Source organism: Pantoea sp. X-Soil-OKNW-556 (assembly GCF_059730695.1).
In genome coordinates this window covers 1-57,133 of sequence record NZ_AP035994.1, presented here as the reverse complement: position 1 = coordinate 57,133, position 57,133 = coordinate 1, and the positions used below count along the sequence as shown (strand labels likewise).

General features: G+C 54.2%; 56 protein-coding genes (1 of these 56 cut by a window edge). 27 read left to right on the top strand and 29 right to left on the bottom strand.

Annotated elements, in window-relative coordinates; genetic code table 11:
• The 3 genes in view from AC6I8T_RS26720 to AC6I8T_RS26710 are tightly spaced (at most 22 nt apart) and all read left to right on the top strand, a layout consistent with a single transcriptional unit that may run on beyond the window.
• On the top strand, positions 1-697 hold the final stretch of the coding sequence (locus AC6I8T_RS26720) for a beta-glucoside-specific PTS transporter subunit IIABC (RefSeq protein WP_497834874.1). 1,109 nt of this gene lie to the left of the window's left edge; only the last 697 of its 1,806 coding nucleotides appear in the window; its start codon lies off the left edge, out of view; its stop codon occupies positions 695-697.
• Positions 694-2,160, top strand: a complete 1,467-nt coding sequence (locus AC6I8T_RS26715; protein ID WP_208727240.1) for a glycoside hydrolase family 1 protein — start codon at positions 694-696, stop codon at positions 2,158-2,160. The genes AC6I8T_RS26720 and AC6I8T_RS26715 overlap by 4 nt, the downstream gene beginning before the upstream one ends.
• A 22-nt stretch (positions 2,161-2,182) precedes the next feature.
• Entirely contained in the window at positions 2,183-3,010 is an 828-nt protein-coding gene (locus tag AC6I8T_RS26710; protein WP_497834873.1) for a PRD domain-containing protein, read from the top strand.
• 3 nt (positions 3,011-3,013) lie between these two features.
• Here AC6I8T_RS26710 and AC6I8T_RS26705 read toward each other — a convergent pair whose 3' ends face one another.
• The 3 genes from AC6I8T_RS26705 to AC6I8T_RS26695 form a co-directional block, all read right to left on the bottom strand.
• On the bottom strand, positions 3,014-3,841 hold the full coding sequence (locus AC6I8T_RS26705) for an SDR family oxidoreductase (protein ID WP_208727237.1): 828 nt from the start codon (positions 3,839-3,841) through the stop codon (positions 3,014-3,016).
• 138 nt (positions 3,842-3,979) lie between these two features.
• Positions 3,980-4,654, bottom strand: a complete 675-nt coding sequence (locus AC6I8T_RS26700; RefSeq protein WP_497834872.1) for an NADPH-dependent F420 reductase — start codon at positions 4,652-4,654, stop codon at positions 3,980-3,982.
• Positions 4,655-4,704: 50 nt separating this feature from the next.
• Positions 4,705-5,976, bottom strand: coding sequence for an NTP/NDP exchange transporter (locus AC6I8T_RS26695; protein ID WP_497834871.1), 1,272 nt, complete (start codon positions 5,974-5,976; stop codon positions 4,705-4,707).
• 319 nt (positions 5,977-6,295) lie between these two features.
• On the opposite strand from AC6I8T_RS26695, the gene AC6I8T_RS26690 reads away from it, so the two are divergent.
• Positions 6,296-6,952, top strand: a complete 657-nt coding sequence (locus tag AC6I8T_RS26690; protein ID WP_497834870.1) for a carboxymuconolactone decarboxylase family protein — start codon at positions 6,296-6,298, stop codon at positions 6,950-6,952.
• 24 nt (positions 6,953-6,976) lie between these two features.
• Complete coding sequence (locus AC6I8T_RS26685; protein WP_497834869.1) at positions 6,977-8,032, top strand: NAD(P)-dependent alcohol dehydrogenase; 1,056 nt, start codon at positions 6,977-6,979, stop codon at positions 8,030-8,032.
• Between the two features lie 36 nt (positions 8,033-8,068).
• On the opposite strand, the gene AC6I8T_RS26680 is transcribed toward AC6I8T_RS26685, so the two are convergent.
• Positions 8,069-8,962, bottom strand: coding sequence for a LysR family transcriptional regulator (locus AC6I8T_RS26680; protein WP_497834868.1), 894 nt, complete (start codon positions 8,960-8,962; stop codon positions 8,069-8,071).
• Between the two features lie 281 nt (positions 8,963-9,243).
• Here AC6I8T_RS26680 and AC6I8T_RS26675 point away from each other — a divergent pair, with 281 nt between their 5' ends.
• The 7 genes from AC6I8T_RS26675 (at position 9,244) to AC6I8T_RS26645 (ending at position 16,653) form a co-directional block, all read left to right on the top strand.
• Complete coding sequence (locus AC6I8T_RS26675; RefSeq protein WP_208727227.1) at positions 9,244-9,498, top strand: YdgH/BhsA/McbA-like domain containing protein; 255 nt, start codon at positions 9,244-9,246, stop codon at positions 9,496-9,498.
• Positions 9,499-9,662: 164 nt separating this feature from the next.
• Positions 9,663-10,013: a helix-turn-helix domain-containing protein gene (locus tag AC6I8T_RS26670; protein ID WP_208727225.1), complete on the top strand. Its 351-nt coding sequence runs from the start codon at positions 9,663-9,665 to the stop codon at positions 10,011-10,013.
• Between the two features lie 36 nt (positions 10,014-10,049).
• Positions 10,050-11,210, top strand: coding sequence for an efflux RND transporter periplasmic adaptor subunit (locus AC6I8T_RS26665; RefSeq protein ID WP_208727223.1), 1,161 nt, complete (start codon positions 10,050-10,052; stop codon positions 11,208-11,210).
• Positions 11,210-14,353, top strand: a complete 3,144-nt coding sequence (locus tag AC6I8T_RS26660) for an efflux RND transporter permease subunit (protein ID WP_497833078.1) — start codon at positions 11,210-11,212, stop codon at positions 14,351-14,353. Before AC6I8T_RS26665 ends, AC6I8T_RS26660 begins: the two co-directional genes overlap by 1 nt.
• Before the next feature lie 144 nt (positions 14,354-14,497).
• Positions 14,498-14,896: a (R)-mandelonitrile lyase gene (locus AC6I8T_RS26655; RefSeq protein ID WP_208727219.1), complete on the top strand. Its 399-nt coding sequence runs from the start codon at positions 14,498-14,500 to the stop codon at positions 14,894-14,896.
• A 173-nt stretch (positions 14,897-15,069) separates the two neighbouring features.
• Positions 15,070-15,285, top strand: a complete 216-nt coding sequence (locus AC6I8T_RS26650) for a hypothetical protein (protein WP_208727217.1) — start codon at positions 15,070-15,072, stop codon at positions 15,283-15,285.
• A gap of 111 nt (positions 15,286-15,396) precedes the next feature.
• Positions 15,397-16,653 carry a chloride channel protein gene (locus tag AC6I8T_RS26645; protein WP_208727215.1) on the top strand — a complete coding sequence of 419 codons (1,257 nt, stop codon included), beginning with the start codon at positions 15,397-15,399 and terminating at the stop codon, positions 16,651-16,653.
• Positions 16,654-16,670: 17 nt separating this feature from the next.
• Here AC6I8T_RS26645 and AC6I8T_RS26640 read toward each other — a convergent pair whose 3' ends face one another.
• Complete coding sequence (locus AC6I8T_RS26640; RefSeq protein ID WP_244634114.1) at positions 16,671-17,861, bottom strand: MFS transporter; 1,191 nt, start codon at positions 17,859-17,861, stop codon at positions 16,671-16,673.
• 179 nt (positions 17,862-18,040) lie between these two features.
• On the opposite strand from AC6I8T_RS26640, the gene AC6I8T_RS26635 reads away from it, so the two are divergent.
• Both AC6I8T_RS26635 and AC6I8T_RS26630 read left to right on the top strand, forming a co-directional pair.
• Entirely contained in the window at positions 18,041-19,009 is a 969-nt protein-coding gene (locus tag AC6I8T_RS26635; protein ID WP_021182276.1) for an AraC family transcriptional regulator, read from the top strand.
• A gap of 166 nt (positions 19,010-19,175) precedes the next feature.
• Positions 19,176-20,531: an MFS transporter gene (locus AC6I8T_RS26630; RefSeq protein WP_208727211.1), complete on the top strand. Its 1,356-nt coding sequence runs from the start codon at positions 19,176-19,178 to the stop codon at positions 20,529-20,531.
• A 43-nt stretch (positions 20,532-20,574) separates the two neighbouring features.
• Here AC6I8T_RS26630 and AC6I8T_RS26625 read toward each other — a convergent pair whose 3' ends face one another.
• On the bottom strand, positions 20,575-21,099 hold the full coding sequence (locus AC6I8T_RS26625; protein WP_497834867.1) for an NAD(P)H-dependent oxidoreductase: 525 nt from the start codon (positions 21,097-21,099) through the stop codon (positions 20,575-20,577).
• 50 nt (positions 21,100-21,149) lie between these two features.
• Complete coding sequence (locus AC6I8T_RS26620) at positions 21,150-21,440, bottom strand: DUF1330 domain-containing protein (protein ID WP_497834866.1); 291 nt, start codon at positions 21,438-21,440, stop codon at positions 21,150-21,152.
• Positions 21,441-21,583: 143 nt separating this feature from the next.
• Here AC6I8T_RS26620 and AC6I8T_RS26615 point away from each other — a divergent pair, with 143 nt between their 5' ends.
• The 4 genes from AC6I8T_RS26615 to AC6I8T_RS26600 all read left to right on the top strand — a co-directional run bounded on the left by AC6I8T_RS26615 (position 21,584) and on the right by AC6I8T_RS26600 (position 25,568).
• On the top strand, positions 21,584-22,537 hold the full coding sequence (locus AC6I8T_RS26615) for a LysR family transcriptional regulator (protein WP_021182272.1): 954 nt from the start codon (positions 21,584-21,586) through the stop codon (positions 22,535-22,537).
• A gap of 14 nt (positions 22,538-22,551) precedes the next feature.
• On the top strand, positions 22,552-23,199 hold the full coding sequence (locus AC6I8T_RS26610) for an NAD(P)H-binding protein (protein WP_497834865.1): 648 nt from the start codon (positions 22,552-22,554) through the stop codon (positions 23,197-23,199).
• Between the two features lie 275 nt (positions 23,200-23,474).
• Positions 23,475-24,692, top strand: a complete 1,218-nt coding sequence (locus tag AC6I8T_RS26605) for an OprD family outer membrane porin (RefSeq protein ID WP_235056546.1) — start codon at positions 23,475-23,477, stop codon at positions 24,690-24,692.
• A 303-nt stretch (positions 24,693-24,995) separates the two neighbouring features.
• Positions 24,996-25,568, top strand: coding sequence for a flavodoxin (locus tag AC6I8T_RS26600; RefSeq protein WP_497834864.1), 573 nt, complete (start codon positions 24,996-24,998; stop codon positions 25,566-25,568).
• A gap of 41 nt (positions 25,569-25,609) precedes the next feature.
• Here AC6I8T_RS26600 and AC6I8T_RS26595 read toward each other — a convergent pair whose 3' ends face one another.
• Complete coding sequence (locus AC6I8T_RS26595; protein WP_244634113.1) at positions 25,610-27,901, bottom strand: FepA family TonB-dependent siderophore receptor; 2,292 nt, start codon at positions 27,899-27,901, stop codon at positions 25,610-25,612.
• Positions 27,902-28,109: 208 nt separating this feature from the next.
• Between AC6I8T_RS26595 and AC6I8T_RS26590 the strand changes: the two genes are divergently transcribed.
• Positions 28,110-28,448 (top strand): DUF488 domain-containing protein, encoded by a 339-nt coding sequence (locus AC6I8T_RS26590; RefSeq protein ID WP_208727202.1) that lies wholly within the window; start codon positions 28,110-28,112, stop codon positions 28,446-28,448.
• 294 nt (positions 28,449-28,742) lie between these two features.
• Complete coding sequence (locus AC6I8T_RS26585) at positions 28,743-30,527, top strand: tannase/feruloyl esterase family alpha/beta hydrolase (RefSeq protein ID WP_497834863.1); 1,785 nt, start codon at positions 28,743-28,745, stop codon at positions 30,525-30,527.
• Between the two features lie 27 nt (positions 30,528-30,554).
• Here the strand turns inward: AC6I8T_RS26585 and AC6I8T_RS26580 are convergent, their stop codons facing one another.
• Positions 30,555-31,445 carry a LysR family transcriptional regulator gene (locus AC6I8T_RS26580; protein WP_208727200.1) on the bottom strand — a complete coding sequence of 297 codons (891 nt, stop codon included), beginning with the start codon at positions 31,443-31,445 and terminating at the stop codon, positions 30,555-30,557.
• A gap of 115 nt (positions 31,446-31,560) precedes the next feature.
• Here AC6I8T_RS26580 and AC6I8T_RS26575 point away from each other — a divergent pair, with 115 nt between their 5' ends.
• The 5 genes from AC6I8T_RS26575 (at position 31,561) to AC6I8T_RS26555 (ending at position 35,874) form a co-directional block, all read left to right on the top strand.
• Entirely contained in the window at positions 31,561-32,988 is a 1,428-nt protein-coding gene (locus tag AC6I8T_RS26575) for a coniferyl aldehyde dehydrogenase (RefSeq protein WP_497834936.1), read from the top strand.
• A gap of 26 nt (positions 32,989-33,014) precedes the next feature.
• Positions 33,015-33,698 carry a type 1 glutamine amidotransferase domain-containing protein gene (locus AC6I8T_RS26570; RefSeq protein ID WP_208727198.1) on the top strand — a complete coding sequence of 228 codons (684 nt, stop codon included), beginning with the start codon at positions 33,015-33,017 and terminating at the stop codon, positions 33,696-33,698.
• Positions 33,699-33,912: 214 nt separating this feature from the next.
• Positions 33,913-34,866 (top strand): aliphatic sulfonate ABC transporter substrate-binding protein, encoded by a 954-nt coding sequence (locus AC6I8T_RS26565; RefSeq protein WP_208727260.1) that lies wholly within the window; start codon positions 33,913-33,915, stop codon positions 34,864-34,866.
• Between the two features lie 168 nt (positions 34,867-35,034).
• Entirely contained in the window at positions 35,035-35,373 is a 339-nt protein-coding gene (locus AC6I8T_RS26560) for a type II toxin-antitoxin system PrlF family antitoxin (RefSeq protein WP_497834935.1), read from the top strand.
• Between the two features lie 12 nt (positions 35,374-35,385).
• Positions 35,386-35,874, top strand: a complete 489-nt coding sequence (locus AC6I8T_RS26555) for a type II toxin-antitoxin system YhaV family toxin (RefSeq protein ID WP_208727261.1) — start codon at positions 35,386-35,388, stop codon at positions 35,872-35,874.
• An 81-nt stretch (positions 35,875-35,955) separates the two neighbouring features.
• Here the strand turns inward: AC6I8T_RS26555 and AC6I8T_RS26550 are convergent, their stop codons facing one another.
• The 8 genes from AC6I8T_RS26550 to AC6I8T_RS26515 are packed head-to-tail and all read right to left on the bottom strand — an operon-like array spanning position 35,956 to position 43,892.
• Positions 35,956-36,927 carry a ribokinase gene (locus AC6I8T_RS26550; protein ID WP_208727262.1) on the bottom strand — a complete coding sequence of 324 codons (972 nt, stop codon included), beginning with the start codon at positions 36,925-36,927 and terminating at the stop codon, positions 35,956-35,958.
• 2 nt (positions 36,928-36,929) lie between these two features.
• Positions 36,930-37,820, bottom strand: a complete 891-nt coding sequence (gene alsK / locus AC6I8T_RS26545; protein WP_208727263.1) for an allose kinase — start codon at positions 37,818-37,820, stop codon at positions 36,930-36,932.
• A complete protein-coding gene (gene alsE, locus AC6I8T_RS26540; protein WP_021186281.1) occupies positions 37,817-38,509 on the bottom strand; it encodes a D-allulose 6-phosphate 3-epimerase in 693 nt (230 codons plus the stop codon). Before alsE ends, alsK begins: the two co-directional genes overlap by 4 nt.
• On the bottom strand, positions 38,509-39,558 hold the full coding sequence (locus AC6I8T_RS26535) for an ABC transporter permease (protein WP_497834862.1): 1,050 nt from the start codon (positions 39,556-39,558) through the stop codon (positions 38,509-38,511). The genes alsE and AC6I8T_RS26535 overlap by 1 nt, the downstream gene beginning before the upstream one ends.
• A 14-nt stretch (positions 39,559-39,572) precedes the next feature.
• Positions 39,573-40,562 carry an ABC transporter permease gene (locus AC6I8T_RS26530; RefSeq protein WP_208727265.1) on the bottom strand — a complete coding sequence of 330 codons (990 nt, stop codon included), beginning with the start codon at positions 40,560-40,562 and terminating at the stop codon, positions 39,573-39,575.
• Positions 40,555-42,063 carry a sugar ABC transporter ATP-binding protein gene (locus AC6I8T_RS26525; protein WP_497834861.1) on the bottom strand — a complete coding sequence of 503 codons (1,509 nt, stop codon included), beginning with the start codon at positions 42,061-42,063 and terminating at the stop codon, positions 40,555-40,557. Before AC6I8T_RS26525 ends, AC6I8T_RS26530 begins: the two co-directional genes overlap by 8 nt.
• A 1-nt stretch (position 42,064) precedes the next feature.
• Entirely contained in the window at positions 42,065-43,048 is a 984-nt protein-coding gene (locus AC6I8T_RS26520) for a substrate-binding domain-containing protein (protein WP_021186285.1), read from the bottom strand.
• A 4-nt stretch (positions 43,049-43,052) separates the two neighbouring features.
• Positions 43,053-43,892: a DeoR/GlpR family DNA-binding transcription regulator gene (locus AC6I8T_RS26515; protein ID WP_021186286.1), complete on the bottom strand. Its 840-nt coding sequence runs from the start codon at positions 43,890-43,892 to the stop codon at positions 43,053-43,055.
• Between the two features lie 731 nt (positions 43,893-44,623).
• Here AC6I8T_RS26515 and AC6I8T_RS26510 point away from each other — a divergent pair.
• The gene (locus tag AC6I8T_RS26510) at positions 44,624-45,022 is read left to right on the top strand and encodes a hypothetical protein (RefSeq protein ID WP_244634116.1); all 399 of its coding nucleotides are present in this window, start codon (positions 44,624-44,626) and stop codon (positions 45,020-45,022) included.
• Between the two features lie 64 nt (positions 45,023-45,086).
• On the opposite strand, the gene AC6I8T_RS26505 is transcribed toward AC6I8T_RS26510, so the two are convergent.
• Genes AC6I8T_RS26505 through AC6I8T_RS26470 form a run of 8 tightly spaced genes read right to left on the bottom strand, consistent with a single transcriptional unit; the run spans position 45,087 to position 52,422 of the window.
• Complete coding sequence (locus AC6I8T_RS26505; protein ID WP_497834860.1) at positions 45,087-46,757, bottom strand: AMP-binding protein; 1,671 nt, start codon at positions 46,755-46,757, stop codon at positions 45,087-45,089.
• Positions 46,738-48,003 (bottom strand): MSMEG_0569 family flavin-dependent oxidoreductase, encoded by a 1,266-nt coding sequence (locus AC6I8T_RS26500; RefSeq protein WP_497834859.1) that lies wholly within the window; start codon positions 48,001-48,003, stop codon positions 46,738-46,740. The genes AC6I8T_RS26505 and AC6I8T_RS26500 overlap by 20 nt, the downstream gene beginning before the upstream one ends.
• Positions 48,004-48,020: 17 nt before the next feature.
• On the bottom strand, positions 48,021-48,311 hold the full coding sequence (locus AC6I8T_RS26495; RefSeq protein WP_021186292.1) for an MSMEG_0570 family nitrogen starvation response protein: 291 nt from the start codon (positions 48,309-48,311) through the stop codon (positions 48,021-48,023).
• 14 nt (positions 48,312-48,325) lie between these two features.
• The gene (locus AC6I8T_RS26490) at positions 48,326-49,285 is read right to left on the bottom strand and encodes a sll0787 family AIR synthase-like protein (RefSeq protein ID WP_208727271.1); all 960 of its coding nucleotides are present in this window, start codon (positions 49,283-49,285) and stop codon (positions 48,326-48,328) included.
• On the bottom strand, positions 49,282-49,845 hold the full coding sequence (locus tag AC6I8T_RS26485) for an MSMEG_0567/Sll0786 family nitrogen starvation N-acetyltransferase (RefSeq protein WP_497834934.1): 564 nt from the start codon (positions 49,843-49,845) through the stop codon (positions 49,282-49,284). The genes AC6I8T_RS26490 and AC6I8T_RS26485 overlap by 4 nt, the downstream gene beginning before the upstream one ends.
• A 10-nt stretch (positions 49,846-49,855) precedes the next feature.
• Complete coding sequence (locus AC6I8T_RS26480; RefSeq protein WP_021186295.1) at positions 49,856-50,965, bottom strand: MSMEG_0568 family radical SAM protein; 1,110 nt, start codon at positions 50,963-50,965, stop codon at positions 49,856-49,858.
• Entirely contained in the window at positions 50,925-51,926 is a 1,002-nt protein-coding gene (locus AC6I8T_RS26475; RefSeq protein ID WP_208727272.1) for a Nit6803 family nitrilase, read from the bottom strand. Before AC6I8T_RS26475 ends, AC6I8T_RS26480 begins: the two co-directional genes overlap by 41 nt.
• 13 nt (positions 51,927-51,939) lie before the next feature.
• On the bottom strand, positions 51,940-52,422 hold the full coding sequence (locus tag AC6I8T_RS26470; RefSeq protein WP_021186297.1) for an MSMEG_0572/Sll0783 family nitrogen starvation response protein: 483 nt from the start codon (positions 52,420-52,422) through the stop codon (positions 51,940-51,942).
• 368 nt (positions 52,423-52,790) lie between these two features.
• On the opposite strand from AC6I8T_RS26470, the gene AC6I8T_RS26465 reads away from it, so the two are divergent.
• Entirely contained in the window at positions 52,791-54,191 is a 1,401-nt protein-coding gene (locus tag AC6I8T_RS26465; protein WP_208727273.1) for an aminotransferase-like domain-containing protein, read from the top strand.
• Between the two features lie 11 nt (positions 54,192-54,202).
• Here the strand turns inward: AC6I8T_RS26465 and AC6I8T_RS26460 are convergent, their stop codons facing one another.
• From AC6I8T_RS26460 to AC6I8T_RS26445, 4 genes are all read right to left on the bottom strand, one after another.
• Positions 54,203-54,385, bottom strand: a complete 183-nt coding sequence (locus tag AC6I8T_RS26460; protein WP_303464744.1) for a hypothetical protein — start codon at positions 54,383-54,385, stop codon at positions 54,203-54,205.
• Positions 54,386-54,387: 2 nt separating this feature from the next.
• Complete coding sequence (locus tag AC6I8T_RS26455) at positions 54,388-54,996, bottom strand: TetR/AcrR family transcriptional regulator (protein WP_208727274.1); 609 nt, start codon at positions 54,994-54,996, stop codon at positions 54,388-54,390.
• Between the two features lie 156 nt (positions 54,997-55,152).
• Positions 55,153-56,136, bottom strand: coding sequence for a ParB family protein (locus AC6I8T_RS26450; protein WP_208727275.1), 984 nt, complete (start codon positions 56,134-56,136; stop codon positions 55,153-55,155).
• On the bottom strand, positions 56,133-57,133 hold a 1,001-nt coding region (locus tag AC6I8T_RS26445; protein WP_497834858.1), incomplete at its 5' end, for an AAA family ATPase. The genes AC6I8T_RS26450 and AC6I8T_RS26445, both read right to left, overlap by 4 nt.

Genomic DNA, 57,133 nt, shown 5'->3' with positions numbered 1-57,133 from the left:
TAAAACCGCGCTGTACGCGGTGATGGCGGCCAGCGTGATCGGCGGTGGCTTTTTAGGCTGGATGACGGTGGAAGCCTTCGCGCTGGTCAGCCCCAGCCTTGCCAGTATCTCGATGTTTATCTCGCCCACCAGCCCGTGGAATATCCTGTACGCCTTGCTGGGCGCCGGTCTGGCATTTGCCATCTCATTTGTTGCCACATTGTTTTTCTGGCGGGAAAAAGCCGCTCAGGTGACCGATTTCAACCACTTTGTTACGCCGGCTGAAGGGCGATTGATCCCGCTGGCCGAGGTGCAAGACGATGTTTTTTCTGCCGGAATAATGGGGGACGGCATCGCCGTGATACCAACCAGCGGCAAACTGTTCGCACCGGCCAATGGAGTAATCAGCAACGTTTTTGACAGTGGGCATGCCGTAAGCCTGCTGACGACTCAGGGGGCAGAAGTGATCCTGCATATTGGTATCGACACCATCAAACTTAACGGCAAAGGTTTCCATCCGCGCGTCACGGCGGGACAAACCATACAGGCCGGTGATCTGCTGGTGGAATTCGACCTTGATGCCATCAACACGGCAGGTTTTGATCCCGTCATTGTGATGGTTATTACCAATAGCGAACGTTTTTCCTTCACCACTAACGCTGCTGACACCCCACTCACCCTTCATTCCCCGATCATGACGTTCAAGGAGTCTCTATGACGGTAACGCAAGCCACCTTCCCACGAGGATTTTTATGGGGTGCCGCGATTGCGGCTAATCAGGCCGAAGGCGCCTGGAATGTGGACGGTAAAGGGCCATCCGTAGCGGATGCCATCAACTGGAAACCCAATCTGGATCTCAAGGATTTCACCGCACACATGGCGGTGACCGATGAGAATGTGGCGGATGCGCTCAATGGCACTCATGATGCCTTCTACCCGAAGCGCCGCGGCATCGATTTTTACCATCACTACCCGCAGGACCTGGCGCTCTTCGCCGAGATGGGGATTAAAGTGTTACGTGTTTCCATTGCCTGGTCCCGTATCTTCCCCGATGGCGAAGAGTCTGCGCCAAACGAAGCCGGTTTAGCGTTTTATGAGCGCCTGTTTGGTGAAATGCGCCGGTTAAATATCGAGCCTCTGGTGACACTGTCGCATTATGAGATGCCGCTCAAACTCAGCGAACGTTATAACGGCTGGGTGCACCGCAATGTGGTCGATGCCTTCGTTCGTTTCAGCAACGTCTGCTTCGACCGTTATAAAGATTTGGTGCGTTACTGGCTGACGTTTAACGAGATTGACAGCATCCACCGTCATCCGTTTACCACCGCAGGCATCCGTGAAGAGAAATGCGCACCGGGCCAGGAAAAGCAGGATATTTATCAGGCACTGCACCATCAGTTTGTCGCATCGGCGCTGGTGACGCGTGATTGCCATGCCAAAATCCCCGGCAGCCAGGTCGGTTGTATGCTGACCAAGCTCACCACCTATCCGCGCACCTGCCATCCTGATGATGTGCAAGCCAGCCTGAAAAAAAACCTCGAAAATCTGTTCTATGCCGATGTTCAGGTGTTTGGCAACTATCCACCGCTGATCAAACGCGACCTGGAACTGCGCGGCATTGAACTGTTGGTGGCCGCTGATGACCTCGACATCCTGCGGCAGCACACCGTTGATTTCGTCTCCTTCAGTTATTACATGTCGATGACCGAATCGACCCAACCGGACGCCGAACGTACCGCCGGAAATACTGTGCTGGGGGTGAAGAATCCTTACTTACCGGCCTCCGACTGGGGATGGCAGATTGATCCGGTGGGACTGAAGATTTCGCTGCTGGAGCTGTATGATCGCTATCGCAAGCCGCTGTTTATTGTGGAAAATGGTCTTGGCTGCAAAGATGTGGTTGAAGACGGAAAAATTCACGACAGTTACCGCATCGACTATTTCCGTTCTCACTTTGAACAAATGCGCGAGGCGGTACATGAAGGTGTCGAGCTGATGGGTTACACCAGTTGGGGCACCATTGATATCATCAGCGCAGGCACCTCACAAATGACCAAACGCTATGGTTTTATCTATGTCGATCAGGATGATGAAGGCAACGGCACGCTGGCACGCCTGCGCAAAGACTCGTTCTGGTGGTATCAGAAGGTCATTGCTACCAACGGCAGCGACCTGAATTAACAACACAGGGACGGGTATTGACGTGATTACCGTGAAGAAATCGCTGAACAACAGCATGCTGCTGGTGGAACATGACCAGCAGGAGATGATTCTGTTTGGTAAAGGGATTGGCTTTGGCGCCAGACCCGGCACCCAGGTGAACGCGGCAGGGATTGAGCAGGTGTTTATCCCGCTGGAACATCTCAAGTCGCGCCACTATTTCTCGCTGACCAATACCATACCCGTTGCCTGGTTTGATATTACCCATGACATCATTGCCCTGGCGCAGGCGCAGTACAGCGAAAAACTGCACTCGGTGCTGTTTTTTACGCTGGCGGAGCATCTGTGGTTCGCCGCCGAACGCGCCCGCGCGGGTCAGGTGATCGCCAATAAACTGAGCTGGGAAGTGCAGCGTTATTACCAGAAAGAGTACGCCATTGGTTTACAGGCCAGAGCGATGGTGGAAGCACGCTTTAAGCTGGCACTGGGTGAAGATGAGGCAGTACACATCGCTTTTCATCTGATTAATGCCTCGGGCAGTGCAGGTCAGGACACGGCTCACCAGCAGGTACAGCTGGTGAATCGTATCGCCGAGATTGTGCGTTACAAATTAAACCGGTCGATCGATGTCACGTCGATTAACTACAACCGTTTTATTACACATTTGCGCTATTTCGCGGAGCGTATCCTGGCGGGCAAAATCAGTACCGGAGCCGGCGAGGACTTCTATCAGGAGCTGCTGAAATTCCACCCTGAAGCCATGTCCGTCGCCTGGACGATTCGCGACTATATTCAGGAGAAATATCAGCTTTCACTCCCCAGGGAAGAACTCACCTGGCTGAGTATGCATATCAGTCGATTAAGCCACTGATAATCAGGCTGGTTTTAGATCGCCATACCAGTATGAAGCTGTCACGCCACCATCCATCAGGAAATCACTGCCGGTGATAAAGGTACCTTCCGGTCCCATCAGCAAAGCCGCCAGCGCGCCCACTTCATCCGGCGTGCCGCCGCGACCAACCGGGGATCGTTCCAGCATATTGCGGTATCCTGCGCCGCGTGGTCCGGACAGCTCATCATTTGCCAACGGGGTATAGATGATGCCAGGGCTAATGGTATTGACGCGCGCACCGCGTTTGCCCCATTTCACCGCTTCGGCCATCACGCGCAGCGCATTGCCGCGTTTTGAATATTGGTACGCCAGCAGCGGATCGGTGATGGTGTCTTCCTGCAAAAACGGCAGCGCCAGCAGGTCTTCCGTGGGCGTGGTCGCCAGCGCTTCATTCTGCTCTACGCTGAGCGGCGGCAGGCGGTGACCGGACTGGGAGGCGATAATAATACCCGAACCACCTTCAGCAATAACCTGACCGAATTCTTCAAGGATCACCGCCGTACCATAAAGGTCGACGTTTAAAATCGTTTTAGATGAGGCCTGTGAAGGCGACACCCCAGCCGCGTTGATCACCCCTTTTACCGCGCCTAGCGCCGTAGCCGTTTTCACCAACGCCTGAATGGAGTCGCGCGACGAGACATCCACCTGACTGGTGGATACCACGAAACCGGCATCGCGTAGCACTTTCGCTGCCGCTTCGGTGTTTTCAGCACGCAGGTCCGCCAGCAACACCGTTTTGCCCTGGCTGACCCGGCGAGCAATCGCCTGCCCGATTGAACCCGCACCAATCACCACAATCACGTCTTTCATAGTCACTCCGAAGGTAAGTTATGTTTCACCAACAATGTCGATGGGGAAAATATAATCGTTCCGACGTGCAATGACTTTAGAGATAATCAGCATGAGTTTATGAGTGGCGATCATAAATCTGCGCGATAAATCGCGTCGCTACACATCCACATGCAGAATAGCGCGTAGCGCCGGAGCGTTGGTATTCGCCCGAAAACCAGGGCCACCGCGTTGGAAACTTCTGGCACTCGCCAGATTCCCGGTGATCACCGGAACCGAACCGACATCCTCAACCAGCTTCGCCACTGCCTTCAATGCCTCAGCATCATCACTGGCGATCGGCACACCTAACTTGTTCGCCGCGCTGGCACTGGCGGATGCCTCAATGGCAGTGGCGTCAACCGCACTGAAAGCTCGCACATAGCGAGTGCCGGGCAACAATCGTTGACTGGTTTCCGCCACCCCATTTTGGTTCGCTTCCCTGGCAAGGTCGCTCTGTTGCCAGCCGGAAGGATTACAGGCATCCAGCACGATTTTGCCTTTCATCGCCGCAGCGAGCTGCTGGCCGAGTTGTGGCAAGGCATCATACGGGACGGCGAATAACAGAATGTCGCCAAATGCCGCAGCCTCTGCCGGTGTCCCTACGCTGGCATTGGCACCTAAGGGCGCGATCTCGCGTTGCAACTCATCCAGATGCCGGGTGGAGAACATCACCTGATGCCCGGCTTTCACCCACAGCTTAGCCACTGTTCCTCCCAGCCAGCCCGCACCGATCACACCAATTTTCAACGATTGGCCGGTACTGATAGCTATCGCCTTACCTGTCATACTCATTGCTCCTGTAATTGCGGCTAACTTGATCAATTGACGTCGTGAGAGGGACATTAGTCAGCTCCTGAGTTGAGGGAAATTAAAGGTGATTGACGGCCCAGCCAGACCGACAGCGCCAACCAGACGAGAGACAAAGGGATCGCAATATACGCCAGCAGGCCGGAACTCCCGGCAAATCCCATCAGCCCGGCATAACTCCAGCTTCCCATCTGATCGCCGAGACGATACACCACCGTATCGATGAAATTTTTCGACTTATAACGTTCTTCTTTCGCCACACGGGTCAATAAAATTTCTCTGCCGGGTCGGGCGAAAGCGAAGTTACTGATGCGGCGTGCAACCTGGAATACGACAAAAATCATCAGAGAAGGAAATGCCAGCAGCAGCGAAAATCCCGCGAGTGTTACCAGCGGTAAAATGGCGAGGGTCAGGGAGACACCCAATCCTTTCAACGCCCGTGAGGTGAAAAAGATCTGTGCGATGAAGGTGAGCAGATTGACCCACAAATCGATGGTGGCGAAAAACGCGGTGCGCGAGGCACGGTCAGAAAAGGCATTTGCTGCAATCGACGCCTGCTCAAAATAGAGAAAGGTGGAGGTCAGACTATACAGCATCATAAACAGGGCGATACCGGAGAGGTAAGGCGAACGCAGCGTGTGGGTGATCCCGGCGAGCACCGATCCCCCAACAGGACGTTCCGTTTTTTTTCCGGCAAAATTTGTACTGTGCGCAGCAGCCCGCTGAGCCGATAGCAGACTGATTTCCAACAGCAGAAACGCCAGCAACACCAGGCCGCGCTGGTCAATACGCTCCACTGAAATCAGCGTCAGAGAAGACCCGATTAGCGCCCCCAGTGTCGCCCCAGCAGAAAGGATACCAAATAGCCGCATCCCCTGTTCGGAGGTAAAAATATCAACGATCAATGACCAAAACAGGGAAACGACAAACAGGTTGAATACCGATAACCAGATAAAGAAAAACCGGCCAGTCCAGATACGATATTCACTGAACGCAGGGAGTAGCAACATGAAAAACAGCAGCAAATTGCTGGCAAAAAAATGGTAGCTGATCCTGATGACGGTTATTCGCTGATAGCGTTTTACCAGAAAAGAAAATAACGGTGTCAATAGCAACATCGCAGCGAGCGTACCGCTGAACAACCAGGGAAGATTATTCACCCCTCCCGCCACACCTAACTCGTCACGTACCGGGCGCAAAAGATAATAAGCAACAAATAAAGAAAAGACATACAACATCGACCATGCCAGCGTTTTCAGCTCTTTCGGCCTGACATTTAAAAATTGATAATATTTATCAAAACACATTCATCGTCACCCGAATGTCGTATTTCACCAGAAGATATTTTAAAGTGCATAATATTTACGCGAATCCGTAGCAGCGCGATTTATCGCGCAAGGTAATAGCGCGATAAATCGCGCCGCTACGGTAGAATTGCGGAAATTAAGCCTTGTTGGATTAGCATTTTGCGGCATTAATGATGAGTTCAATTCATAACGTCATTCAGCATAAACCGGTAATAACGGGCTGATTCCTGCGGATTTTTATTCTAAGGTGAAGGGCGCGTGACTGCTGACAGCAACGTCACGACTTATCTATGCGTCAGGTGATAAAGGCAATATCAATATGAATACAACAGCATCACTCAATGCCACCCAGCGGGCCATTATTCCCATTGCGGCCTGGACCGCCAAAGGTGATTTACCCGCACTTTCTCAGGCACTCAACGCAGGGTTAGACAGCGGTCTGACCATCAATGAAATAAAAGAAGTGTTGCTGCAAATGTATGCCTACTGTGGCTTTCCCAGAAGCCTGAATGGCATTACAACTTTTATGAGCGTGATTAAACAGCGCGCAGAACAAGGCATCAACGATCCTGTCGGTAAAGCCCCTTCCCCGGCACCGCAGGATAAATCACGGACTGAAGTAGGGTCTGATATTCAGACGCTCATTGCAGGACGGGTTTTGAAAGCTGAGAAAGGCAATTTCATCGAATTTTGGCCTGAAATTAACCAGTTCCTGCAAGAACATCTTTTTGCTGATGTGATTGCCCGCGACAATCTCGGCTTACCGGATCGGGAAATCGCCACTATCGCCGCGCTCACCGGCCTTGGCGGTGTGGAATCGCAACTGAAATCACACATTGGTGGTGGTCTCAATGTCGGGCTGACTGAACAGCAGGTGAAAGACCTGTTTGTGGTCTACGGCAACACCGTCGTCAGCCATGAAGCCCAACGCGGCATGCAGCTGCTGGATGACGTGATGGCCAGTCGCCCGCGTTAATAGAATGCTTTCAGGAGAAACAGAATGACGTTAAATGTAAAAGGCTATGCCGCTTTTGCCGCCAAAGAAGATTTGGTGCCGCATAATTTTGTGCGTCGCGATCCGCGTGACAATGATGTTGTCATTGAGATCCTTTACAGCGGTGTTTGCCACTCCGATATTCACAACGCTTACAACGATTGGGGCGGGGCCAAATACCCGATGGTGCCAGGCCACGAAATTATTGGTCGTGTCACGCATGTGGGTAAAGCCGTGACCAAATTCAGCGTTGGCGATCATGTCGGCGTGGGTTGTATGGTGGATTCCTGTCAGCATTGCAGCGCCTGTGAACAGGGGCTTGAGCAGTACTGCGAAGAAGGGAATACCCTCACCTATAACGACCTTGATCGTCATGACCAGATGCCGACCTATGGTGGCTACTCCGACAAAATCGTGGTCACGGAAAAATTCGTGGTCAAAGTGCCAGAAGGTCTGGATCTGAAAAGCGCGGCGCCTCTGCTGTGCGCCGGCATCACCACCTGGTCGCCACTGCGTCACTGGAATGTGGGACCGGGCAGCAAAGTTGCCGTGGTCGGTCTTGGCGGCCTGGGGCATATGGCGCTGAAATTCGCCAAAGCGCTGGGGGCAGATGTGACCCTGTTCAGCCGCTCACCGAATAAATCGGAAGATGCCCGCCGTCTCGGTGCTGAACATATCGTGATTTCCACCGACGATGCGCAGATGAAGGCGGTGTATAACCAGTTCGATCTGATTATTGATACTGTGCCGTATGTCCATGATTTGAAACCTTATATCCCTACCCTGGCGCTGAACGGCACCCTGGTACTGGTGGGCTACCTGGGCGAACTGGACCCGGTACTGAATAGCGCCCCGCTGGTGTTGGGCCGTAAATCTGTCGCCGGTTCGGTGATTGGCGGGATTGCGGAAACGCAGGAGATGATGAATTTCTGCGGCGAGCATGGCATCACGTCAGACGTCGAAATGATCAACATGCAAGATATTAATGATGCGTGGCAACGGATGTTAAAAAGCGATGTGAAATATCGTTTTGTTATCGATATTGCTTCGCTGAAGTCTTAAGAAACAAGGGCAGTGGCGAGCCACTGCCCTTTCGCGTTACGCCTGATAGCGCACCGCTTCAATCAATTTTGAAAACGCAGCCGTATGTTGTTTGCGACTGGGGTAGTAAAGATAATATCCGGCAAAAGGTGCACACCAGTCATCCAGCGCAATCTGGAGCCTTCCCTCGTCAATGTATTTTCGCACGCAATCTTCCGGCACATAGGCCACACCCATCCCGGTTAAAGCCGCATCAACACGCGAGGCAAGGTTATTAAAAATTAGCTGCCCTTCCACTTTTACCCGAATCTCTTTGCCATCTTTATGGAATTCCCAACTGTAGATGCCACCCAGAGTGGGTAAACGCATATTGATGCAGTTATGGTTCTGGAGTTCATACGGCGTCTCAGGCATACCATGTTGGACAAAATATTCCGGTGCTGCCACCACCACCATGCGCCAGTCGGGACCAATCCTGACCGCCACCATATCTTTTTCAACCTGTTCACCCAGGCGAACCCCGGCATCAAACCGGCCACTGACAATATCCGTTAAGGTATTGTCGACGGATAATTCAACGTTGACTTGTGGATAGGCTTGTAAAAAGGGTTTCAACAGCGGCCAGAGTGTCGATGCCAGCGCATGCTCTCCCGCGGTAATACGAATATTGCCGGAGGGTTTTCCCTGTTCGTCGGACAATTGCAGCAGGGCCTTTTCGATATCGGCGATCATTGGCCCAACATTTTGAATTAACCGCTCACCGGCTTCGGTGGGGGCCACACTGCGGGTGGTACGGGTTAATAATCGTGTATTGAGCCGTTCTTCCAGTCCCCGAATGGAGTGGCTCAACGCCGATTGCGACACCCCGAGTTTGGCGGCGGCGCGGGTAAAACTCTGCTCGCGCGCCACCATCACCAGATAGATGAGGTCGTTAAAATTTTCCCTGAGCATCAGTGTGCCTCTTTGTCATCTTTTGTCAGGCTCAGGCCTTGACGGCGATACATAAACTGAAATATATGTGAGTTACTCACGAGTTGACCAGAAAAAACTCATCGCGTGTGATGGGTGTCATGTTCTAAGCCAGATTCCGTGCCGATACTTAACCTTTTGTAGCGTGATTAATGAATGCATCTCATAACGGTTATAAATTTTTAGCCGCTAATAAAGTGTAATTTGTAATGATACTATTATTCCGTAGTTCGTTATTCCCTTTATGATTATGTGAGGTTTCCATGAAAACGTTAATTGCTTCCGCCTTTGCTCTGGCCAGCGTCTTTGCGGTTCAAAGCGCCTTTGCCGTCGATGTCATCAATGATGCCGCTGGCAAACAAAAAGTCGGTGTTGTTTCTGCGTCTGGTGCTTATTCGCTTGATGGCCTGACCAACAAACTTGCTGACAAAGCCGAGGCGGAAGGTGCCACCTCGATGAAAATCATCGCCGCCGGTGGTGAAAATAAACTTTATGGTGTGGCGGAGATTTATAAATAACCCCCCCTTCTAAAGACGAAATATCCCTGAACAAGCTCACTGCCCGATATTCTTAGCCCTGCTGTGCATACGATTTGTTGGTGTGTTCACTGCCCGTTTCGCTTGTGATTTATTTCGTCTTCCTTCATCTCTAACCTTAATTTTATTAATAAGGTGCAAAAGAAATGGATCGACACGAAGTTATCATCCATGACTTAATTGCGTGGATTGACGAAAATATTCGCCGCCCTCTTAAGATAGAAGACGTTGCTCAGCGATCAGGCTATTCAAAATGGCACTTACAAAGAATGTTTCAGCGCATTATGAATATCAGCTTAGGCAATTATATTCGTGATAAAAAGCTGGAAATGGCCGCGCTTGATTTGATTCAAAGCCGTGAAACAGTCATTGATATTTCCGTTAAATATGGTTACGACTCCCAGCAGTCATTTACCCGCTCTTTTGCCAGAAAATACCATGTGCCACCCGCAACCTGGCGGCGTTTACAAACACATCATTTAAATTTTCTGGTTTAACTCATCGTCATTACCGGTTTCCGGGAGAAAATAACAATGCCCCATAACGTGGCACTTAAGCCTCTGGCTTTGCTATGCGCGTTCGTCATTTTAAATTTAACAGGATGTGATGATTCAGCCGGAAAAGCTGCCGAAGTGCAGAGCGCACCCGAGGTGCAGGTCCAGACTCTGGCTACCCAGTCACTGCCCGTGTCCACAGAACTCCCCGGACGTACCTCGGCATTCCGTGTAGCAGAAGTTCGCCCACAGGTGTCAGGCATAATTTTAAAACGCGCCTTCACCGAGGGCAGCGATGTGGTGGCCGGTCAGACGCTGTACCAGATCGATCCTGCCCCTTTCCGCGCCAGCTACAACAATGCCAGGGCAGCCGTGAATGAAGCGGAAGCCAACGCGCGCATGGCACAGGTGACCCTGAATCGCTATCGCTCGCTGACCGGGACAAATTACATCAGCCGTCAGGATTATGACCAGGCACAGGCCACCGCCGCCCAGACGCGTGCCGCCGTGGATGCAGCCAATGCCGCACTGGAAACCGCCCGTATCAACCTCGCCTGGAGCACTATTACCTCGCCGATCAGTGGCCGTATCGGGCGTTCATCGGTGACTGAAGGTGCGCTGGTGCAGGATGCGCAAAGCGATGCGCTGGCTACCGTGCAACAACTGGACCCGCTGTACGTCGATGTCACCCAGTCGAGCCAGGATTTCCTGCGTCTGCAACAGGAACTGGCCTCCGGTCGTTTGCATCAGAATGCCGGTAAAGCGGTGGTCAGCGTGATCCTTGGCGATGGCTCTGTCTATCCCCATAGTGGCACGCTGGCATTTTCTGATGTCACCGTTGACCAAACTACCGGCTCCATCACCCTACGCGCTATTGTCCCCAACCCGGATCACGCGTTGCTGCCCGGTATGTTTGTCCGTGCCCGCCTGGATGAAGGCACCGATCCCAATGCATTGCTGATCCCACAGCAGGCGGTGACCCGTACGCCGCGCGGTGACGCCACCGCGCTGGTGGTTGACAGCGCTAACAAGGTAGAAGTGCGCACCATCAGCGTCTCGCAGACCGCAGGTGACAAATGGCGCGTGACTGGCGGTCTGCAATCCGGCGAACGCGTGATTGTCTCCGGCATTCAACGTGCCCAACCCGGTATGACCGTTAAACCTCTCACCGCCCCTTCGCCCACAGGAACCGCCGACTGATGTCCAGATTCTTTATTGACCGCCCGATCTTTGCCTGGGTGCTGGCAATTATCATCATGCTGGCCGGGGGAATTTCGATCCTGAAACTGCCAGTGGAGCAATACCCGGACGTTGCGCCCACCTCAGTGCAAATCCGTGCCACCTATCCAGGTGCGGATGCCACCACGTTGCAGAACACCGTGACCCAGGTGATTGAGCAGAACATGAGCGGGCTGGATGGCCTGATGTATATGTCCTCCACCAGCGATTCATCCGGCACGCTTCAGCTGACGCTGTCGTTTGAGAACGGCACTGACCCGGATATCGCTCAGGTGCAGGTGCAGAACAAGTTGCAGCTCGCCACCCCCCTGCTGCCGCAGGAAGTGCAGCAGCAGGGCATCACCGTGCGCAAATCCTCCAGCGTGTTCTTCCTGGTGCCCGGATTCGTCGATGAAACCGGCCGCATGAGCATGGAAGATATTGCCGATTACGTGGCGGCTAACCTGAAAGATCCCATCAGCCGTATCAACGGGGTGGGGGATACCACGCTGTTTGGTTCGCAGTACGCGATGCGTATCTGGCTCGATCCCAACAAGCTGAACAACTACCAGCTGACGCCGGTGGATGTGATGAGCATGATTGAAACCCAGAATGCGCAGATTGCCGCCGGTCAACTTGGTGGCGCGCCGCCGGTAAAAGGTCAGCAGCTTAACGCCTCGATCATTGCCCAGACCCGACTCACCTCGCCGGAAGAGTTTGGCAACATCCTGCTGAAAGTGAACAGCGACGGCTCGCAGGTGCGTCTGCATGATGTGGCGCGGATCGAGCGCGGCGGTGAGAACTATAACTTTGTGGTTAAAATCAATGGCAAACCGGCGTCAGCATTGGGTATTCAGCTGGCGGCAGGCGCTAACGCGCTGGATACCGCCAATGCTATCCGCGCGAAAATTAATGAATTGAAACCTTACTTCCCGCAGGGACTGAAGGTGGTCTATCCCTACGACACCACGCCGTTTATCAGTATCTCGATCCACGAGGTAGTGAAAACGCTGTTTGAAGCCATCGTGCTGGTGTTCCTGGTGATGTACCTGTTTTTGCAGAGTTTCCGCGCCACGCTGATCCCGACCATTGCCGTACCGGTGGTGCTGCTGGGTACCTTTGGCATCCTCGCTGCCTTCGGTTACTCGATTAACACCCTGACCATGTTCGGCATGGTGCTGGCGATCGGTTTGCTGGTGGATGACGCCATCGTGGTGGTGGAGAACGTCGAGCGCGTGATGGCTGAGGAGGGCCTGAAACCGAAGGCCGCCACCCGTAAATCGATGGGGCAAATTCAGGGGGCGCTGGTCGGCATTGCGCTGGTGTTGTCGGCGGTGTTTGTGCCGATGGCGTTCTTTGGCGGCAGTACCGGGGTAATCTATCGCCAGTTCTCCATCACCATTGTTTCCGCGATGGCGCTCTCGGTGCTGGTGGCGTTGATCCTCACTCCGGCGCTGTGTGTCACCATCCTGAAGCCGGTTAAACCCGGTAGCCACGGGCAACATCGCGGGCTGTTCGGCTGGTTTAACCGCAAGTTTGAGCAAAGTGCACATCATTACACCGGTTCTGTGGCGCGTATGCTGAACAAGAGCGGGCGCTATCTGGTGATTTACGGTGTACTGGTCGCCGGGATGGCGGTGCTGTTTATGCGCCTGCCCACCTCGTTCCTGCCGTCGGAAGATCAGGGGGTGCTCGCCACCCAGGCCATCCTGCCGGCCGGTGCTACCCAGGAACGTACCCAGGCAGTGCTGGATCAGGTCAATGATTACTACCTGAACAACGAGAAAAGCAACGTTGAGAACGTGCTGACGGTCAACGGCTTCGGCTTTGCCGGACGGGGCCAGAACGTGGGGATCGCCTTTATCGGCCTGAAGGACTGGTCACAGCGTCCGGGTGAAGAGAACAAAGTTGACGGTATTGTCAGCCGTGCCGCTAAAGCGTTCAGCAAAATCATGGATGCCAATGTGGTGGCCTTTAACCTGCCGCCGATCATTGCGCTGGGTAACGCGACCGGTTTTGACTTTGAGTTGATTGACCAGGGCAGTTTGGGGCATGACAAACTGGTCGCCGCACGTAACCAGCTGCTGGATCTGGCACGCCAGCATCCCGATACGCTGGTGGCGGTGCGTCCGAACGGCATGGAAGACAGCCCGCAGTACAAAGTCAACATTGACCAGGAGAAAGCCACCGCACTGGGCGTCGATCTGTCCGACATCAATACCACCCTGAGCAGCGCCTGGGGCGGCAGTTATGTTAACGACTTCATTGACCACGGCAGGGTGAAAAAGGTCTACGTGATGAGCGACGCGCCGTATCGCATGATGCCAAAAGATATGGATAACTGGTACGTGCGCGCCAGCAACGGCAAGATGGTGCCGTTTGCCAGCTTCTCGACAGCCGAGTGGGTTTACGGCTCACCGCGTCTGGAACGTTATAACGGCCTGTCTTCCCTGGAAATTCTCGGTCAGCCGGCACCGGGTAAAAGTTCGGGCGAAGCGATGGCGCTGATGGAACAACTGGCGAAACAACTGCCACCTGGCGTCGGCTTTGACTGGACGGGCATGTCGTACCAGGAACGCATGACCGGCGAACAGGCACCGGCGCTGTACGCCCTGTCATTGATTGTGGTGTTCCTGTGCCTGGCGGCGCTGTACGAGAGCTGGTCGATTCCGTTCTCGGTGATGCTGGTGGTGCCGCTTGGCGTGTTTGGTGCGCTGGTCGCTACCATGCTGCGTGGGCTGAATAACGATGTTTACTTCGTGGTTGGCCTGTTAACCACCATCGGTCTGTCGGCGAAGAACGCCATCCTGATCGTAGAATTCGCCAAAGACCAGATCGAGAAAGAAGGTAAAGGCGTGGTGGAAGCCACGCTGGAAGCGGCCCGTATGCGCCTGCGTCCGATTCTGATGACATCGCTGGCGTTTATTCTCGGTGTACTGCCGCTGGCACTGAGTTCTGGTGCCGGTTCCGGTGCACAGAATGCCGTCGGCACCGGGGTAATCGGCGGGATGGTGGCGGCAACCCTGCTGGCTATCTATTTTGTCCCGGTGTTCTTTGTGGTGGTGCGTAACCGCTTTGGCGGCAAGCCCCGCGACGATGAGGACGAAGAGGACATCCTCGTGTAATCGTCCCGCCCAGTCAGTATCTCTGGCTGGGCGGAACTCATGAGCAATGCTCATAGGTTTAATCGCATTACGCTATCTAATCACTTAACACCGCCTTTGCTAGAGTGATTGCATCACTCATGAACGACAAAAGAGGAACATCACATGTTGAAAATTATCGCTAACGGCTCCGTTCCATCACGTAAAGGCCCGGAAGAGTATTTCACCGGTACGGTGAGGATCGATGCCCCCTTCAGCGGTACGGAGTCAGCGCGTGTCGGTGGCGCGACGGTCACTTTCGAACCGGGCGCGCGTACCGCCTGGCATACCCACCCGTTCGGACAAACGCTGATCATCACCCACGGCCAGGGCTGGATTCAGTGCGAAGGTGAAGAAACGGTGGTAATGAATCAGGGTGACATCGTCTTTATCCCGGAAGGGGTGAAGCACTGGCATGGCGCTACACCTGACAATGCCATGACGCATATTGCGATTGCCGAATCCCTGAATGGCAGCCCGGTTGACTGGATGGAAAAAGTCACCGACGAACAGTACCAAAAGTAACCGTTACGCTCAGCCGTTAAGCTGCCGCGGCGCTTAACATTTCGCGTGGTTTACTCCGAATTTTCCGAAGCGGCCAAAAAACTGTGCTAAAAAAAGCGTAGTGTTTGCACGTACTCGTAGCGGCGCGATAACTCGCGCCGCTACGATCTGTTTTCTAAAATCCGGGGAACGAGATGAAAAGCGTAAAAGCGACCTCAATTCGTGACGTTAACGACAAGCTACTGAGCGGTGAACATAAAGAAGTCATCATTGATTTTGATATCAGCAGCGATGACTTTTTTGCCCTCTCTGATTACTGGTGTGAGCGGGGAGCAAAGATTAAAAAAGAGGGCGATCGATTCATGATAAAACTCAAAAAAATCAGCATCCCTGAATCTCTCGATCCCTGAGCATCCCCCCCTTCAGACGTGTCTGCGCGCTGGCAGATTGGTCTTGATAGACGAAATATTTACTAAGTTCCTGTTATCTTTGCGTCTTCAATTCTTCAAGGACGCCAGGTAATGACTCATCCTGTTGGCGAAACGAAGCCGCTAATACGTCTGGTCGCTGTGGTGATGACCGGATTCCTCGCCGGTCTGGCGGGGATGCTTCTCGCCATGATCTTGCACAGCATTCAGCATCTCGCATTTGGTTACAGCATGGACCGCATCATCAGTCCCGAATCCTTTCTCCAGGGCGTGACCGATGCCGATCACTTGCGGCGTCTGGCCGCGATTATCACCGGCGGCCTGGTGGCGGGTTGTGGCTGGTGGTTACTGGGGCGCTATGGACGCAAACGTGTTTCTATCAAAGCCGCCGTTTCATCCAACGCCACACCGATGCCGCCAGGCACCACCACCCTGCACGCACTGCTGCAAATTGTCACCGTTGCCTTAGGATCACCGCTGGGGCGCGAAGTTGCCCCGCGTGAAATGGGGGCGCTGGCAGGCGGCTTTATGGCCCGTCGACTCGGATTAGCGGCTGATGAGGCGCGCACGCTGATAGCCTGTGGTGCCGGTGCCGGTCTGGCTGCCGTCTATAACGTGCCGCTGGCTGGTGCGCTGTTTACCCTCGAAGTGTTGTTGCTGTCATTCAGTTGGGAGAAAACGCTGGCGGCGATTATCACTTCGGCCATCGCTGCCTGGACCGCCACGCTGGGTTTGGGCAATGAATCACAATATCACTTTGCCTCTGGTGTCCTGTCTCCGTCATTTCTGGCATGGGCGATTGTTGCTGGCCCGGTGTTGGGAGCTGGTGCGTGGTTGTTCCGTAAAACCACCGGTGCCGCCCGCGCCGAGGTGAAAGACAACTGGCAGATGCCCGTATTCTGTTTGCTGGCATTTTCCCTGCTGGCTGTTCTCAGCCTCTGGTTCCCGGAACTACCAGGTAACGGCAAAGGCCCCATGCAACTGGCGCTGAGCGACAGCATCAATTTTCACCATGCGGCGTGGTTATTAGGTTTAAAAATGGTGGTGATTCTGGCGGTGTTACGCGGTGGTGCCGAAGGCGGGTTACTGACCCCTGGTCTGACGGTCGGTGGTCTGCTCAGCCTGCTGCTCTGCGTACTCTGGCAACTGATGTTCCCCGGTGGCGACATCGGCAGCTTTGCGCTGGTGGGCGGCGCCGCCTTCCTCGCCGCCTCGATGCAAATGCCGCTGACCGCCGTAACGCTGGTGATGGAGTTTACCCATATGAACCATGACTATTTTGTCCCCGCCCTGCTGTGTGCCGCAGGTGCGGTGATCACCTGCCGGGTACTGGAGAAAACGCAGCGTTAATCTAACATCGCCCTGCCCTAACTTAATCCCCTGAGCCGCCTGCGTTGTGCCAGCCAGATCAGCAGCGCGCAGGCGGTCAGCATCATCTCCCCGGTGGTGATGCCTGACCAGCCACCCAGTTGCCATAATGTACCGGCAAGCGCAGAACCGATCGCCCCACCGATAAAGTTGCTGACCACAAAAGCCGTATTCAGACGACTGCGGGCCTGTGCGTCCACCGCGAACAACCGGGTTTGATTAAGTACGTTGATCGCCTGAATCGCCACATCCAGCAATAACACCGCCACCAGAATCGCGATGATGGATGTTGCACCGGCCTCCGCGATGATCAGTGAAACCATCACCAGCAGTAGCGCAGCCCCTGTCGCACCGACCGACCATCCCCGATCGTGCAAGCGCCCGGCACGTCGTGCCGCCAGCGCACCGGCCAGTCCCACAAGGCCGACCAGACCAATCTGGCTGGCGCTAAATCCAAACGGGGGCGCGCTGAGTAAAAACGTCAGTCCGGTCCAGAACAGCGTAAAAACCGAAAAACCGAGGGCACCTAATATCAGTGTCACCTGCACGGTGGGATGCTGCCGCACCACCGTCACCACGGAGCTCAACAGTTGCAGGTATGAACCCGCCTGACGTGGCCGATCACCGGGCAGAGCACGCCATAAGATCGCGGCCAACACCAGCGTCATCACCGCAGCAAAGAGATAAATAGCCCGCCAGCCAAATGCATCGGCCACCAGCCCACTGACGGTGCGTGACGCAAGAATGCCAGTCAACACCCCTGACACCACCGTCCCGACGATCCTGCCCCGCTGGTTGTCTGCCGCCAGGTCACCTGCCAGTGGAATCAGCAGTTGCCCCGTCACCGTGGTAAGACCCACCAAAAACAGCGAGACAAGCAGGAAAGCAAAGGAGGGAGAAAGCGCACTGGCGAGCAGCGCAAGCGCGGAAACCGCCATCATCGCCGGGATCAGGCGGCGGCGATTGTGACTATCGCCAAGGGGGACAATCAACATCACACCCACGGCATAGCCAATCTGGGTCAGCGTCACCAACAAACCCGCATGGCCCGGCAAGATATGGAAGGCATCACCGATGTCGTGCAGCAGCGGCTGTACCCAATACAGGTTGCCCACCGCCATACCGCCAGCAATGGAGAATAACAGGGTCAGGCTTTGGGACATCCCCACTGAGGGTGCCAGTTTAGTCACGCGTTCTCCTTCTGTTCATAACGGAAAATGGCTGGATAATCGGCCTTTTTAGCAAACATCCATCGTGAAATTAAGCCGTTAAAAGCCAATGGTGTTATGAAGTAAAATCATCAATAGCCAGGCGCTTGCTGATGAGTCTTTTGCTAATCTAATGGGACTCTTTTTTTGGTGAAAGTCTTATGGACCTGCTGTCTGATGTGCTTCAACTGCTGTCGGCACAAAGTTATGTGACCACCGGGCAGACCACCGGCCCCTGTTGGTCGATGCGTTACCCTGGCTTTTCCGGCATGAAATTTATGGCGGTCCGGCAGGGAAAAATTTGGTTTCGTCTGGAGGCAGAGAATCACTGGCGAGCGCTGTCGCCGGGTGACGGGGTCATTATTACGCGATCCGCACCTTTTATCATGGCCTCCGACCCGGCACTGCTGCCTGTCTCATCAGAAAGCGTGCCTTATGTGAGAAAAAATGGCCTGGCCGATTATGGCGGTGAAGACAGCCTGTTGCTGGCAGGAAAAATGGAGATTGATCCGGTTTCCGCTGAACAACTTCTCAACGTTTTGCCGGTGGTGATTCCTCTGCATTCCACTTCTGAGTCCTCCTCCACACTTAACTGGCTGATGACCAGGCTGCATGATGAAAGCCAGTCAAATCGCCCCGGTTCGGCGCTGGCGGGCAACCATTTGATGCATCTGGTGATGATCGAAGGGTTTCGTAGTTGGTTATTTTCAGAGGAGGCACAGTTGCATGGCTGGATCGGCGCCTTGCAGGACGCACGGATCATGCGGGCGGTAACGGCAATTCATGCGGAACCGGCCAAAAGCTGGCAACTGATGGAGCTCGCCGCAATTGCCGGCCTGTCGCGTGCCGGTTTTGCCCGTCGTTTCACTGAAACGACCGGGACATCGCCCCTGAATTATGTCACCCACTGGAGAATGCAGCTCGCCAGCAAGGCCCTCCGACTTAGCACCGAACCGATCAAGCATCTGGCGTTTCGCCTGGGCTATGCCGCTGAAAGCACCTTCAGCACCGTCTTCCGGCGGGTTTACGGTGTCTCGCCTTCCGCGCATCGGGCTGCATCGCGCGATGGACCGCTGTATCGACTGTCCTCCTTCAGGGATAAACATGCTGCATCTGATAAGCAGGAATGAGACTTTTACCAAACAAATGTGGATTTCTGATTATTAATAATCCCATCACCGCGCGCTAATATCCTCCCCCAACGCTGACCTGACCGGGTTTATCAGGTGGTGTTTTCTCTGTTTCATCATCGCTCAGGGGCCAACCGATGTTGGCCCGGTTATCTGTGGAATTATCATGCTTATAAATAAAACAGGCCGGGACCGGTTATTCACCGCCGCCGTATGTCTGGGTTTTGTTCTGGTCCAGTTGGATGTCAGTATCGTTAACGTCGGCCTGGAGGTGCTCCGCCATCATTTCGATGCCGGAATCAGCGATCTTGAATGGGTGATGAATGCCTATTCCCTGCTGTTTGCTGCGTTGCTGTTGGGGGCTGGCACCCTGGGCGATCGCTTTGGGGTCAGAAACGTTTTTATCGCCGGGATTTTGATTTTCATCGGCGCTTCACTCAGTTGCGCCTTTGCACCCAGCATATATTGGCTGGATACCGCCCGTGGCATTCAGGGAGTGGGCGCTGCGCTGCTGGTTCCCAGCTCACTAACCTTGCTGCGCCAATATTTTTCAGATGCTCACGCGCGCGCCGGGGCGATTGCCATGTGGGCTGCATCTGGCAGCTTCGCGCTGGCCGCAGGCCCGGTTGTCGGTGGCTTGCTGATTAAGTTGTTGGGGTGGAAAAGTATTTTCCTCATCAACGTGCCTGTCGGCCTGGTGAGCGTGTACTTCACGTTACGATTTGCCCCTGTCAGCCCGCGTTTTCAGCGGAAAATTCATCTCTCCAGTCAGGTGTTGATTGTACTCGCCCTCGGCCTGTTGACCTTTGCCCTGACAGAATCCGCCCGTTTCGGCTGGCGAAGCCCGATCACCTTATCCGCTTTGCTGGTCGGGCTGCTCGCGTTGGTGGGATTTGTGCTGCACGAGAAGCGATCCGCCGATCCGGTGGTGATGCCATCCGTGCTACGCAATAAACTGATCGTCAGCAGCGTGATCATCGGCTTTGTGTGTAACATGGTGTTTTACGGTGCCGTCTTCATTTTCAGTATCTTTTTCCAGAGCGAGCTGAAGCTGACCGCGTTGCAGACCGGTCTGGCATTTTTGCCGATGATGCTGTTCACCGCCGTGGTGAATTTCAGCAGTAGTAAGCTCAGCAGACGTTTTCGCCTCCGCTGGCTGTCCTGCCTGGGCAGTCTGGTGAGCTGTGTCGGTTTCGCGCTGCTGTTATTCATAAAGCCGGACTGGAGCGCCTGGCAATTGTTCCTGCCGATGATGTTGCTGGGGGCCGGAACCTCCCTGGCGATGCCCGGGGTAGCAAACCTGATCTTTTCTCAGGCATCCAATGAGGAAGCCGGATCTGCCTCAGCACTCTTCTCCTGCGCGCGGCAGATGGGTGGCGTCATGGGGGTGGCGGTCTTTGGCCTGCTGATTAGCTACGCCGGTGATGAGAACCTGATTACCGGACTAAAATTGATTGCTGCGATGGCGATGCTGATGTCACTGATTTGGTGGATGATCAGCCGAACACGTTTGCCTGCTTAACGCGATACGACGGGGCCGGAATACAGATCCGGCCCTTTTCGCATCAGGCACGCAATTTCTGCGCTAACACATCCTGGTATTCCGCAATTTTATCGGGACCTGCACCCGCCACACCATAGAAGGAAAGAGGCGATTGGTAGTGCATACCACAATACAGCGCTGTCGCTTTCATCGGCGTCATCACTTCTGCGAAAGTGCTGTTAATCAAACCGGCATGAGAATAAGTAAATTCACTGGCACCGGCCGAAGCAACCACCAACAATTGCTTATTTTTTAGCGCATTGCCTTCCGGACCAAATGCCCAGCCATAGGTCCAGACCTCATTTAAATAAGCCTTAAGCATTGGCGTGAGATTGAACCAGTGAATGGGGAAAATAAACACCACTCGTTCAGCATCGGCATAGAAAGATTGCTCCAGTACAATATCGAAAGCGGTGACATCATCACCGTAAATATCGTCTAAGTTACGTACCACGACATTAGGTTGTGCTTCAGCGGTATGCTCAAGTGCTTTAATCACATGAGAGCGTTGTTTATACGGATGTGAAACGATAATGAATGTTTTCATTGGGTATCTCTTGCAGTCTGAATTAATTAACACATTTTCTGAGAGTGAAATTACACACCTTCAACAATCCAGCTATGGGTAATGGCTGACGTCAGGCGATAAGGAAGAATTGCCTGATAGGCTGGCGAGTAATACCAGGCTTTGGCGGTTTCAAGGTCGGCAAAGCGCACAATCACCGTTTTCCCTTCTGGTGCGGTTCCTTCCAGACAGAAACTTTCGGCCCCCTGTACCAGGAGTTGTGCATTAAAGGTTTTCAGTGTTTCTGCCACCTTTGCCAGGTAGGGTTTCATCCCTTCAGGATCGGTCACGGTAAAAGTAAAAATAATGAAGGCGGGTTTCATAGGAACTCTCCAGATAGCAAGCATATTCAGGGGAAGGCGGTACGACGTGGGGAAGTATAAAAAATAATATTATTAACCTGAACTACACCCGTGGTTGAACTTGAGTTAACTTAAGGTTATTAATCGCATTATGGGAGAGTAGGTTGGAGATTTCACGCCATGTCCGTGCCATCCTCACCTTTGTGGAAACAGTGGATAAGGGCAGTTTTGCCGCCTGTGCCCGGCAGCTTGGGATCAGCACTGCCGCTGTGAGTAAAAATATTGCCGGTCTGGAGCAGGCGCTTGGGGTGCGCCTGCTTAACAGGACAACGCGCCGCCTGACGCTGACTGAAGAAGGCAACGCGTTTATCCATCAGGCGCGCATTGCCCTGAACGCACTTGAGGGTGCAGTTGATACGCTGGTGGCACAGAAGGCGCAAATCAGCGGGCACGTCAGGATTTCAACCAGTTCCGCTTTTGGCCGCATCCACATTCTGCCCGTGCTGCCAGGCATGACCGAGCAATACCCCGCGTTGACGGTAGAAATGGACTTTGATGACAGAGTCACGGATATCATCAAAGAGGGTTATGACCTGGCGGTCAGGGGCGGCCGAATCGTTGATTCTTCACTGGTTTCTCGTTCAGTCTGCCGTATGAACATGGTTCTGGTCGCCTCGCCCGCCTATCTCGATCGTTATGGTATCCCTGCCAATCCACAAGCGTTAAGCAACCACAGATTGATCACCCGACGCTTCCTCGGGGGACGGGTTTCACCGTGGGGATTCAGGAACCAGGACGGCAGCTACTCAGTTCTGGAGCCGGAAGGGAACATCCTGACGGTTTCCGCCCCCGAAGCCCTGGTCGATGCTGCGTTACTGGATTACGGCATTGCTCAGGTCGGTGTTCACAACGCCTTCGACCACTTACAATCCGGCAAGCTCAAAATCGTACTTTATGGTCAGCATGACCCCGGCAATTACGAGATGGTGATTCAATATCCCCATCGCGCCTTGATTGCTCCACGCGTTAAGGTTGTCGTTGATTACCTGCTGAACGCCTTCCGGGATGACCGGAAATTGACTATTAATTATGAAGAACTTGAACAGTTTCGCGGCTAAAGGAGCATTACGCCATGTCCACAAGAACAGTACTACTGGCCGGTGCCACCGGCCTGGTGGGGGGATTGATCCTTGAGGCCCTGCTGGCCGACCCGACCGTCTCGGCAGTGCATGCTCTCAGCCGTCGGCCATTACCCCTTCAACACCCAAAACTTGAGGTCCATGTTGTGGATTTTAGCCAGTTACCTGCGCTACCACCGACGGATGAAGTCTATCTGGCGCTGGGCACCACCATTAAAGTCGCTGGCAGCCAGGCCGCGTTTCGTGCTGTCGACTTCGAGGCCAATCTGGCGGTCGCCAGAGCGGCAGGCGCACGGCGGGTAGGATTGGTCAGCGCTGCCGCTGCCAATGCAAAATCTGCTATTTTCTATAACCGGGTGAAAGGAGAACTGGAGGATGCGCTGAAAGCGATGGATTTCACCGCGCTGGTGATTGCCCAACCCTCGCTGCTGCTCGGTTCGCGGGCGCATCTGCAACAACCGCGGCGACTGGGCGAAATCATTGCCAGCCCGATTGCCAGACTCTTCGCCCCCCTCCTGCCCGGCGCTTACCGCCCGGTGTCAGCACGGGCAGTGGCGCGAGCACTGGTCAACACCGTACCGACGGCCAATGGCCTGGTGGTGCTTACCTCAGACCTGCTGGTCAAGTCTGATCGCCACTGACAACCCCTGATTGCCCCTTCAGGTATGCCTGTTCCCTTTATATTCGGCAGCAGGCATCAATACTCGCGAATAATATCGTCACGCCACGTCATTATTTGACCGTAATAAAACCGCATAAATCGATAAAAATGAGCCCATTTTCACGAAGCGTAAAATGTTAATATCCCGCGCGCACTTTCAGCATTAACAAAATAATATCGAATTTATAAGGCAGACATAACGTGAAAAAGATATTCAAACTTTCACTGGTGGCATCATTAATTGGCCTCTCTGGAATGGCCGCTGCGGCTCAGGAATCAAACGGCTTCCTTGAAGACAGTCATCTTGATGTACTTTTACGCAATGCGTATATCAACAGGGATTATAAAGACGAAGGTGTTCGCACTCGTCGTGAGTGGGGACAGGGCATCATTGCCAACTTTTCTTCCGGGTTTACTCAGGGACCGGTAGGTTTTGGCGTTGATGGTCTGGCGCAATATGCTGTCAGACTGGATGGCGGTCGCGGCCGTAGCGGCGCAGGTGGTATCGATTTCTTTGCTCAGGATAACGATGGCAAAGCCAAATCTGATCTGGCGAAATTTGGCGCCACCGCCAAAATGCGCTTTTCCAATACCGTGCTCAGCTACGGTACTCAGCGCCCGATGCTGCCGATCCTGACAGCAGATGACTCGCGTCTGCTGGATGAAACTTATACCGGTTTTATGCTGAACTCGCAGGAAGTGGCCGGATTAAACGTCACCGCCGGTTACTTTACCGATGAACAACAGAAAAGCGACGACAGCCATGATACCGGCCTGAAATCGCTGAGTTTTGCCGGTGCCAGTTATCAGTTTACCGATCAATTGAGCGGTGCCTTTTACGCTTCCAATGTCGAAGACGTGATTAATAAGCAATACCTTGGCCTGAATTACAAAACGCCGCTGGCAGACAATCAATCCTTTGGCCTCGACTTCAACGGCTATAATTCGCGCCTGAATCAGGAATACGCCAATCAACTCGACACTGGCCGCAGCAATACCATCTGGAGTCTGGCGGCAAGCTATACCTTTGATATTCATACCTTCAAGGTGGCTTATCAGCAAAGCAGCGGCAGCACCGGTTACCATTATGGCGGCTACCGCAATCAGGGCGGCGTCGGTGATGGCGGCAGCACCATCTGGCTGGCGAACTCTTACTGGTCTGACTTTAATGGCGAGGACGAGCGTTCGTGGCAGGTTGCTTACTCGATCGACCTGAGTGGTGTCGGCATTAACGGTCTGAGCTATGACGTTGCTTATGTACGTGGTGACAATATCAAAACCTCGGCCACCGATAATGGGCACGAACATGAATTCTTTAATCAGGTGCAGTACAAGGTGCCTGATGGTGCCGCTAAAGACCTGAAAGTGAAGCTGCGCTTCTCTTCACTGCGCGTCTCCTCAGACGCTGCTGATTATAATGTCGGCGGTAATGAAGTACGCGTATTTGTTGAATATCCGTTCTCGATTCTCTGATTTAAAAAGGTAGCCGCGTGCTGTAATGGTTGTCTGAAGTCAGCGTGTTGGCATGCATTCTTAGCGGTGCGATTTTTCGCGCGGGCCTGCAATTCGCGTGATAAATCGCGCCGCTACAGAAGGTGCCTTGACTGAAAAGCAGTAAGCCGTGTGCAGCCATTTTCCCACCAATCGTCACACTCGCAGCCAAATATAAAATAAGGCCTATGATTTTCGTTCATCAATAATGCCGCAAATCGTGTATTTATCCGCGCAGATTAACCTTTAAGGTTGTTTGAGTTGGATAAATTATGATGAGGTCGTATGGACGATAACATTAACCTGTCTCGCAGGGAGCTACTGCCTTTTCTCGCGGGTATTTCCCTGCTGACGCAGCCAGCCGCAGCGGCAATCATCACCGGTCAGTCGGATTCGCTGGTGGCTTATCATTCACGCAGCGGCAACACGCGGGTGATTGCCGGGATTCTTCAGCGCGCCCTGCAAGCCGATCTACATGAAATCCTGCCGCAAACACCCTACCCGGCTGATTATCTCCAGATGGTTGAACAGGCAAGCGATGAACGCAAAAACGGATTTAATCCGCCATTGCTGCATGATCTGGCTGAGATAGAACGTTATAAAACCATCTACCTTGGCTATCCAATCTGGGGAATGAGTTTGCCTGCCATCGTCCGTTCTTTTTTAACGCGTCATGATTTCTCGGGAATAACGATTGTTCCGTTTATCACGCATGGTGGTTATGGCATCGGGGACAGTCTGGCCGTGCTGGAAAAATCAGCGCCGGCTGCCCATCTCCTTGCGCCTTTTATTATGCAGGCCGATCAGGAACGCCAGACCATGGAAAAAACCCTCGACTGGTTGGTAGCAGCGCGATAAATCGCGCCGCTACGATTTTCTCAGGTCTTCCCTTTCAGCGATCAGAACGAAGTTGTCACACCTGCATAATACGCGCGACCCGGTTCGTTATAGGTCGAAGCGCCTTCGTTTTCACGATAGATTTGCTTGTTCAGCAGGTTGCTGACACCGGCAGTGAATCGCAGATTCTTGTTGTACTGGTAGTTCATACCGACACCAAAGATGGCGTAAGCCCCCACCTCATTTTCCGACAATCCGCTGGCTTCCTTACGAATTTCTGCTGTAGTACGCGGATGCTGGCGGCCATACATGGTCCAGCTTAAGGTGGCGGAGAGTGCATCGGTCATCTGCCAATCCAGCCAGCTGTTTACCGTATATTTCGGGATTAACGATAACGGGTTACCGGTCGATTTATATTTCGAGGTGAACATGTAAGTCGCGTTGGTACGCCAGTTCAGGGTATCTTCCACCAACGGAATGGTCAGGTTGGCTTCAAGGCCCTGCGTCAGCGCCTTACCACCATTCTGCCACTGGTAGATATCATAAGTGGAAGAATACCAGGAACTTGCCACACTCACCGTACCCAGCGAATTATCCCCCGCGACGATTTTGTTCTGATAATCGTTGCGGAAATACGTCAGTCCGGCGCTGTAACCTTCATCGGTCCATTGCAGCCCAACCTCTTTGTTGACGCTGATTTCAGGTTTCAGATCGCTATTACCCATCAGATAACAGCCGTTGCTGCCCCCAATGTTACAACCGTTACCGCTGCTCGCCAGCAGGTAGCCTTCGCTGGACTGATACAGGTTTGGCGCTTTGAACACACGCGCGATACCGGCTTTCAGCGTGAAGTGATCACCCAATTCCTGCTGAATGTTCAGGCTGGGACTCCAGTTGCTGCCGAAGCGATCGCTGTAATCAAAACGCAGGCCCGGAATCAATGTGGTGGCGTCGAAGGCATCAATGGTGTCTTCCAGGTAAATGGCGCTCAGTTCCTGGCTGTTTTTGCTGCTGCGCTGGGAAGGATCGCCCGATACACCATTGATATCGATACCGGTCGCATCCGTTTCCTGCATTGATGCCGGATCGTTCAACTGCTCCTTATTCCATTCAGCGCCCAGCGTCAGAGTATTGTCCACCAGCAGGGTGAAGGGGATGGTGTACTCATTATTGATGCGCCAGGTTTTATAACGGCTGGTGTTGTAGGTGTCGCTGTTGATCATCCCTTCCACTTTGCCGGTAGAGCCTTCGTCGAGCCGCGTGTTGTGGGTATCTTCATAGCTCAGGGTCAGTTTGGACTGGCCCCAGTCCCAGATGCCGTTATGGGTCACGCTGTAGGCCTGGCGATACATGCGGTTGGTTTCCTGACCGTATAAGGTCGGCACCAGGGTACTCAGGTTGCTGTTGCTGTATTGGGTATCACCGGCATAGATATTGCCCTGGCGGCTGTAGGCGTAGTTGAAATCCATGTACTGCTGCGGATTGATCTTCCACTGCACCGCTGTGTTGATATCGCGGTTGCGCACGCCCTCACGACCTGCCGCGTAAGAACCGTTTTCGTTGGTATTAATATCGTAGGCATCAGCATCGGTTTTGTTGATGTTGCCGTACAGACGCATGGTCAGCACATCATCCACCAGTGGACCGCTCAGGCTGACGTTCATGCGTTTGGTCGCGCCTTCATCCTTGTCTTCCGGTTGATTGGTGTAGAGCGACAGTGAACCATGCCAGTCATTGGTGGGACGTTTGGTGATGATGTTCACCACGCCGCCCATCGCGCCGGAACCATAATGTGCCGCCGCCGGGCCACGTAACACATCGATATGGTCGACCATTTCCGGCGGAACCCAGTTGCTGTCGCCACGGGTGTCACGTTCGCCGGTGCGGCTGTAGCGCACGGAACTACGGGAAGAGACGGGCACACCATCGATCAGGATCAGGGTGTTTTCTGGCCCCATACCGCGAATATCAATCTGACGGTTGTTACCACGGCTACCGGTTGCGCTGTTACCGGTTAAGTTCACACCCGGCATTTTGCGAATGATTTCGGACAGATCGTTGACCGGCGGATTGCGTTCCAAATCTTCTTTGGTAATCAGCGATGCACCAGGCTGCTGCTTCAGTTTCTCTTCAGCTTTGGCCGAGACGACCATAGTGTCTTCGTTGGTCGGATTGACCGTCGGTTCGGTTTTGCTTTTCTGCCCGGAGTCAGCGTCAGTTGCGGTTGCTGCCCCCTGCTCCTGTAACGATAAAACATTTGATGGTGTTTCGGCTGCCAGAGAGAAGCCACTGTGGATGACCAGCCCAATCAGTAATGAAAGGGTCGTTTTCCTTTTTCCAATTAAGTGAGACATTTTGTTACGTCCAGTTATTATTTTCCATACTCAGAAATGAGCATGCGAATAATTATCATAATCATTCCGATATTTGACATAACCGAAACAAAATGACACACCTAATCGCATTAGGTTACCTCCTTTATCTCAATCCTGATGTTAATAACCAGGTAATTAAAATTATGGATAAAATAAGGAGATACGAAAAAGAAAGGGAGTAATTAACGTGATCCACTGTAAACGCGTTTATGAACCCGCATCATCTGAGGACGGCTATCGGGTGCTGGTCGATCGACTCTGGCCGCGCGGAATGAAGAAGACCGATCTTCAATACGATGAATGGAATAAAACTCTGGCTCCCTCCACAGAATTACGTAAAGCATTCCATGCTGATTTCATCGATTTCACCGCGTTTCGTGAAGCGTATTTACAGGAGCTTGCCGGGCATGCGCCTGAAGGACGTCAGTTGGTCGCTAAAGGAAACGTCACGCTGCTTTATGCGACAAAGAATACGACACAGAACCACGCTGAAGTGCTGGCGGGATGGTTGCGTTCATTACCCTAAACGCTTACGTAGCCTTATAACAAAAGCGCCATTTGGCGACCACTTTATCGGTTTCAGTCGTAACGATAGTCGCCTGGTCGGATTGCAGTTCGTTTATCCGCAGCGACGCTTTCAGCCGCTGCAAGTGGCGGCGTTTAGTGATTTTTTATTGGCTGGCTGGACCAGAACTGAGGGCGCAGGTTAGTCAGATTGATTCGTTAAAATACCGAAAAAATCCACGTTAAAATTTTGCTTCTGGCTATCATTCCCAGATTAAAACCACAGCAACACGGTGACAAAACGGGAACCGATACCATGAATACGATAACAACCAGAATCTCCGGATGGCTGATCGCCATTGGCGTCATGCTACTTGCGACGCAGGTGAGTGCGTCCGTGAACTTAGCCATTGTGAAGCCGGTGCTGGACTGTGGCCAGTTAACGACCGTTAACTTTAGCGACAAACTTGGTGAGAAAGTCACCCTCACATCTGCCACGTCCCTGAAAACTGATAAAGGGACATTCTGCCAGGTTAAGGCCAGCATCGCACCGGCGATCGGTGTTGAGGTAGCGCTACCGCAACAGCAGTGGACACAACGTTTTCTGCAAGTGGGCTGTGGCGGATTATGCGGCCAAATTAACCTCAGCCTGTCGAATGCCAACGGCTGTGTGCCCGCCACTCAGGGCGAGTTTGTCGTTGCAGCGACAGATATGGGCCATAGCGGCGGCATGATGGATGCCAGTTGGGCAGAGGAACCACAAAAACGTATCGATTTTGCGTATCGCGCCAATCATCTCACCGCGCAACTGGCCAAAGCCTTGATCCGGGCTTACTACGGCCAGGCGCAAAAATACGCCTACTTTATGGGCTGCTCCGATGGCGGACGCGAAGCGCTGATGGAAGCACAACGCTTCCCGGATGATTTTGATGGCATCAGCGCCGGCGCACCGGCGGCTTTTTTCCAGTTCCAAAACTCCTTTTTCCACGGCTGGAATGTAGTCGCCAATCAACGCGCGGATGGCAGCGCAATCCTGCTGAAAGACCGCCTGCCGATTCTCCATCGTGCGGTGCTGGCGCACTGTCCAACACTTTCTGGCGTCAACGATGGTTTGCTGGCAAATCCGTATGCCTGCACCTTCTCCCCCAACTGGGTGAAGAGCTGTGCCGCCAACCAAAGCGATAAATCAGACTGTCTGACCGCAGAAGAAATCGGCGTGGCGGAAAAACTCTATCGTGGAGCTTACGACAGCGCAGGCAATCAATTTGTGCCAGCCGGTCTGCCCTTGGGGTCAGAGTTACGCTGGCCGGTGCCAGCAAGCGCCAATGGCCACTCGATGTCGGAGATGATGGCACTGCCCGCGCTGCAATCGGTATTGCTGCCGGGTGGCAAACAAAATATCACCACGATGCGCGATTTTCCGTTGAACAAGCAGAACTTCACGGCGGTCGCACAGCTGGCTCCGTTGTATAACGCCGCCAACACCAACCTGAGCCGCTATATGGCGCGTGGCGGAAAGCTGATTATGTGGCACGGTTTGGCGGATGACTCTGTCAGTCCGGCATTCTCCATCGCCTATTATCGTGGCGTTGAGGCTTATCTTGGCAAGCAATCCACGGAGAAATTTATCCGCCTGTTCCTGTTACCTGGTGTGGCCCACTGCGGTGGCGGCGAAGGTTTTGATCAGATCGATTTGCTGACGCCATTGATGTCATGGACCGAGCAACAGGTTGCACCGCAAGCGCTGATGACAGGTAAGTCAGCTCAACAGGCAAACATGGATATGCCGCCGATGCCGCCCCAGGGCAAAATGCCCGCGGGCAACGCAAGCGCCGAAGTGCAATTTCACGGCGTTCAGCGCGCCAGTTCACCGCTAGCCACTGCCATGCCTCCCTTAAAAGCCACCCGACCGGTCTTCCCTTATCCGTATATCGCGCAATACAAGGGTACAGGTTCACTCGACAAGGCGGAGAATTATGCGTCAGTGAAATCAGCAGCCTATGACAACCTGGTGGTGAGTAAGCCGGCCAGCGATTTTATTGGTCCTGACAATCAAAAGAACTATGTCGCTAAAGGCGGCAGGCTGGAGATTCAGCCGTAATGATCTCCTGACCGGGCGGGTGAGTTGTCACTCGGCCCGGTTAAGCCGCCACACCAGCGTCTGGCGGGCATGGGCGACTCGGGGCTGACGTAACGCGCTGGCCAGCCACACCAGATTGTAGCGAATCTCGGTGTCCCCCACCGGGGCGTGGAGCGCCACCAGCTCCCCCTGCTCGATCTGCTGTTGGCACAGAAACTGCGGCATCACCGACCAGCCAAACCCCTGGACCAGCAAACTACGTTGACCGCGTAAATCCTGACCGACCATCGCCGGGAGCAGCGTCTGGTAGCTGATGCGGTTTTTTTCCAGCCAGTGGTCAATCAGCGACAATTCCAGGTTATACGCGAGGAGCGGTTCTCGCAGTAAGTCAGTGGCAAAATCCGCACTGGCATTCAGTCGCGACGCCACGCCCGGTGAGGCAACTGCCAGAACCTCATCGCGAAATATCACTTCACCTTTTAATCGGCTATCCGTCACCGGATGGGCCGTAATGCCTAAATCGCAATGCCCCTCAACCACCATTTGCGTCACCAGCGGTCCGTCACCGGTATGCATATGAACCCGGATGCCACTCTCCAGCAGCGGCAGCAACTCCCCCGCCAGCTTATCCGCCATAAAATCGGCGTGACCGATGATTTGCAGCGTACCGCTGACATCCATAGAACGCGCTCTCGCCGATGCCAGCGCCGACTCCGCGGTGTCCAGGCTGTTGCCAATATCCGCCGCCAGATCCTCGGCTGCTGGCGTGGGCAAGACTCCTTGTGGCTGGCGTTCAAACAACGGTCGGCCGATGGCCACTTCCAATCCGCTGATATGTTGAGAAACCGCAGGCTGCGTCAGATTGAGCGCTCTGGCGGCACCGGATATTGAACGCTGACGGTAGACCTCCATAAAGGTACGCAAACGGACCAGTGACATAAGACCCCATAAATAAATTTATACCCCCACCAAAATAGCCTTGTTAGCCAGCTAAATCCAGCGCAGGTAAGCTCGTCGCATCTTAATCAGTGACCCGATTTAACAGGACAACATGATGAACGCTACCCAACACGATCAGCAGTTGCTGCACATTCTGCACAGCATGAAAAACGCCCATTTGCAGGCAGGTCCAGCCTCTGCGGCATTACGTCGCGACCGTCTGCTACGCAGCATCGCGCTGATTCGCGACAATCATGCTGCGATCGCTAACGCAATTAGCGCCGATTTCGGCCATCGCAGCGCTTACCAGACAATGGCGGCAGACCTGGTCACCACCATCAATATGCTGCAACATTCCGCTGATAATCTTGAAAGCTGGATGGCAGCGGAAAGCGCCGACGTACCGGTAGCGGGCATGCAGGCATGGATTGTGCCGCAACCGCTCGGAGTGGTCGGCATTATCAGCCCGTGGAATTTTCCGATTAACCTCGCCTTTGGCCCGCTGGCAGGCGTGTTCGCTGCCGGGAATACAGCGATGTTGAAGCCTTCAGAACTGACGCCGAAAACCTCGGAACTGCTGGCCGAGCTGGTCGCCCGCTATTTTGATCCCCAGGAGCTAACCGTGGTGCTGGGTGATGCCGATGTCGGACAGGCTTTCAGCCGTCTGCCTTTCGACCATCTGGTTTTTACCGGTAGCACCAATGTCGGCAAACACGTTATGCGTGCGGCGGCGGAAAATCTTGTGCCGGTCACGCTGGAACTGGGCGGTAAATCGCCGGTGGTGGTCGATGTGGATGCGGATCCGGCGCTGGCCGCAGCGAGAACCCTGACCATCAAAACCTTTAACGCCGGGCAAATCTGTATCTCTCCCGATTATCTGCTGCTGCCGGAGGGTGCCGAAGACGCCTTTGTCACCGCCGCTCGCAGCTTTATGCAGCAGGCATTCCCGACCGTACAGTCGAACCCGGATTACACCGCTATCATCAGCGATCGCCATTATCAACGGCTGATCAATCTGCTGGAGGATGCGCAAAATAAAGGCGCACGCATTATCAGTCTGGCCCCCGAAGGTGAACCGGCTTTCGATGCCGATAGCAGAAAAATCGCCCCGCATTTAATTCTGGCGGTGACGGAAGAGATGGCAGTGATGCAGGAGGAGATTTTTGGCCCACTGTTGCCTGTCAAGACCTGGTCAACGTCGGTGGCAGAAGCGATTGATTACATCAACGCACACCCACGCCCGCTGGCGGCCTACTATTTTGGTAACGATGCACAACGTCAACAACAGATGGCACAGCGCACCATCTCGGGCGCATTGGTGATTAATGACGTCATGACCCATGCTTCTCTCGACAGTTTGCCGTTCGGCGGCGTCGGGGCATCCGGTACAGGCGCATATCACGGCATTCACGGTTTCCGCCGCTTTAGCCATGCCAAACCTGTGGTAGTGCAGGACGAGGCGGGCACCACCAATCTGCGGCTGCGCGCCCCTTATCAGGACAAGATGGCGTTACTGACATCCCTGCTCGATCAACAACAGTAAGTTACTGTGTAAAAAGAGGATTTATCATGAAAGTGTTAATGGTACTGACATCCCACGATGCGCTGGGTAATACCGGCAAGAAAACCGGATTCTGGCTGGAAGAGTTTGCGGCACCTTACTACGTGTTTAAGGACGCAGGAGCAGAGATCGTGCTGGCCTCACCGGCAGGCGGACAGCCGCCGCTTGATCCGAAAAGCGACCTGCCCGATTTTCAGACCGCAATGACCGACCGCTTTAAGGCGGATCCGGCCGCACAACAGGCGCTGGCAACGACGGTGAAACTGGAAAGCGTTGATCAGGCCGCGTTTGATACCGTGTTCTATCCCGGCGGTCATGGTCCATTGTGGGATCTGGCGGAATCTGCTCAGTCGATTAACCTGATTGAATCCTTCGATCGCGCCGGTAAACCGATTGGTTTCGTCTGCCACGCGCCGGGCGCGTTGCGTCATGTTAAAGCCGCCAGCGGTGAACCGTTGATCAAAGGTAAACAGGTTACGGGCTTTACCAACAGCGAAGAAGCTGCCGTCGAACTGACCGACGTGGTGCCATTCCTGATCGAGGACGAATTTATCGCCCTTGGCGCACACTACCAGAAAGGCGCTGACTGGATGCCGTTTGTGGTTGAGGATGGCAATCTGGTTACCGGGCAAAACCCGGCCAGTTCAGAAGAAGTGGCTAAGCGTCTGGTGAGTAAGCTTGCGGGCAACTGATTGCTGATATCCGGCCCGGAAGCGCAATCATTTCGGGCCTCAGATTACATAAATTCGTAGCGGCGCGATTTATCGCGCAGTCCGGCAAAACCTGCGCGATAAATCGCGCCGCTACTAAGTCAAAATCCGGCAAATCTTATGCAAACACGGCAGTTGGAACACTGCCGTCCCCATCTTACCCTCCTTTTAATGTTAAACATCAAAAGGAACGGCCATGCACACGCGACGTCTATTGCTGGCAGGAGCATTGCTGCTCACTGCCCTTTTCTCTTTGACCACCCAGGCAGAAGAAACCTTACGTATCGGCTATCAAAAATCGTCAACCCTGCTGACGCTGATCAAACAGCGGGGTGATTTGGACAAGACGCTGGCCGATCAGGGGATAAAAGTCAGCTGGCACGAGTTTTCCAGCGGTCTGCCGCTGCTTGAAGCACTGAATCTGAATAACGTCGATCTCTCTGCCGACGTAGCCGATACCGTGCCGGTGTTCGCTCAGGCCGCAGGAGCCGATCTTACCTATTACGCGCGAGAAACGCCGTCACCCACGGCGCAGGCCATTCTGGTTCCCGCCAACTCGCCGATTAAAACGTTGCAGGATCTGAAAGGCAAAAAGATCGCAGTGACTAAAGCGGCAGGCAGCCATTACCTGTTGATCGCCGCCTTACAAAAGGCCGGGCTGTCATTCAGCGATGTTAACACCGCCTGGCTGACACCGGCTGACGGGCGCGCGGCACTGGAAAATGGCAGCGTTGATGCCTGGGTAAGCTGGGAACCTTACGTCACCAGCGCGAAGGTAGAGCAGCACGCGCGCGTGTTGGTAAGCGGCAAAGGTCTGGCGAGCTATCAACGCTACTATCTGGTTTCGACGCCTTACGCTAAAGCGCATTCTCAGGTACTGAACACGGTATTTAACGCCCTGCATCAGGAAGCGGCATGGCTGAAAGCCCACCCTGCGGCAGCGGCAAAAATCCTGTCACCGTTATGGGGGAATCTTCCCGTCGCGACCGTGGAGCAGGCCAATGCTCAGCGCAGCTACCAGATTGAACCGGTGAAAAGTAGCGACCTGAGCGAACAGCAGAAGATTGCCGATGCGTTTTATGCTGCGAAACTGCTGCCAAAACGAATTGATGCGCAGGATGTGGGGACATGGCAGCCGGGTAAGCCGTAATGTCTCAATTTTTTTGATAAGTTGACCACGATAAAATGGATTAATCACACCACCTATTACAATGCACTTGCATTGCACAATGCAAGTGCATTACTATGCATGGAAACAGTCAACGTTTCTGCGAATAGCTCGTGGCCTGATATTGAGTGAGAAGGAGCCAGGAAAATGATGATCAATTTAAATATTGCAGACGTCTCTCTGCGCGCAGAGTCCCGTCTCACGGAACGCAGTCAGACCACCATCCCCGCAGCAATTCGCGATGCATTGCACCTGAAGCCGGGGGAATTTATTGAGTATTCCCTGCTACCGGGCGGCAAAGTCATTATGTCCCGCCAGGAAGAAGAAGAAGCAGACCCAGTGGTATCTCAGTTTCTCGCGTTTCTCGAAAACGACATGAAGAAGAACCCGCATCATATCCAGCCAGTGCCAGCGGCATTTTGGACAGGGATTCAAGAATTGACCGCTGGAGTAGAAGTCGATTTAGACGCTCCGCTTACGGATGACTAAGCTGGAGGCTACATGGAATGTTTAGAAATTAATGGATGGAAGATCTACTTTCATGCGTGTTTTCTCTCGCAGTTGACAGACCTGGCGAAAGAAGTTCAAAAATTAAAAACGTCGAAACCGGACGAGTACAAGAAAAAGAAAGAAACTAAGTTACTTGCAGCAATTGAACGTGTGATTACTCAGGTCATTGCTGCTGATCCTCGCGACGCGCAATTTCGCCAAGGGGACACCCTTGGGCCGGCTCATAAACACTGGTTTCGCGCAAAATTTATGCAGCAATTTCGACTGTTCTTTCGCTTCAGCGAGCAACATAAGATGATCATCATTGGCTGGGTGAATGATTTTAATACCCTTCGAGCCTACGAATCGAAAACTGATGCTTATAAAGTTTTTGAAGGTATGCTAAACGCGGGTGAGCCGCCTGATGACTGGGACGCGCTATGTAAACAGGCTCAGCTAGCCACAAAGGCTCTACCGGAAGATGTCTTTAAATTGCCTTAGTCTTCGCCATAACCAGGCAAAAGCCACTGCATGCCAGTGGCTCTTCTTATCTCTCCTCCCCACAATAACCCACATACGGTTCTAAGACGTGGCAGCAACTGAAACACCGATCTCGCTGATCGCCAGTTCCGGGTATTGCTGCATCCGTTTTACGGCGTCGTCATAACGCGGCATTGAGTTCGCTGCCCCGGCACGTTCGACACACACCGAGGCGTACGCCGAAGCGAACAGCGCCGCCTGCTCCAGCGGTTCTCCGGCCGCCAGCCGCGCCGCCAGTGCGCCGTTAAAGGAATCCCCCGCGCCAGTGCTGTCCACCGGTTGCGCCGGAAAGACCGGCACCAGCAACATCCGTTCACCGGTTGAGAGCAGCGCGCCCTGGATACCGAGGGTGATGATCAACTGACGCACCCCTTTGCCGTGCAGGATCTGCGCCGCCACCTGTGCTGAAGCCAGGTCGGTCACTTTGGTGTTGGTCAGTTGGCCGGCTTCCGTGCTGTTCGGCGTGAGCAGGTCAACATGACGCAGAAAGGCATCGCTCACCTTTTGCCACGGGGCCGGATTCACAATCACATAGGTTCCCGCCTGACGGGCGTTATCCACCATGCGTTGAATAGCGCTCAGGTTGTTTTCGAGTTGCACCAGCAAAATGTCAGCGGCCGCCACCGTAGGCTGGCAACGGTTCACCTCCGCCGCAGTGACCATCAGGTTGGCACCGGGATAAACCGAGATCATGTTTTCGGCATCATCACCGGCCACGTAGATCATCGCGTTACCGGTCGGTTTTTCTTTGCAGGTGAACAACGTGATGGCGTCAAAGCCGGTCTTCTCGAGATGGCGACGGGCGAACAGACCGAAGTCGTCATTACCGACCTTGCCGATGTAGTGCACCCTGGCACCGGCTCGCAGTGCCGCCGTGGCCTGATTAGAGCCTTTACCGCCCGGCCCCATCATGCTGCTGTGCGCGACCAGCGACTCGCCAGGCTGCGGAAAGCGCGACATTTTGGTGACGATATCGAGGTTGAACGAGCCAAACACACACACTTTGCCTTTCATGTTTACCTCCCAAACTGCCGTGCTGCCGCCAGACAAGCACCACGGCAACCGGTCTGATCGGTGGCATGGCTGATGACCATGCGCAATCCACTGCGGGTTACCGGTGGGCGCAAATGCCGTACGATCTGGCTGCGCAGCGACGCCAGCGGAAAATCATTCATGGCCAGCACGCCGCCACCGAGGATCAGATATTGCGGGTCAATAATGTTCATCTCGCTGGCGATGATTTTTGCCAGGCGGCTGACAAACTGCTGCAAATCAGGATGATCGCCGTACAGCGTGAACAGTTGCGACATATCGGTTTGTGCGCAGTGCTGACGCGCCCACTGGCTCAGCCAGTGTCCTGACGTCAGGGTTTCAGCACAGCCGTGATTCCCGCACGGACAGGGCAGATCGTTATTTGCCAGCGGGATATGGCCAATCTCGCCCGCGCCGCCGTGCTCGCCGTGGTAGAACTGACCGTTCAGCCACAAACTGTTGCCCATGCCGGTGCCCAGATATAAACCCACGGCGTTATCCGGCAGCGTTTCCAGTTGCATTAAATCCCATAACATCAGATGGTTAACGTCTTTATCCATCGCCACCGAGATACCGGTCATCTCACTGAGATGCGCCGCCACCGGGGTGTCGTCCAGCGCCTGGATAAAGGGTAACGACACCACATGCTGACGATCGCGGCTCAGGATGCCCGGCAGGCCGAGCATCACGCCATCAATCGGTTGCTGCGCCAGCACCTCATTAATCAACCCCGCCAGTGCACCCAGCGCATCGGCTGACTGTGCCCAGCTGGCGGTCGGCAATTTGCGAAATCCCGCCCACTGATCCCCTCCGCGCAGGGTGAGCAACCGGGTGCTGGTACCACCAATATCTATACCCAGCCAGGTTCGACTCATGCTGACTCCCGTAACGCACCTTTTGCCTGCTCGATGTTGTCCATCATCTGGTCCCAGGCGGTTTCAAGGTTGTCATCGAGGTTAAACAACCCGGAGGTGCCGACAATCAGCACTTCTGCGCCCGCTTCCAGCAATGTACGGTAGGTGCGCTGATTGCAGGAGCCATCAATCTCAATCAGATAGTTGTAGCCGTGGCGTGCTTTCAGGTCGCGCAGCTCCTCAATCTTCTTCACCATCTCGGTGATAAACGGCTGGCCCGCATAACCAGGATCAACGGTCATCACGGTGATCTTATCCAGCAGATGGATGTAGTGATGGATGTACGACACCGGCGTTGCCGGGTTCAGCACCACACCCACTTTCTTGCCGAGTGAGCGGATCTGGTTAATCACACGGAACGCATCGCGGTTGATGGTTTCCGCATGCGGGCAGATGTAATCCGCGCCTGCTTTAGCAATCACCTCGATAAAGTCAGTCGGTTCCTCCACCATCAGATGTACATCGAGCGCCACTTTGGTGTGCGGGCGGATCTGCTCGATAAAGAACGGCGACAGGGTGATGTTTTTGACGTAGTGACCGTCCATGATGTCGATGTGCAGGAAATCAGCTCGGGTGTCGAGCACGGCCAACTGCTGTTTAATTTCCATCAGGTTCATGCACATCAAAGAGGGAGAAATTTGGGTACGCATCAGACTTCCTTTTTTTTAGTCAGGCCGGCCTGGCGTGCAAGTAAAGTACTGCGACGCACCGCACGGGAATGAGTGAATTTGGTTTTAAAGAACTTCAGGCCCAGTACCACAATCAGTACCGCACCCCACATCGCCAGGCTGAAGTGCTGGCTGATGTTTAACAGGTTGAATCCGGTGGAGAGGATTTGTAGCGCAATCAGCGACAGCACCACGCCAGTGACGCGACCAAAACCGCCGTTGGGATCCGTACCACCGAGAATGATCGCCAACACGGTGATCAGCAGATAAGAGTCGCCATAGCCCATACGCGCCGAGTTAAACCGTGCCATCATCACCAGCCCCGCCAGCACACACAGCAGGCTGGAGATGACGTAGACCAGAATCAGCAGACGATGGGTATTCACGCCACTGAACCAGGTGGCATTGATGTTGCTGCCGCCCATGTAGATACATTTACCGGCACGGGTTTTGCCAAGGAACAGCGCCATCATTCCTGCGGTGGCGAAGAACAGCCACAGCGGCAACGGAATGGTCAGGAAGGTGTCTGCACCGAGCGCACGCACCACATCCGGCATTCCACTGACGGCGGCACCGCGTGTCAGCCAGATACCAATGCCGTTGACCGTCATCATGGTAGCCAGCGTCACCAGAATCGGGTGTGCCCCAACCCGGCTGACCATCAGCCCGGTGATCACCCCAATCAGCGTGGCGATCAACGCCGCACCCACCAGCGCCATCACCAGCCACAACAGTTGCAGCCCGGTGCCCGCGCCGGCAGGCATAAAGTTCAGCAACACCCAGGCAATAAACAGCGCCGTCAGGTTAGCGGTGGCGATGATGCACAGGTTAAGACCGCCGCTGAGAATGGCGATAAACATCGCCAGCGTCAGCAAGCCCAGCTCCGGCAACTGGAAGGCCATGCTCATAAAAGTCGAGTCGGTCAGGAAGCGGCCTGGCAGCATAATGCTGAACACCGCGACACCGAGCGCAATCAGCAACAGCAATCCGGGATGCGCTTTTTCACTGGTCAGAAAATTCAGATGTTTCATCACACTCTCCCCGATCAGACGAAGCTGACGTCGGTTTCTTTGCGCTTTTTGTAATGGGTGACGGTGATGGCAACCATAATCACCACGCCGATCACAATGTTCATGAAGTAGCTGGAGACACCGACCAGGTTGAGGCCGTTTTTCAGGATGGCGATCAGGAAGACCCCCATCAGTGTCCCGGTGACGGTGCCTTTGCCACCCATCAGGCTGGCACCACCCAGCACCGTGGCCGCCAGTACATCCAGCTCGCCGCCAACCAACGCATTGGGCACCACTTCACCGACACGGTAGACCTGTACCAGGCCACCCACCGCCGCCAGCGCGCCCAGCCAACCGTAGGCAAGGATATGGATCAGTCCGACGCGAATGCCGATACGGCGAGCCGACTCCTGATCGCCACCAGTGGCGTATAACTGACGGCCCAGATGGGTTTTGTTCAGCAGCAGCCAGGTGATGGCGGCAATCACCAGCATGATGGTCAGCGGCAAACCAATCTGGTAGGTCTGGCCGTGGACGCTAAACGGTAGAATGTTGTGCAGCGTCACCCACCACTCCGGCAGGTTGTAGAGGCTGCGTCCCTCGGTAATCCACATCAACATGCCAAACAGCAGCGACTGCATGCTGATGGTGATGATGATCGAGACAATGCGCAGCCAGTAGATCAGCACCGCATTGATCACCCCAAACAACGTGCCGCAGGCAATCGCCAGCAGGATGCTGAGCGGGGCATTGTCGAAACCGAACTGCACAAATAACGAGGCGATGACGTACTGCACCACCGAAGCCACCGCCGCAAAGGAGATGTCGATCCCGCCAGTGACCAGCACCACAAACAGGCCGAGGGCGAAGATGCCGGTGACAGCATAGGTTTCCGTCAGGTCGAGCAGGTTCTGCAACGTCAGGAACTGATCGCTGGCAAGGGAGAACGCTACGAAGAAGAACACCAGCACCCAGGCCAGCCAGCCCTGAGTCGACTGGGGTTTGAAGAACGATAAATCAGGCATTGATCACCTCCGCCAGTTGCTGCTGCGCCACCTGTTGCGGCTGGTACTCGGCATGCACGGTGCCGTCACGGAAATGCAGAATGCGGTCGCAGTTGTAATAAACCTCCGGTACTTCATCGGAAATCAGGATGATCGCCAGCCCCTCTTTCGCCAGTTGATGGATCAGGGTGTAAATGCTCGCCTTGGCGCCGACATCGACGCCGACGGTCGGCGAATCGAGGATCAGGATTTTGGGTTGGGTCAGCACCCATTTCGCCAGCACGATTTTTTGCTGGTTCCCCCCCGAGAGCGTGGAGATGGCGTGTTCCGGGTCGGCCACGCGAACGCCCAACTGCTGAATCCAGTCGTGGATCAGTTTGTTTTTGCGGTATTCATCGATGATGTGGAAGCGGTTGCGCAGTTGGTCGAGAATCGACAGCACCATGTTATCGGCGACCGACTGTTGCTGAACCAGGCCGAGCGTCAGACGGTCTTCTGAGACGTAGCCAATGCCAGATTTGATAGCATCTTCATGGTTGCGAAAACGCACCGGCTTGCTGTCGAGCCAGATTTTACCGCTGTCCGGTTTGGTCATGCCAAACAGCGACAACGCCAGTTCGGTTCGCCCGGAACCCAGCAGGCCACACAGCCCCAGCACTTCGCCTTCATGCAGCGAAAAACTGACATCATGGTATTGGTCTTTGCGACTGAGGTTTTCCACCTCCAGCAGCTTGCGATGTGGATTCAGGGTTGGGGTTTTCAGGTGATAATCGAGTGTCAGCCCGGTCATCAATTCAGTCAGGCGATGGCCGTCCATTTCGCTGGCAGGCCAGGTACCCATTTTGCGGCCATCACGGATCACGGTGACACGATCGGAGATCTCCAGCACTTCATCCAGACGGTGGCTGACAAACACCACGCAGATATTTTTCTCTTTCAGGTAACGCACGGTACGCAGCAGCTGATTCACCTCGGTGCGGGTCAGCGACGCGGTTGGCTCATCCATGATCACCAGACGGGCGTCCGCCACCAGCGCACGACAAATCGCCACCTGCTGACGTTGTGCAATCGACAGTTCAGCCACTTTGGCATCGAGATTCAGGTCAAACTTCAGTTCGGTGATGATTTTCTCAGCGCTGGCACGCAGTTTTTTCTTGCTGTACCAGCCAAGCAGGTTATCGAGGTTGTGCTCAAACGCGATGTTCTCGGCGACGCTGAGATTGGGAAACAGCGACAGATCCTGATAAATCACCTGCACACCAAAATCGCGCGCCTGTTTTGGCGTCAGGCGCGGAAAGCGTTCGCCACGGTCACCGAGGATGATTTTGCTACCTGCATCCGGGGCATGCACCCCGGAGATCACTTTAATCAGGGTGCTCTTACCACAGCCGTTAGTACCAGCAAGGCAATGCACTTCCCCAGCCATTAACGACAGTGAGATATCACTTAATGCCCGGTTGCCGCCGAAGGTTTTCGACAGGCTCTCGAGGGCAATCAGCGTCTGTGGTTCGATCAGTTGCATATTACAGCCCCAGTTTGACCAGTTTTGGCAGGTTGGTTTTGTCCAGACTTTCGGTGTTGTTGCCGAGGATGGTGTGGGTCTGCTCATCGACCTTCACCTTGCCCAGACCTTCGATGGTCATGCCGTCGGTAATCGGTTGGTTTTTCTGCATCATGCCCGCAAGACGCACGAAGACTTCACCTGCCGTCATCGGGTTCCAGATGTAGCCACCTTTAATGGCACCACGGTTAACCAGCATCTGACCCTGCCCTGGGCTAAAGGCCCCGATCACGCAGACCTGGTCAATTTTGTTACGCGCCATCACCGCGCGACCGGCACCGATTGGCCCTTGTGAACCAAAGGCGATGATACCTTTCAGATCCGGGTATTTAGACATCACTTCGTTGGTGGTACGGATGGAGTCATCCAGTGATTCGCCAACGCCAAACTTGTCGCCAACCATCTGCATTTTCGGGAAATGGGCTTTTTGATACGCCACGGCGGAATCCACCCAGGCGTTGTGCAGCGGCACCGTCAGGCCGCCCATGTAGGCGACATATTTGCCCTCGCCGTGCATGCATTCGGCCAGCGCCTTCATATGGTTTTCGCCGTGGGTTTTGGCATCGACCAACTCAAAGTCCCAGTTGGCGTACTTCTGATCCGGCGATTCATGCACCAGCACGCGGATACCAGCATCACGGGCGCGTTTCAGTACCGGCTCCAGCACTTTCGGGTCATTCGGTACCACGCCGATGATGTCAACTTTCTGCGCAATCAAATCTTCAATCGCCCTGACCTGTAACGCCGGGTCAGCCGAGGTAGGTCCAACCATCCAGGCATCGATCCCCTCCCTGGCCGCTTCGCTCTTGATGCCCGCTTCCATCGCGTTAAACCACGGAATGCCGCCCACTTTGACCACGATCCCCATGCGCAGCTTGTCAGCAGCATGGGCGGTGGTGGCAGCAAACAGCGCCAGCAGGGAACAGGCGATAAATGTTTTTTTCATAGGGTTAAATATCCTGAGAGTTCATTAATTGCATGGTATTCTGGCGTTGTGAACAATCGATAATATTGACGCCGTTCCAGGCCAGTTCCTGTTGTAATTCTTTATCTTTCATACTGTCGGTAATTAAAAAATCCACTTCACGGTAATGGCAGATTCTGGCAAAAGATGGCCGAAGGAATTTCCCCGCATCAATAAGCAGATATTTTCTTTCTGATGCCATCAGCATTTGTTGTTTTAGATGTGCGTTATTTTCGTTCGCCGCACGTAAATATCCGTCATTGCCCAGGCTGCTACAGGAGAAAAATATTTTGTTGATTAAATAATCTTTCAGCGGCTGCTCGGCAACGATGCCATTAAAATCTTCATTGTGATCGGAATACTCTCCTCCCAGGCAGATGGTGCGGATATGGCCTTTGGCGGCCAGTGTCTGCACGATACGTAGCGAGTTAGTCAGCACCGTCAGTTCGATGTCTGGCAATTGTCGGGCCAAAAACCAACAGGTGGTACTGCTATCCAGCAATATACAGTCGCCCGGCGTGATAAAATCGAGCGCTCTTTTAGCAATTAATGTTTTCGCCTGAGTATTCTCATTCATGCGCAGGCGAAATGTAGATTCATACTCGTTCGGTTTATTATTTTTTCCTGCCAGATTCCCCTGGTGTTTCTGCGCCATCACCGCACCGCCGTGACTGCGTTGTAATAATCCTTTTTTTTCTAACTGAGATAAATCCCTGCGAATGGTTTCCTGAGAAACCCGACAAAGTTTAACCAGCTCAACCACCAATACCCGACCATGTAAATTTAATTCCTCCATGATCTGACGGTGACGTTCAATCGGTAACATGGTGACCTCCGATGCCATTAAGTTAGTGGATTCGACCGGTGCAAAATGTGCACCAGGCAAAAGTGTCAGGCAGCGCTTTTACCGCCACCAAAAAAGTGACTTTTATTGAAGAAAAAATGAAACGAGGCGTTATATTCATTTAGCAACGCGACCTTTATCACAAATAACGACGGTTTTAAGAAAAAAACACAATAAATCACAACGCCGAGAAATAGTTTTAATATGAAACTATCATGACCGACTATGACCGTTTATGTGTGGATGACCGTTTTGCGAACAAAAGCATACTTCGGAAATAAATAAACCCGACGAGGAGATTTGCGTTAAGTGGGGAAAAAAGAATGGAATGATGAGAATGATTGTTGCTCAATCTTTTTGACACAACACCGACGGTTGAACCATTAGCGACAATCCTGTGACAACGGCATAAGAACCTACCGCACTGAATGGCGCTAAATCATAGCCCAGGCTATTATCAAAAGTAATGGATTCCTCCAACTGACTGCACAAGGCGACGTCCCAAACTCAGAACAGCAGCAGAAAGGAAAATATGCTGGTCGCCCTGAAGGCAGTTCGCACCATTATCTGTGTCGTTATCTTCCTGATGAGATGATGCGCTAACTAAAACCTCGCCGATTAACGTCGGGGCTTCGTTTTTTTGCTCAGGAACTTTACATAAAATCATGCCGTTGAAAGAAAGATTTATCCTTGTTAAACCTCAGAATGAATTGGTGTCGCAGTACAACAATGTTGTTGAATTTGCCATCAACCATGCCAGCCAGTCCGGACGTAATGTCAGGATTTGCGTGCCAAACAAATCTTCCCCAATCTGTGAAGATTTTCTCAGTCAGGTGTTTGACGGGCAAATTTACCGCGCGATGCGTAATAAAAAACAACTGATCTCATCAGGCGTTAAGATTGGTTTGTTCTCAAGTCAGACGCTCAGGAAAGAACATATCCTACTGGACGCTGTTTATCTGGTGACGTTTCCCAACGCGGAGCTGTTGAATGTCATTGAATCACACGGTCGTAAAGCCACGGTGATTGTGTTCGGTACCCTTGATGGCGACACCGACGTGTTGGATAGCTGGGCACAACGTTATCAACCTAAACCCATGAATCTGGCATAAAAACGGTGTTTACCGGCAGGTATGATGCGATATTCAGCGTGCGATATCGCATCACCCGCGCTGGCTATGCCGTAAGCATCCGGCGTAGAAACTTTCCCGAAAACGTTTTCGGCAATGAACGACGGAAATGGATTTTTCTTGGCAAGGCAAACCGGCCACAACGACTGACCAACCGTTCACGTATCTGCTGTTTCAACATCCCTTCCTGCTGCACGGTTAACCCCTCGGTGACAACAAACAAAGCCACCATTTCGCCCAGTAAATGGTGCGGCGTACGGGTGGCGACGACTTCAATAATACCCGCGATACCAGCCAGAGCATTTTCCACCTCGGCTGTCGCCAGACGTTTACCGCCGATATTGATCACATCATCCATCCGTCCCTGAATGACGATGCTGTCGTTTTGCCGTACCGCACAATCATGCGTGGCGTAAAACCACCGCCCATCACGCCGCAGCCAGTAACGTTGATCATGTTGTGTGTCGTCCTGCCATAGGGTCGACATTCCCCCTGGCCCAAGGGTGTCCTTAATCACCAGCATACCCGCCTGCCCCGGCGTGCAGGACTCACCGCTGGTGGCATCAACAATGTCCACCGCGCGCGTAAATACCGGCGCTAAACCGCTGCCGGTGCCTGCCAGCAACGGCCAGCCAGATTCAGTCTGCCAGTAGTGATTTTCACAGGTAACGCCCATCCCGCGGGTGACCCAGCTGTGGGTCGCAGGGTCCAGCGGTTCCCCCGCAAGATAGAGAGAACGCAGCGATGCCAGACTGGCATGGGGTTTTCCCTGCTGCCGTGCCAGACGAATCGCCCCGGCGATGGTCAGCATACGGGTGATCCCCAGCTCCGCCACCATCTGCCACCAACTTTCTCCAGGGGTATTGACCGTACTGGCCTCGTACATCACCGTGGTGATCCCCGCCAACAACGGCGCGTAAATACCGTAGCTGTGGCCCGTGACCCAACCCACATCCGCAGTAGTAAAGAAGATCTCATCATCCTGAACATGAAACAGATGTCGGAGGCTGGCCAGCAAAGCCACCGCATAGCCGCCGGTATCCCGCACAATCCCCTTTGGTGCCCCGGTGGTGCCGGAGGTAAACAACAGATGTGAGGGCTGAGAAGACTCCAGCCAGACGCAGGGCACGACACAACCGATATGCTGTGCCAGTGCCTGGGTAAAGTCCGGGGAATAGCAATCCACCGCCCGTAAGGTGGCGCTGGCTGTCGGGATCGACGGTAATTCCTGACGGCCACGGTGTTCGCTGCAATGCAGCAGCAGCGCAGGCTGACAAGCAACGACACGTTGCGCCAGCGCATCGCTGGTCACGCCCGAATAGACCACTACATGCACTGCCCCTAATCGGGCACAGGCCAGCATGGCAACGGCAGCCAACGGCGTCATCGGCAGCACAATCATTACCCGGTCACCCTGACGGATCCCCCAGCTGATCATCAGGTGGCTTAACGCATTCACCTGTTGCCATAACTCACGGTAGCTGAGTCGCTGCGTCGCTCCCCGGTAGTCACGCTGGATAATCGCACAGCGATCGCCTTTTTCCGCCAGATGACGGTCCAGCGCGTTATAACTCAGATTGGTACGCCCGCCAGGAAACCAGCGGCAACGTGGCCCACCGTCGATCTCTTCTACCACGGAGGTGAAATCCTGCTGCCAGTCGAGACGCTGCGCCTCCTGTTGCCAGAAAGCCGCGTCATTAACGGTGATCGTGGACATAAACACCCTCCGCATGCGTGGCTTGCAGCGGGTGTGCGGCAATGGCCTCTGCCAGCCAGGCCGCATCTTCCCCTACCCCCTCAAAACGGCCAGAACCCCATGTCCACAACCAGGGCAAGCCAAGGAAATAGAGGCCCGGCTGTACCGAAACACCCCGGCTATGCAGGGGATAGCCGTTATCATTAAATGCAGGCGCCTCGATCCAACTGAAATCGGTGTGAAAACCGACCGCCCAGATAATGGCTGAGATAGCGGTCAGATCAATGCAGGTGGCGGGATTCTCCGGTTGCCACAGCGGTTGATAGCGTGCCTCTTCCGGTGCATCGATACCCTGTTCTGCAATCCAGACATCAATGCTGTCTTTGATTTTTTGCGAGGTCGCATCCGCGCCGTCAAGATTCTGTTGCAGGTCATCAGCGGTCAGTAACACGCCATCGCCATAACCCAGCAGACGGCCATAAAGCTGCATGCCTTGTAACGCAAAGGCGCGCAGGTCGATATCACGTCCACCATCACGTCCGGTGACATAGTGGTTGGTCTTGCGTCGCGCATCTTCGCCGAGTGGATGATCATCCACCGTCAACCGGTAATGGCCCATATCATCCAGCCAGTCCACCACGTCACGCCCGCGATAGAAACGCGCCACACGCGGTGCACTTCCCACACACAAATGGACGCGGCGACCAGCCAGATGCAGATCTTCAGCGATTTGCGCACCAGATTGCGCTGAACCGACCACCAGCACCTCGCCTGCCGGCAGTTGCTGCGCCGATTTATAGTTGGCGGAATGCACCTGCATGATATGTGCGGGCAGCTCTGCGGCAATCGCCGGGAAGCGTGGACGATGGTAGTTACCGACGGCAACCACCACCTGATCCGCGCTAAATTCACCTGCCGAAGTATGCAGCAGGAAGCCGCCATCGGTTCTCACTACCCGCAGTACATTGACCCCTTCACGCAGCGGCGCGTCAAAGCTCCGCGCATAACGTTCGACATAATCGACGATCTCATCGCGCAGCATAAAGCCGTGCGGATCGTCACCGTCATAGGGAAAACCGGGCAGTTTGCATTGCCAGTTCGGCGTCACCAGACAAAAGTTGTCCCAACGCTGCTCTCGCCACGCCCAGGCCAGACGGTGACGTTCCAACACCAGATGACAGATATTTTTTTGTGCCAGGTTCCAGCTCATGGCGAGACCGGCCTGCCCGCCGCCAATAATGACGACAGGATAATGGTTGTTGTTCATGGTTTTCTCGCTGGTTATCAGGCCGGGACGGGAGTGATCTTTTCGACAATGACCTGCTGCTCGGCCCCGAACTGCCGGGCTTTTTGCACGATCACCGCTGACTGATCCTGGGCGCTAGAACAGAAATAGCCGAATTTCGCTTTCACCCGCTCACTGGCCTCGTCGAGGGCGCGGGTGGTGATAGTCACGAATTCTTCCAGAGCATAAGGATGGTTAACCTCCAGGTGCTTCTCAATCGCGGTGGAGGGGGAGTAGCAGGTATCTTTGCTGCCGTCAGGCCAGCAAACGACAAAGTGCATAGCAGGCATGATGTCTTCCTCTGTTAACAGGTCATCCCGGTGAGGGATTGTTGTGTAAGATCCCAGTAGCAGGCGTGCTGCTGCCGGAAATGCAGGTCGAGCTTTCTGTGCGGGGTGAAACGCCCCACCGCTGCACAGGCGATGTCACAGCGGGCAAAGCGCTGTTGTACCGCCTCGCGATGTTCTTCCTCCACCGCCAGCAAAAAACCAAAGCTGGGAAAGGCGCACAGCCACTGCTCCAGCGTGACATCTGGCGGTATCGGGATCTGATCCAAATCCAGTTCAGCGCCCAGACCACAGCTTTCCAGCATCATCACCAGAGTCCCGGTCAGACCCGCCTGGCTGATGTCTTTCGCGGCGTGGATTAACCCGGCTTCCGCCAGCTCGGGCAGCAATGACCAGGCCTGGCGCAGTGCCGCAGGAGACGCCTCGGTGGCGGCATCCCAGTTGTAACCGGGAGGATGCCAGCGTCCCTGAAGATTGATCGCTACCATCAACGTCTGACCCGATTGCACCGCAAAGCTACTGAGCGGGATGCGGGTTTCGCCCAAAATGGCCACCGCCAGTTGCGGCTGATCGCTACGCAAATTGGTATGCCCACCCACGATCGGCACCTGATACGCGCGTGAGGCCGCAGCCATGCCCTGTAAAATCTGTTCCGCATGGGGCAACGCGTCATCCCACAAAGCGTTCACCACCGCCAGGGGACGTCCTCCCATTGCCGCGATGTCGCTCAGATTCACCATCACCCCGCACCAGCCAGCGAACCAGGGATCATCCGCCACAAAACGGTTGATGAAGCCCTCCATCGCCAGCAACTTGTAGCCGTCGCCGTCAGGGATCAGCGCACAGTCGTCACCATTCGGGTTGGGATTCGGCCAGGCTTCCCGCAGTTGTTTTGCCACCTGCTGGATATCTCGCTTGTGTGCGATGCCGCTGAAGGTATGCAGGCGCTCAATCAGCGCCGGTAAACTCAGGTTCATACCGTCGCCCCCGTTAAAAAGGTTGGCATCTCCACAACCCGCCTGCGTGTCGCCGCGCTAATGACCATGCCGCTGAGGGGATCGTGACAGGGCGGGTAGAAGTTGAGGTCGGCCTGCATGCGTGCATGTCGCACGCCGCGCAATTCCAGCCAGTCCAGCGTGTGCCAGTGCATACGGCGAAACAGCGGTTCGTTTTGATACTGTACCTGCGCATAAAATTCCCGACAGCCCAGCGCATGTGCGCTGCACACCGCCAGGCGGATCAACGTCGGGCCAAGCTGTCCCTGGCGACGGTAGTCGCTATCCACCGCCAGACGCGATCCCTGCCAGATGCCGGGAGCTGTCTCATGAATACGCACCGTACCGACCACTGCATCGTGCCACCCGCCAACACTGCCCAACGCCACCAGCAGGCGGGCATGGCGATCGATATCATCAAGATCATGTCCGGCGAACAGCCCCTGCTCCTGGCAAAATACCCGCTGGCGCAACGCATAAGCCTGCTCCCGTTCCCACGGCAGCGTCACCCACTTGATGGTGTAACCCGCGTACTCGTTCATCATTCACTCCTTACGCCATCGCCTGCTCGAAGCTGGAAAGTGACGAGCAGGCACCGCAACGACCGCAACCCGCCTTGATATCACTGGATCGCAAACGGGCCTGACTCAGCATCTGCCCCAACGGTTGCAGAATGGATGACATAAACTGGCTGTCGGGTGCCGGATGGTGTTCCAGGGGCGTGCCGCTGATCGGCACAAACGGCACGACGAATGGATAAACACCAAGCGCGATCAGGGTTTCCGACAGCGACAGAATCGCCTGGGGGGTATCGCCCAGTCCCGCGAGGATATAGGTACTGACCTGACCGCGACCAAACACCGCCACCGCCTCGGCAAACGCCTCAAGATATTGATCAACGCTGACCTGCGCCTTGCCCGGCATAATGCGGGCGCGCACTGCCGGGGTTACCGCCTCCAGATGCATGCCGAGCGCATCAATCCCGGCATCTTTCATGCGCTGAAACCACTTCGCATCGCCAGGGGGTTCACACTGCCCCTGCAAAGGCAAATCCACGGCGGCTTTAATCGCCAGCGCACTTTCCACCAGAATGCGTGCACCGCGATCGCTACCGGATGGCGTGCCGGTGGTCATCACCATATGCTTGACGCCATCCAGCTCAACCGCCGCTTTCGCCACCTCGGCCAGTTGTTCCGGTGTTTTACGCGCAATGGTGCTGCCCGCCGCCAGCGATTGGCCGATGGCGCAGAACTGGCAAGCCTTCGCGCGATTTTCATAGCGGATGCAGGTTTGCAACACGGTAGTCGCCAGCACATCGGTGCCGTGTAACGTGGCGATCTGTGAATAGGGAATACCCTCCGCTGTCTGCCGTTCATAAAACCTGGGCTTATGGGCGATGCTGATTTCCCGCACCGGAATGGTGTTGTTGTAGAGCCGGGTGGCCCCGGACGTCTCATGCTTCACCTGCCACGGCGACTGACGGGCGGAATGGGTGTAGATCGGCACCATCACCGTCACGCCATCAATGTTCATCGCCTGGTGGTCAGACGGCCCGGCACCACCATGACGACTGACATGCTCCTGCTGCGGGTTGATGACGTTGACCCCCTGGGTCAGTAACTCAGTGATCAGCTGCTGGCGAGTAGACGGAACGTTCTGCATCGCGCTCTCCTCCGGTTTCGGATTCATCATCACGCGCCACCACGTAGCGGGCAGGGGTCGCGTCCAGACGCAGGCTCAATAATTCCGGGCGCGCGTAATGCCCGACGGAATCCATCATGCGTTTGCGTTTGGTGATTAACGCCATATCCAGGTCGGCAATCAGAATGCCTTCACCTTCCGTCAGCGGTGGCACCAGATGACGCCCTTCCGGGGAAATGATGGCGGTATTGCAACCACCCCGTAGCCCCTTCTGCATCGCCGGATCAGCGGTGAGTTCATTGATTTGTTCCTCAGTCAGCCAGCCGGTGGCATTGATCACAAAACAGCCGGACTCCAGCGCGTGATGACGGATGGTGACGTCCATCTGCTCGGCAAAAATCGGCCCCACCAGTGAACCGGGGAACTGGCTGCAATGGATCTCTTCGTGCTGCGTCATCAGGCTGTAGCGAGCTAGCGGATTGTAATGCTCCCAGCAGGCCAGCGCCCCCACGCGCCCAACGGCGGTGTCGACAACTTTCAGCCCGGCACCATCACCCTGCCCCCAGATCATCCGTTCATGGTAGGTCGGAGTAATTTTGCGGCGCTTAAGTACCAGCTCGCCGCTGGCATCAAACACCAGTTGGGTGTTGTAAAGCGTGCCGTGATCGCGCTCATTGACGCCCAACACCACCACCATTTTGCGCAGACGGGCGCGCTCCCCCACCGCGTGGGTAATCGGACCGGGGACCACCACCGCCTGGTCGTAAAGTTTCAGATGGGCGGCACCGGCAGTCATTGCGGGTGTGATGAACGAGAAGTAAGGGTAATAAGGCACAAAAGTCTCAGGGAAAACGATGATCTCTGCGCCCTGCTCTGCCGCTTTATCGATTGCCTCCAGTACCCGGGCCAGCGTTTTGCTGGCCTCATGGAGATCTGGCGCAATCTGGGCTGCGGCGGCACGGATAATGCGTGATCCAGCCATAGCGCGCCTCCGCTTACATAGTCCAGGTGTCGATAATCACCGCGTTGTCACGAACATGCAGCAGCTTCAGATCCAGCACATCAAGCGGATTGATCGGACGCACGCCTTCCAGCAGCGACGGTTCACCATGACCGTAGAGCGCCTGAAGCGCGAAGCGGCAGGCGTAAACCTTGCCACCTTCCGACATAAATTTATTCAGCTGGTTGGCGTAGTTTTGGTGCCCGGGAAAGGCTTCCGCGCCGAGGGTAGGAAAGCCGCGCTGTACGCCGAGCAGCACACCCGGTCCATACAGCAGAATGGAGGTTTCGAAGCCTTTGCGTTGCAGACGGGTTGCCTGCAACATATTGACGAAGCCAATGGAACCTTCAAACGCGACTGTATGAAAGGTCACCAACGCTTTCTGGCCCGGTTCCGCTTTTACGTCCTCAAAAACCTTCTCTTCGTAGTCAACAAAGAAATCACCGGTCTGGTGGGCAGGCATCGTAACTTTTGGCATAGCACTTTTCTCCCAGTCTTTATCAGGGGGGAGCCACGCTCCCCGTTATGGCACATCCGCAGGTGATGTAGGGAGAATGGAGCAAGGGTCGTGCCAGCCGCCAAATGCAGGGATGCAATCAAGATCCCATCAACTGCTCAACTTGTGAGCTAAAAAATTTTTAAACCCTGTCAATCGCACGGGATTAGCGCAGGGGCACAACAGCGTTACGCGGAATTTTGCACCAGATTGATGCCAATTCGCACCAAAAATGCACACAATAAAAATCATCATGCAATCATTGATGCAATCAATGATAAAGGTGATTGCAGAATAACCTCCACCAGGCAATAGTGATGCTCTCTTCTCCATCTGTCGGAATCGAATCCATGCTTACCAAACTCGTCAGCCGCTGGCATCACCACCAAAGTCAGAACACCGCACGTCCGGCTTATCTGTTGATTGCTGACATCATTGCTGATGGCATCAACAGCGGCGAGTTTCAACCACGCGACCGCCTGCCGCCGCTGCGCGAACTGGCGATCCAGCTCTCCCTGAATTACACCACCGTCACGCGTGGCTATGCCGAGGCCACCCGGCGCGGCTTGATCGACTCGCGCCGGGGGCTCGGCAGCTATATTCGCGGTAAGGTGCCTGCGGTACCGTTGAGTGGCGGCAGCAGCTATGAAATGACCATGAATTCACCGATTGAGCCGGGAGAAGAGCTGGCGCAGGCCATCAGTCAGGGAGCAATCAATCTCTTTAGCCAAAAAAATATTCTTGGCTTGTTGCGTTATCAGGACTTCGGCGGCCAGGCGGATGATAAAGCGATGGCGAAAGTCTGGCTGGAGAAGCAACTACCCTCGGTGAATATGGATGAAATCCTGATAGCACCGGGTATTCACAGCGCGCTGGTGGGATTATTGACGCTGCTGTGCCGCAAGGGAGGCAGCGTGTGCGTGAGTGATTTGATTTATCCCGGCCTGAAAGCCATCGCCAGCCAACTGAATATTACGTTGCAATCCCTGCCCTGTGATGAAGATGGCCCGCTGCCGCGGGTGTTTGAATACCAGTGCCAGACCGGTAACATCAGCGCCCTGTATATCAATCCCACGATCCAGAATCCCACCACCCTGACCCTGCCGTTAAGGCGACGCGAAGCGCTGGCTGATGTGGCAGCACGCTACAGCATTCCGGTGATTGAAGATGAAGCCTATGCGGCGCTGGCGACCCAACATATTGCGTCGTTCAGTGAACTTATCCCTGAACTCACCTGGTACATTACCGGCATGTCAAAATGCTTTGGTCCGGGGCTGCGCACCGCCTTTATTAAAGGTCCGGGCAAACACCAGACGCAGCTGCTGGCGGGGGCATTACGCGCCCTGAATGTGATGGCCAGTCCGATCACCAACGCACTGGCTTCGCAGTGGATCAACGACGGCACCGCTGACCGGGTGCTGCAATCGGTACGCGCGGAATCGGTGATTCGCCAGAAAATGGCATCGGAGATCCTGAAGGAGTTTACTTTCCGCGCCACGCCGCAGGGTTTCCACCTTTGGTTACTGTTGCCACGTCATTTTGACTGGAATCCGGCCGAAATGGCGGTACGGTTGCGTGAACTGGGGGTCAGCGCAGTTTCAAGCGCGGCTTTCTGTACCGATAATAATCCCCCGGACGCGTTGCGTATCTGCCTCGGGGGTTCCTGGTCACGCGAGATGTGCGCAGAGAACCTGCAAACTATTGCTCATGTCATGCGTAATCCGCTGCATTTTGGCAGCGTGATCCTGTGAAGATCTGATCTTCAGGTCATGGGCCACATATCCGACCAGGGCATACACAAGCGCAACTGGTCGGCCGAAAAACGTCGCTTATAAAACCGGCCATTGTCTGTCCAGCCGCAGGTGATGCTATCGCCCTCAGTTTGCAGGACCACCATCACTTTTCTTCTTCTCTGGCGACGAACCAGCGCCCCGGGCATCAGCATGCTCACCTCTGCCCTGCACCGGCCAGTACGGACTGGATAATGAATTCATTACTTTTTCTCAGCACGCTTATCTCCGGTTTGATTTTGCCGTAGACGCGCATGCCCTCCAGCAGCATAAAAATGCATTCCGCCATCACTTCTGCCGGTTCGTCAGAACGGAATACCCCCGTTTCCTGACCTTTGCGCAGGATGCTGTTCAGGCGCGCCACTATCCCGCGAAATTTGTATTCAACCCGGCTTCTGACTTCATCATCACCCGGCAGCAACTCGCAGGCCGCAGCGATGGTGAAACACCCCTTCTCGCCTTGTGGCCCGGAAGAAAACAGCGCGACAAATTCCAGCGTTTCCCGCAATGCGGTTTCTGGTGCCAGTTCCTCGTCACGTTGTTGACCGCGAACCAGTCCGGCATCCATGTATTGCTGGAGAGCAGCGAGAAAGATTGAACGCTTATCGGGATAGAGTTTGTAAATGCTGGCGCTCGCTAACCCGGATGCCTGCATTAAATCGGCCATTGATGTCGATCGGTAACCTTTTTGCCAGAAGCATTCGAGCGCTGAATTGAGGAAAACCTGCGGATCAAATTCTCTGGGTCTACCTGGGCCTGATTTCATGATTGCATCATTCTGGGTGGATGTTGCGACAATTGTAGATCGATCAATCTACAATTGAAAACAAAAAATCAGCAGATTGAAAAATCCGTAGCGTCGCGATTCATCGCGCAGGTTTAAACAGTGCGATAAATCGCGACGCTACGGGAAATGTGCTCGTTAAGATTTTTTATCCGCGACCATTTTTTCCGCCACCGCCCGGATCGCCGCATCAAGCTCGGCCTGAAATTCCGCAGAAATACGCGAGAATTCATACGTCACCAGACGTTTTTCCGTATCGACCTTTTTACGGGCAAACTGTTTCTTGTCTTTAAACACCACCAGATTTTCCGCCGCCGCTTTTTTGGTCGCTTTGGGGGTTTTCAGACGGCTGCTTTCGGCCCGGAAATAGCCAATGATTTTCGCTTTGGTGACCGGATCATCAAATTCCGTTTCGCCCTGTTTCTCAATACGCTCGCGCACCCCAGCCACAATGTCGCTGATAGCCAGCTTTTTGCTTTTGGCCTTTTCCGCCACATCGAGCAAAAACTGGTAATCGGCAATCGCGAGATCGCTGCCTGACGGGAAAACGGCGATCATCTCTTCCGGGACGGATGCCGCCTGGAATGCACGGGTGATTTTTGCCGCAGAAATCCCTTCTGATTTCGCAATCTCTGCCTGGCTCATATCACCGGGATACATCAGTTCAAGACGTTTACCCAGTTCACGCAGGGTATGTTCTTTAGCGGTCTGAATGTCCACGGCCAGCTGGCGCGCATCAGCCAAATCCAGCTCATCTTTGGTCACCAGAACCTCGAATGGCGTCCCGTTGTACAGACAGGCAGCACGGCGACGCGATCCGTCGAGAATTTCGATACGATCATCGACTTCCCTGCCAATCGCCGGGAAGAACTGTTGCAACGTAATGGTACGGGAAATATCCGCTACGGATTCAGGTGTCAGCAACGACTGATCACGTCCATTAACGGAAGAATCGATATAGGTCTGCGCTTCAATGTCGTCGTGCAGTACTTTCGTGAGGACAAAACGGGCTTCTTTTCCAGACTTGAGAACGAATACTCGGGCACCTTCGCTTTCACTCAGCATTTTAGAGAAATTAGAGTTCCCTAATGTGCGGCCCATTTTCTTCATGACTTTGGTCATTTGATACCCCTCACAAATTCGATCCTTTTGAAAACCGCCTGGGTAAATCGCTCCGCCTCGCGCTTAGCATTTTTCAGCGCTTCGGCACTACCAGGATAAGATTGTGGGTCAGCACTTACTATCGTGTCGAAGGTTTCCCCACAACGCTCGAATCCGTCAAGACGCGGCAAAGTGGCGTCCAGTATGTAGGATGTAAATACGTCGCGGGCCAGACCATGTGTCATCTCATGATCACGTTTGGTGGTCATTTTTGACATGAATCCGATATTGCCCTTAATGCGCGGGTTAATCCCCTCCTCTTCCAGTTGCTCCAGCATTTCTGGCAGACGAGTCAGGTATTTCAGTGTCGAGTGAAAATCGACCTGGGCCGGTGGTGTCGGGGTGAGCAGCAAATCACTTGCCGCAATCGCGTTGAGCATAAAGGCATCCAGATGCGGCCCGGTATCCACAAAGATGAAATCGTAATCGTTCCCGACACGGTCGATAATATTGCGACGCAGCACCTCAGAGGGCAACAGGCCAGGCAAATGTTCGTGCACTAACTCATTCCACTGGCTGGCGACAAAGCCATCATCGATGGAGGCTGGGATGATATCCACACCAGGAATGATGGTTGGCTGGATGATGTCCTTGTGCAGTTGTTCGGCATCGAGGTCATTCAGCATAGCCTGTGCCGCTGTTTCCATGATGGAACCGATACTGTTGGTATGGTTCAGGAACATGGTGCTGGAAGCCTGCGGGTCGAGATCGATGACAAGGTTACGCAGATCATACTGCAACAGATCCGGATGCACGCGAAGCCCGTGCGCAAGCGTTACGGTGCTGACGGTTTTAGATACCCCACCCTTCAGGTTCACCACAAAGATAACGAACGGGCCTTTGCCGGCGTGAATATCGCGATACTTAGGCACCTTACGATGGGCATAAATATCCACCACATCCTGCACGGTCAGCGCGTAATGTCGGGCATTACCGGCATCTTTCTTACCAAACTCAT

Bases quoted from the DNA above. Each gene is read 5' to 3' on its own strand.
- AC6I8T_RS26715 (WP_208727240.1), top strand. From the start codon at position 694: ATGACGGTAACGCAAGCCACCTTCCCACGAGGATTTTTATGGGGTGCC.
- AC6I8T_RS26705 (WP_208727237.1), bottom strand. From the start codon at position 3,841: ATGAAAGACGTGATTGTGGTGATTGGTGCGGGTTCAATCGGGCAGGCG.
- AC6I8T_RS26700 (WP_497834872.1), bottom strand. From the start codon at position 4,654: ATGAGTATGACAGGTAAGGCGATAGCTATCAGTACCGGCCAATCGTTG.
- AC6I8T_RS26695 (WP_497834871.1), bottom strand. From the start codon at position 5,976: ATGTGTTTTGATAAATATTATCAATTTTTAAATGTCAGGCCGAAAGAG.
- AC6I8T_RS26690 (WP_497834870.1), top strand. From the start codon at position 6,296: ATGAATACAACAGCATCACTCAATGCCACCCAGCGGGCCATTATTCCC.
- AC6I8T_RS26685 (WP_497834869.1), top strand. From the start codon at position 6,977: ATGACGTTAAATGTAAAAGGCTATGCCGCTTTTGCCGCCAAAGAAGAT.
- AC6I8T_RS26680 (WP_497834868.1), bottom strand. From the start codon at position 8,962: ATGCTCAGGGAAAATTTTAACGACCTCATCTATCTGGTGATGGTGGCG.
- AC6I8T_RS26675 (WP_208727227.1), top strand. From the start codon at position 9,244: ATGAAAACGTTAATTGCTTCCGCCTTTGCTCTGGCCAGCGTCTTTGCG.
- AC6I8T_RS26670 (WP_208727225.1), top strand. From the start codon at position 9,663: ATGGATCGACACGAAGTTATCATCCATGACTTAATTGCGTGGATTGAC.
- AC6I8T_RS26665 (WP_208727223.1), top strand. From the start codon at position 10,050: ATGCCCCATAACGTGGCACTTAAGCCTCTGGCTTTGCTATGCGCGTTC.
- AC6I8T_RS26660 (WP_497833078.1), top strand. From the start codon at position 11,210: ATGTCCAGATTCTTTATTGACCGCCCGATCTTTGCCTGGGTGCTGGCA.
- AC6I8T_RS26655 (WP_208727219.1), top strand. From the start codon at position 14,498: ATGTTGAAAATTATCGCTAACGGCTCCGTTCCATCACGTAAAGGCCCG.
- AC6I8T_RS26650 (WP_208727217.1), top strand. From the start codon at position 15,070: ATGAAAAGCGTAAAAGCGACCTCAATTCGTGACGTTAACGACAAGCTA.
- AC6I8T_RS26645 (WP_208727215.1), top strand. From the start codon at position 15,397: ATGACTCATCCTGTTGGCGAAACGAAGCCGCTAATACGTCTGGTCGCT.
- AC6I8T_RS26635 (WP_021182276.1), top strand. From the start codon at position 18,041: ATGGACCTGCTGTCTGATGTGCTTCAACTGCTGTCGGCACAAAGTTAT.
- AC6I8T_RS26630 (WP_208727211.1), top strand. From the start codon at position 19,176: ATGCTTATAAATAAAACAGGCCGGGACCGGTTATTCACCGCCGCCGTA.
- AC6I8T_RS26625 (WP_497834867.1), bottom strand. From the start codon at position 21,099: ATGAAAACATTCATTATCGTTTCACATCCGTATAAACAACGCTCTCAT.
- AC6I8T_RS26620 (WP_497834866.1), bottom strand. From the start codon at position 21,440: ATGAAACCCGCCTTCATTATTTTTACTTTTACCGTGACCGATCCTGAA.
- AC6I8T_RS26610 (WP_497834865.1), top strand. From the start codon at position 22,552: ATGTCCACAAGAACAGTACTACTGGCCGGTGCCACCGGCCTGGTGGGG.
- AC6I8T_RS26605 (WP_235056546.1), top strand. From the start codon at position 23,475: ATGGCCGCTGCGGCTCAGGAATCAAACGGCTTCCTTGAAGACAGTCAT.
- AC6I8T_RS26600 (WP_497834864.1), top strand. From the start codon at position 24,996: ATGGACGATAACATTAACCTGTCTCGCAGGGAGCTACTGCCTTTTCTC.
- AC6I8T_RS26595 (WP_244634113.1), bottom strand. From the start codon at position 27,901: ATGTCTCACTTAATTGGAAAAAGGAAAACGACCCTTTCATTACTGATT.
- AC6I8T_RS26585 (WP_497834863.1), top strand. From the start codon at position 28,743: ATGAATACGATAACAACCAGAATCTCCGGATGGCTGATCGCCATTGGC.
- AC6I8T_RS26580 (WP_208727200.1), bottom strand. From the start codon at position 31,445: ATGTCACTGGTCCGTTTGCGTACCTTTATGGAGGTCTACCGTCAGCGT.
- AC6I8T_RS26575 (WP_497834936.1), top strand. From the start codon at position 31,561: ATGAACGCTACCCAACACGATCAGCAGTTGCTGCACATTCTGCACAGC.
- AC6I8T_RS26570 (WP_208727198.1), top strand. From the start codon at position 33,015: ATGAAAGTGTTAATGGTACTGACATCCCACGATGCGCTGGGTAATACC.
- AC6I8T_RS26565 (WP_208727260.1), top strand. From the start codon at position 33,913: ATGCACACGCGACGTCTATTGCTGGCAGGAGCATTGCTGCTCACTGCC.
- AC6I8T_RS26560 (WP_497834935.1), top strand. From the start codon at position 35,035: ATGATCAATTTAAATATTGCAGACGTCTCTCTGCGCGCAGAGTCCCGT.
- AC6I8T_RS26555 (WP_208727261.1), top strand. From the start codon at position 35,386: ATGGAATGTTTAGAAATTAATGGATGGAAGATCTACTTTCATGCGTGT.
- AC6I8T_RS26550 (WP_208727262.1), bottom strand. From the start codon at position 36,927: ATGAAAGGCAAAGTGTGTGTGTTTGGCTCGTTCAACCTCGATATCGTC.
- alsK (WP_208727263.1), bottom strand. From the start codon at position 37,820: ATGAGTCGAACCTGGCTGGGTATAGATATTGGTGGTACCAGCACCCGG.
- alsE (WP_021186281.1), bottom strand. From the start codon at position 38,509: ATGCGTACCCAAATTTCTCCCTCTTTGATGTGCATGAACCTGATGGAA.
- AC6I8T_RS26535 (WP_497834862.1), bottom strand. From the start codon at position 39,558: ATGAAACATCTGAATTTTCTGACCAGTGAAAAAGCGCATCCCGGATTG.
- AC6I8T_RS26530 (WP_208727265.1), bottom strand. From the start codon at position 40,562: ATGCCTGATTTATCGTTCTTCAAACCCCAGTCGACTCAGGGCTGGCTG.
- AC6I8T_RS26525 (WP_497834861.1), bottom strand. From the start codon at position 42,063: ATGCAACTGATCGAACCACAGACGCTGATTGCCCTCGAGAGCCTGTCG.
- AC6I8T_RS26520 (WP_021186285.1), bottom strand. From the start codon at position 43,048: ATGAAAAAAACATTTATCGCCTGTTCCCTGCTGGCGCTGTTTGCTGCC.
- AC6I8T_RS26515 (WP_021186286.1), bottom strand. From the start codon at position 43,892: ATGTTACCGATTGAACGTCACCGTCAGATCATGGAGGAATTAAATTTA.
- AC6I8T_RS26505 (WP_497834860.1), bottom strand. From the start codon at position 46,757: ATGTCCACGATCACCGTTAATGACGCGGCTTTCTGGCAACAGGAGGCG.
- AC6I8T_RS26500 (WP_497834859.1), bottom strand. From the start codon at position 48,003: ATGAACAACAACCATTATCCTGTCGTCATTATTGGCGGCGGGCAGGCC.
- AC6I8T_RS26495 (WP_021186292.1), bottom strand. From the start codon at position 48,311: ATGCCTGCTATGCACTTTGTCGTTTGCTGGCCTGACGGCAGCAAAGAT.
- AC6I8T_RS26490 (WP_208727271.1), bottom strand. From the start codon at position 49,285: ATGAACCTGAGTTTACCGGCGCTGATTGAGCGCCTGCATACCTTCAGC.
- AC6I8T_RS26485 (WP_497834934.1), bottom strand. From the start codon at position 49,845: ATGAACGAGTACGCGGGTTACACCATCAAGTGGGTGACGCTGCCGTGG.
- AC6I8T_RS26480 (WP_021186295.1), bottom strand. From the start codon at position 50,965: ATGCAGAACGTTCCGTCTACTCGCCAGCAGCTGATCACTGAGTTACTG.
- AC6I8T_RS26475 (WP_208727272.1), bottom strand. From the start codon at position 51,926: ATGGCTGGATCACGCATTATCCGTGCCGCCGCAGCCCAGATTGCGCCA.
- AC6I8T_RS26470 (WP_021186297.1), bottom strand. From the start codon at position 52,422: ATGCCAAAAGTTACGATGCCTGCCCACCAGACCGGTGATTTCTTTGTT.
- AC6I8T_RS26465 (WP_208727273.1), top strand. From the start codon at position 52,791: ATGCTTACCAAACTCGTCAGCCGCTGGCATCACCACCAAAGTCAGAAC.
- AC6I8T_RS26460 (WP_303464744.1), bottom strand. From the start codon at position 54,385: ATGCTGATGCCCGGGGCGCTGGTTCGTCGCCAGAGAAGAAGAAAAGTG.
- AC6I8T_RS26455 (WP_208727274.1), bottom strand. From the start codon at position 54,996: ATGAAATCAGGCCCAGGTAGACCCAGAGAATTTGATCCGCAGGTTTTC.
- AC6I8T_RS26450 (WP_208727275.1), bottom strand. From the start codon at position 56,136: ATGACCAAAGTCATGAAGAAAATGGGCCGCACATTAGGGAACTCTAAT.